Annotated in this window: 48 protein-coding genes and 1 other annotated feature (1 of these 49 cut by a window edge); of the genes, 38 read left to right on the top strand and 10 right to left on the bottom strand. The window is 36.0% G+C overall.

The annotated features are described in order from the left end of the window. The 3 genes from C231_RS08645 to C231_RS0101315 all read left to right on the top strand — a co-directional run. Positions 1–483 (top strand): LysM peptidoglycan-binding domain-containing protein (locus C231_RS08645; protein ID WP_018658859.1); only part of this gene is annotated, 483 nt, incomplete at its 5' end. Between the two features lie 60 nt (positions 484–543). After that, positions 544–747 (top strand) — a binding site (T-box leader). Positions 748–797: 50 nt separating this feature from the next. Further along, a complete protein-coding gene (gene leuS / locus C231_RS0101320; protein ID WP_018658858.1) occupies positions 798–3,215 on the top strand; it encodes a leucine--tRNA ligase in 2,418 nt (805 codons plus the stop codon). 130 nt (positions 3,216–3,345) lie between these two features. Next, positions 3,346–5,019 carry a putative polysaccharide biosynthesis protein gene (locus C231_RS0101315; RefSeq protein WP_040407973.1) on the top strand — a complete coding sequence of 558 codons (1,674 nt, stop codon included), beginning with the start codon at positions 3,346–3,348 and terminating at the stop codon, positions 5,017–5,019. A 36-nt stretch (positions 5,020–5,055) separates the two neighbouring features. On the opposite strand, the gene C231_RS0101310 is transcribed toward C231_RS0101315, so the two are convergent. Next, a complete protein-coding gene (locus C231_RS0101310; protein WP_018658856.1) occupies positions 5,056–5,295 on the bottom strand; it encodes a hypothetical protein in 240 nt (79 codons plus the stop codon). Next, the gene (locus C231_RS0101305; protein ID WP_018658855.1) at positions 5,282–6,136 is read right to left on the bottom strand and encodes an NAD(P)H-hydrate dehydratase; all 855 of its coding nucleotides are present in this window, start codon (positions 6,134–6,136) and stop codon (positions 5,282–5,284) included. The genes C231_RS0101310 and C231_RS0101305 overlap by 14 nt, the downstream gene beginning before the upstream one ends. 127 nt (positions 6,137–6,263) lie before the next feature. On the opposite strand from C231_RS0101305, the gene pepV reads away from it, so the two are divergent. Then, positions 6,264–7,667, top strand: a complete 1,404-nt coding sequence (gene pepV, locus C231_RS0101300; protein ID WP_018658854.1) for a dipeptidase PepV — start codon at positions 6,264–6,266, stop codon at positions 7,665–7,667. Positions 7,668–7,708: 41 nt separating this feature from the next. Here the strand turns inward: pepV and C231_RS0101295 are convergent, their stop codons facing one another. Next, complete coding sequence (locus C231_RS0101295) at positions 7,709–8,518, bottom strand: hypothetical protein (RefSeq protein WP_018658853.1); 810 nt, start codon at positions 8,516–8,518, stop codon at positions 7,709–7,711. Positions 8,519–8,614: 96 nt separating this feature from the next. On the opposite strand from C231_RS0101295, the gene C231_RS0101290 reads away from it, so the two are divergent. The 5 genes from C231_RS0101290 (at position 8,615) to C231_RS0101270 (ending at position 13,273) form a co-directional block, all read left to right on the top strand. Beyond that, positions 8,615–8,896 (top strand): DUF503 domain-containing protein, encoded by a 282-nt coding sequence (locus C231_RS0101290; protein ID WP_018658852.1) that lies wholly within the window; start codon positions 8,615–8,617, stop codon positions 8,894–8,896. A 112-nt stretch (positions 8,897–9,008) separates the two neighbouring features. Continuing rightward, positions 9,009–9,332, top strand: coding sequence for a PTS sugar transporter subunit IIB (locus tag C231_RS0101285; protein ID WP_018658851.1), 324 nt, complete (start codon positions 9,009–9,011; stop codon positions 9,330–9,332). Between the two features lie 44 nt (positions 9,333–9,376). Next, positions 9,377–9,697, top strand: coding sequence for a PTS sugar transporter subunit IIA (locus C231_RS0101280; RefSeq protein ID WP_018658850.1), 321 nt, complete (start codon positions 9,377–9,379; stop codon positions 9,695–9,697). 89 nt (positions 9,698–9,786) lie between these two features. Beyond that, positions 9,787–11,541: an ABC transporter ATP-binding protein gene (locus C231_RS0101275; protein WP_018658849.1), complete on the top strand. Its 1,755-nt coding sequence runs from the start codon at positions 9,787–9,789 to the stop codon at positions 11,539–11,541. Further along, a complete protein-coding gene (locus C231_RS0101270) occupies positions 11,528–13,273 on the top strand; it encodes an ABC transporter ATP-binding protein (protein ID WP_018658848.1) in 1,746 nt (581 codons plus the stop codon). Before C231_RS0101275 ends, C231_RS0101270 begins: the two co-directional genes overlap by 14 nt. A gap of 45 nt (positions 13,274–13,318) precedes the next feature. Here C231_RS0101270 and C231_RS0101265 read toward each other — a convergent pair whose 3' ends face one another. Together C231_RS0101265 and C231_RS0101260 are read right to left on the bottom strand one after the other, a co-directional pair. Next, entirely contained in the window at positions 13,319–14,554 is a 1,236-nt protein-coding gene (locus tag C231_RS0101265) for an aminopeptidase (protein ID WP_018658847.1), read from the bottom strand. 14 nt (positions 14,555–14,568) lie between these two features. Continuing rightward, on the bottom strand, positions 14,569–15,027 hold the full coding sequence (locus C231_RS0101260; protein ID WP_018658846.1) for a flavodoxin: 459 nt from the start codon (positions 15,025–15,027) through the stop codon (positions 14,569–14,571). A gap of 141 nt (positions 15,028–15,168) precedes the next feature. Between C231_RS0101260 and map the strand changes: the two genes are divergently transcribed. From map to C231_RS0101240, 4 genes are all read left to right on the top strand, one after another. After that, positions 15,169–15,924 carry a type I methionyl aminopeptidase gene (gene map, locus C231_RS0101255; RefSeq protein ID WP_018658845.1) on the top strand — a complete coding sequence of 252 codons (756 nt, stop codon included), beginning with the start codon at positions 15,169–15,171 and terminating at the stop codon, positions 15,922–15,924. A 35-nt stretch (positions 15,925–15,959) separates the two neighbouring features. Further along, positions 15,960–16,931: an LCP family glycopolymer transferase gene (locus C231_RS0101250; protein ID WP_018658844.1), complete on the top strand. Its 972-nt coding sequence runs from the start codon at positions 15,960–15,962 to the stop codon at positions 16,929–16,931. Between the two features lie 144 nt (positions 16,932–17,075). Next, a complete protein-coding gene (locus tag C231_RS0101245; protein ID WP_018658843.1) occupies positions 17,076–17,624 on the top strand; it encodes a cysteine hydrolase family protein in 549 nt (182 codons plus the stop codon). 87 nt (positions 17,625–17,711) lie between these two features. Then, entirely contained in the window at positions 17,712–19,808 is a 2,097-nt protein-coding gene (locus tag C231_RS0101240) for a peptidoglycan D,D-transpeptidase FtsI family protein (RefSeq protein ID WP_018658842.1), read from the top strand. A gap of 81 nt (positions 19,809–19,889) precedes the next feature. Here the strand turns inward: C231_RS0101240 and rpmG are convergent, their stop codons facing one another. Further along, positions 19,890–20,042, bottom strand: a complete 153-nt coding sequence (gene rpmG, locus C231_RS0101235; protein WP_018658841.1) for a 50S ribosomal protein L33 — start codon at positions 20,040–20,042, stop codon at positions 19,890–19,892. A 153-nt stretch (positions 20,043–20,195) separates the two neighbouring features. On the opposite strand from rpmG, the gene C231_RS0101230 reads away from it, so the two are divergent. From C231_RS0101230 to C231_RS0101220, 3 genes are read left to right on the top strand one after another with little or no spacing between them, the layout of a single operon-like run. Next, the gene (locus C231_RS0101230; protein ID WP_018658840.1) at positions 20,196–20,867 is read left to right on the top strand and encodes a rhomboid family intramembrane serine protease; all 672 of its coding nucleotides are present in this window, start codon (positions 20,196–20,198) and stop codon (positions 20,865–20,867) included. 13 nt (positions 20,868–20,880) lie between these two features. Then, the gene (locus tag C231_RS0101225; RefSeq protein ID WP_018658839.1) at positions 20,881–21,846 is read left to right on the top strand and encodes an ROK family glucokinase; all 966 of its coding nucleotides are present in this window, start codon (positions 20,881–20,883) and stop codon (positions 21,844–21,846) included. Positions 21,847–21,895: 49 nt separating this feature from the next. Then, positions 21,896–22,297 carry a rhodanese-like domain-containing protein gene (locus C231_RS0101220; protein WP_026314282.1) on the top strand — a complete coding sequence of 134 codons (402 nt, stop codon included), beginning with the start codon at positions 21,896–21,898 and terminating at the stop codon, positions 22,295–22,297. Between the two features lie 32 nt (positions 22,298–22,329). Here the strand turns inward: C231_RS0101220 and C231_RS0101215 are convergent, their stop codons facing one another. Next, positions 22,330–23,154: a pyruvate, water dikinase regulatory protein gene (locus C231_RS0101215; RefSeq protein WP_018658837.1), complete on the bottom strand. Its 825-nt coding sequence runs from the start codon at positions 23,152–23,154 to the stop codon at positions 22,330–22,332. 85 nt (positions 23,155–23,239) lie between these two features. On the opposite strand from C231_RS0101215, the gene C231_RS0101210 reads away from it, so the two are divergent. From C231_RS0101210 to addA, 19 genes are all read left to right on the top strand, one after another. Further along, on the top strand, positions 23,240–23,680 hold the full coding sequence (locus tag C231_RS0101210; protein WP_018658836.1) for a Fur family transcriptional regulator: 441 nt from the start codon (positions 23,240–23,242) through the stop codon (positions 23,678–23,680). A gap of 157 nt (positions 23,681–23,837) precedes the next feature. Beyond that, positions 23,838–24,038, top strand: coding sequence for a 30S ribosomal protein S21 (rpsU, locus tag C231_RS0101205; protein WP_018658835.1), 201 nt, complete (start codon positions 23,838–23,840; stop codon positions 24,036–24,038). 113 nt (positions 24,039–24,151) lie between these two features. Then, on the top strand, positions 24,152–25,138 hold the full coding sequence (locus C231_RS0101200) for a PhoH family protein (protein ID WP_018658834.1): 987 nt from the start codon (positions 24,152–24,154) through the stop codon (positions 25,136–25,138). 117 nt (positions 25,139–25,255) lie between these two features. Then, positions 25,256–25,729: an rRNA maturation RNase YbeY gene (gene ybeY, locus C231_RS0101195; protein ID WP_018658833.1), complete on the top strand. Its 474-nt coding sequence runs from the start codon at positions 25,256–25,258 to the stop codon at positions 25,727–25,729. Continuing rightward, positions 25,722–26,096, top strand: coding sequence for a diacylglycerol kinase family protein (locus tag C231_RS0101190; RefSeq protein ID WP_018658832.1), 375 nt, complete (start codon positions 25,722–25,724; stop codon positions 26,094–26,096). The genes ybeY and C231_RS0101190 overlap by 8 nt, the downstream gene beginning before the upstream one ends. A 23-nt stretch (positions 26,097–26,119) precedes the next feature. Beyond that, positions 26,120–26,530, top strand: a complete 411-nt coding sequence (locus C231_RS0101185; RefSeq protein ID WP_018658831.1) for a cytidine deaminase — start codon at positions 26,120–26,122, stop codon at positions 26,528–26,530. Further along, the gene (gene era, locus C231_RS0101180; RefSeq protein ID WP_018658830.1) at positions 26,517–27,428 is read left to right on the top strand and encodes a GTPase Era; all 912 of its coding nucleotides are present in this window, start codon (positions 26,517–26,519) and stop codon (positions 27,426–27,428) included. Before C231_RS0101185 ends, era begins: the two co-directional genes overlap by 14 nt. A gap of 18 nt (positions 27,429–27,446) precedes the next feature. Continuing rightward, complete coding sequence (gene recO / locus C231_RS0101175; RefSeq protein ID WP_018658829.1) at positions 27,447–28,214, top strand: DNA repair protein RecO; 768 nt, start codon at positions 27,447–27,449, stop codon at positions 28,212–28,214. Between the two features lie 243 nt (positions 28,215–28,457). Continuing rightward, positions 28,458–29,387, top strand: a complete 930-nt coding sequence (gene glyQ / locus C231_RS0101170) for a glycine--tRNA ligase subunit alpha (protein WP_018658828.1) — start codon at positions 28,458–28,460, stop codon at positions 29,385–29,387. After that, positions 29,387–31,465 carry a glycine--tRNA ligase subunit beta gene (gene glyS, locus C231_RS0101165; RefSeq protein ID WP_018658827.1) on the top strand — a complete coding sequence of 693 codons (2,079 nt, stop codon included), beginning with the start codon at positions 29,387–29,389 and terminating at the stop codon, positions 31,463–31,465. Before glyQ ends, glyS begins: the two co-directional genes overlap by 1 nt. Before the next feature lie 120 nt (positions 31,466–31,585). Further along, positions 31,586–34,861, top strand: a complete 3,276-nt coding sequence (locus C231_RS0101160) for a DEAD/DEAH box helicase (protein ID WP_018658826.1) — start codon at positions 31,586–31,588, stop codon at positions 34,859–34,861. 120 nt (positions 34,862–34,981) lie between these two features. After that, a complete protein-coding gene (gene dnaG / locus C231_RS0101155; RefSeq protein WP_018658825.1) occupies positions 34,982–36,868 on the top strand; it encodes a DNA primase in 1,887 nt (628 codons plus the stop codon). 18 nt (positions 36,869–36,886) lie between these two features. Next, the gene (gene rpoD / locus C231_RS0101150) at positions 36,887–38,011 is read left to right on the top strand and encodes an RNA polymerase sigma factor RpoD (RefSeq protein ID WP_018658824.1); all 1,125 of its coding nucleotides are present in this window, start codon (positions 36,887–36,889) and stop codon (positions 38,009–38,011) included. Between the two features lie 104 nt (positions 38,012–38,115). After that, positions 38,116–38,742 carry a 50S ribosomal protein L25 gene (locus tag C231_RS0101145; protein ID WP_018658823.1) on the top strand — a complete coding sequence of 209 codons (627 nt, stop codon included), beginning with the start codon at positions 38,116–38,118 and terminating at the stop codon, positions 38,740–38,742. 60 nt (positions 38,743–38,802) lie between these two features. Beyond that, on the top strand, positions 38,803–39,519 hold the full coding sequence (locus tag C231_RS0101140; protein ID WP_018658822.1) for a tRNA (adenine(22)-N(1))-methyltransferase: 717 nt from the start codon (positions 38,803–38,805) through the stop codon (positions 39,517–39,519). A 1-nt stretch (position 39,520) separates the two neighbouring features. Beyond that, on the top strand, positions 39,521–40,321 hold the full coding sequence (locus tag C231_RS0101135) for a Nif3-like dinuclear metal center hexameric protein (protein ID WP_018658821.1): 801 nt from the start codon (positions 39,521–39,523) through the stop codon (positions 40,319–40,321). Positions 40,322–40,335: 14 nt separating this feature from the next. After that, entirely contained in the window at positions 40,336–41,559 is a 1,224-nt protein-coding gene (pepT, locus tag C231_RS0101130; protein WP_018658820.1) for a peptidase T, read from the top strand. A 118-nt stretch (positions 41,560–41,677) separates the two neighbouring features. Next, positions 41,678–45,340, top strand: coding sequence for a PD-(D/E)XK nuclease family protein (locus C231_RS0101125; protein WP_018658819.1), 3,663 nt, complete (start codon positions 41,678–41,680; stop codon positions 45,338–45,340). Next, entirely contained in the window at positions 45,318–49,022 is a 3,705-nt protein-coding gene (gene addA / locus C231_RS0101120; RefSeq protein WP_018658818.1) for a helicase-exonuclease AddAB subunit AddA, read from the top strand. The genes C231_RS0101125 and addA overlap by 23 nt, the downstream gene beginning before the upstream one ends. A 69-nt stretch (positions 49,023–49,091) precedes the next feature. On the opposite strand, the gene C231_RS0101115 is transcribed toward addA, so the two are convergent. The 3 genes from C231_RS0101115 to C231_RS0101105 are packed head-to-tail and all read right to left on the bottom strand — an operon-like array spanning position 49,092 to position 51,782. Then, positions 49,092–50,312, bottom strand: a complete 1,221-nt coding sequence (locus tag C231_RS0101115) for a putative glycoside hydrolase (RefSeq protein ID WP_018658817.1) — start codon at positions 50,310–50,312, stop codon at positions 49,092–49,094. A gap of 13 nt (positions 50,313–50,325) precedes the next feature. Then, positions 50,326–51,138: a polysaccharide deacetylase family protein gene (locus C231_RS0101110; RefSeq protein ID WP_018658816.1), complete on the bottom strand. Its 813-nt coding sequence runs from the start codon at positions 51,136–51,138 to the stop codon at positions 50,326–50,328. After that, the gene (locus C231_RS0101105; protein WP_018658815.1) at positions 51,135–51,782 is read right to left on the bottom strand and encodes a YkyA family protein; all 648 of its coding nucleotides are present in this window, start codon (positions 51,780–51,782) and stop codon (positions 51,135–51,137) included. Before C231_RS0101105 ends, C231_RS0101110 begins: the two co-directional genes overlap by 4 nt. Before the next feature lie 128 nt (positions 51,783–51,910). Between C231_RS0101105 and lspA the strand changes: the two genes are divergently transcribed. The 3 genes from lspA to C231_RS0101090 form a co-directional block, all read left to right on the top strand. Next, a complete protein-coding gene (lspA, locus tag C231_RS0101100) occupies positions 51,911–52,366 on the top strand; it encodes a signal peptidase II (protein WP_018658814.1) in 456 nt (151 codons plus the stop codon). Then, the gene (locus C231_RS0101095; RefSeq protein WP_018658813.1) at positions 52,363–53,262 is read left to right on the top strand and encodes an RluA family pseudouridine synthase; all 900 of its coding nucleotides are present in this window, start codon (positions 52,363–52,365) and stop codon (positions 53,260–53,262) included. The genes lspA and C231_RS0101095 overlap by 4 nt, the downstream gene beginning before the upstream one ends. A gap of 361 nt (positions 53,263–53,623) precedes the next feature. Further along, positions 53,624–53,802: the start of a hypothetical protein gene (locus C231_RS0101090; RefSeq protein WP_018658812.1), read on the top strand. It continues 1,216 nt past the right edge of the window; the window shows 179 of its 1,395 coding nt (coding positions 1–179); it begins with the start codon at positions 53,624–53,626; its stop codon lies beyond the right edge, outside the window.

The raw sequence follows: 53,802 nt of genomic DNA, 5'->3' as shown, positions 1-53,802 counted from the left end.
GGCACAACGGTTGCAGCAATCGCAAAAGAAAATGGCATTGCTAATCCTAATATTATACGTGTAGGTCAAAAATTAGTAATCAGTGGAAACTCGGCGTCAAAACCATCCGCTAAATCAGCTCCAGCGAATAAAATAGTCGTTAAAAATTCACATTATACTGTAAAAGCTGGGGACACATTATCGGGAATAGCCTACCGTCATGGTGTATCATTGGCTAATTTAGTTCGTTGGAATAATATTCGTAATGCGAATTTAATTCATATTGGTCAACAAATTATTATTGGTCAATCTCAATCGACCGTTCAAAGTTCAGCGCCTGTACAAAAATCTGCCAGCTCTAGTACTGGAAAAACACATACGGTTGTATCAGGTGACACTTTGTGGGCACTTGCAAAAAAATATAATACAACCGTTCAACAATTACAGACTAAAAACCGCTTAAATTCAAGTCTTATTATTGTCGGCCAACGTTTGTATATTTAACATATGTTGAATGCTTTTCGTTGCAAGAATTTCAAATATCTGATAAGCTAACAAAAATAAATGAGTGTTAAGAATAGTAAATAACGAATTTTTTTCAGAGAGTCTATGGTTGGTGAGAATAGATAAAGAAAAGTTATTGAACTCGCTTAACGTGATTTTCAAGTGAAATAATAGTAGCTTGAAACGTATAATTGGCGTTAACAATTTGAGATAGCTTGCTTAGCAAGTTAATTTAGGTGGTACCGTGATAATTTCGCCCTATACAGTTCAAGGAGCTGTATAGGGTTTATTTTTTTAAAAGGGGAGAATAGACTATGGCATTTGATCATCAAATGATTGAAAAAAAATGGCAAAATTATTGGGACGAACACAAAACATTTAAAACAAAAGATCGTGGCAGTGATCACCCTAAGTATTATGCATTGGGAATGTTTCCTTATCCTTCAGGGCAAGGATTGCATGTAGGGCATCCTCTAAGCTTTACGGCAACGGATATTATTGCGCGTATGAAACGTGCACAAGATTATGATGTATTGCATCCAATGGGGTGGGATGCATTTGGGTTGCCTGCAGAGCAGTATGCTTTAGATACTGGAAATGACCCTGCGGATTTTACCGAAGAAAATATTAATACATTTCGCCATCAGCTTAAATCACTTGGACTGAGTTATGATTGGGATCGGGAAATAAATACAACGGATCCAGATTATTATAAATGGACACAGTGGATTTTCACTAAACTTTATGAAAAAGGTTTAGCCTATCAAGCGGAAATTAACGTCAATTGGTCACCTGATTTAGGAACTGTTTTAGCTAATGAGGAAGTGATTGACGGCAAGACAGAACGTGGCGGTTATCCTGTCTACCAAAAACCAATGCGTCAGTGGATTTTGCGTATTACTCAATATGCTGATCGTTTACTTGAAGATTTAGATTTAGTAGATTGGCCTGAATATATTAAGGAAATGCAATATAACTGGATCGGGAAATCTAGCGGAGCTCGTGTGAATTTTGAAATAGATGGAATGAATGGCGAAGTTCTTTCAGTGTATACTACGCGACCTGATACTTTGTTCGGAACAGAGTATGTCGTGCTTGCACCAGAACACCATTTAGTGTCGGAGCTGACCACTCCTGATCGTAAAGAAGCAGTTGAAGCATATGTCAATCAAGTGAAAAATAAAACAGAATTGGAAAGAACATCACTTAATAAAGACAAGACGGGCCTATTCATTGGAGCCTATGTCAAACATCCAATTCTAGATAAAAAATTACCAATATGGGTTGCAGATTATGTCATGGTATCTTATGGAACAGGTGTTGTTATGGGGTGTCCTGCACATGATGAGCGTGACTTTGAATTTGCTACGAAATATGATCTGCCAATACAAGCCATTATTGCTTTGCCAGAAGGTGAGAAATTACCTTATACCGGTGATGGAGAGCATATTCATTCCCAATTCTTAGATGGATTGAATGTAGAAGATGCGAACAAAAAAATGATGAGTTGGCTAGAAGATAATGGTAAAGGGGAGCACGAAATTAATTACCGACTTCGCGATTGGCTATTCTCACGCCAGCGTTATTGGGGAGAGCCAATTCCTATTATTCATTGGGAAGATGGCACGATGACGACAGTTCCAGAAGATGAATTACCACTTAAATTACCAAAAACAACAAACATTCATCCATCTGGCACAGGAGAATCTCCTCTAGCTAATATCACAGAATGGATCAATGTCGTAGATGAAAAAACAGGAATGAAAGGTCGCCGCGAAACGAATACAATGCCACAGTGGGCGGGAAGCTCATGGTATTATATTCGCTATATTGATCCGCATAATGATGAAGCGATCGCCGATCCTGAAAAGCTGGCAAAATGGTTACCGGTAGATTTATATATTGGTGGAGCAGAGCATGCAGTGCTTCATTTGCTTTATGCAAGATTCTGGCACAAATTTTTATATGATCTTGGTGTTGTACCAACAAAAGAACCATTCCAAAAATTGTACAATCAAGGAATGATTTTAAAAGATGGCGATAAAATGTCGAAATCTCGCGGTAATGTCGTCAATCCAGATGATGTTGTGAAACAATATGGTGCAGATACTTTACGATTATATGAAATGTTTTTAGGACCGCTCGATACGAATAAAGAATGGACAACAGATGGTTTGGAAGGATCGCGCCGATTTTTAGATCGCGTCTGGCGTTTATTTATTGATCGTGAAGGAAAAGTACGTGATCGTATTACAACATATAATGATGGGACATTGGAACAAGTCTATCATCAGACAGTCAAGAAAGTAACACGCGACTTTGAGCAGATGCATTTTAATACGGCAATCAGTCAGATGATGGTCTTTGTGAATGAGGCTTATCAAGCTGAAGCGTTGCCTGTTGAATATATGAAAGGTCTCCTCCAACTTCTTGCGCCAATTACGCCACATATTGCGGAAGAGCTTTGGTGGAAGTTAGGAGAAAAAGAAAGTATATCACTTGCCCCATGGCCAACTTATGATGAAAGTAAACTTATTTCAAATGAAATTGAAGTGGTCTTTCAAGTTAATGGTAAAGTGAGAGGTAAAGCGCAAGTAGCTGCGGATATTTCAAAAGAAGATTTAGAAAAAATGGCTTTTGAAAATGAAAATATTCAAGAACATCTGAAAGAATTGACCGTCCACAAAGTTATCGTTGTACCTGGAAAACTTGTGAACATTGTAGCCAATTAAATCTTAAAAAAGACTTATACCTTGCGATATTGCATGTTGGATACTAAAACAGTAAAATGGATACGAATTAAAAAAGAGCACTATGCTCTTTTTTAATGTATTAGATAAGAGAATTTGAAAGTTGGGTATCATGGATAAAAAAAATAAAATAGATGCCGAATTAGAAATGGCAGAAAAAGAGAATTTAATGGTGGCAGGATCCGCTTGGATGACAACGGGTAGTTTTGTTTCAAGACTTCTTGGTGCCTTTTATATTATTCCATGGATGATGTGGATAGGAGATCCTGAGACAGGAGCAGCGGCGAATGCATTATATCAAGTAGCCTATGTTCCTTATGCATTTTTTGTATCTTTTGCGGCGGCGGGTGTGCCTAGTGCGATTTCAAAAGAGGTCAGTTATTATAATGCACTCGGACGTTATGATATATCAAAGAAAATATATTCTCATGGTTTAATTTTAATGGGAGTAACAGGTATTTTTTCTGCAGTTGCGCTATATATTTTAGCACCATGGTTTACAGGACCGATTTCTGATAAATCGGTTGCAATCTATGTCATCCGTTCCTTAGCTCCCGCGCTGCTCATTATTCCACTGCAAGCAGCGATTCGTGGATTTATTCAAGGACATAATCGAATGAAAGAACCTGCAATATCCCAGATTATCGAACAATTGGCACGTGTTGCTTTTATCTTGGGGTCTGTTTATATTATTCGCCAACTTCAATATGGTGCAGTTGAAAAAGCGGTGGCATATTCAACATTTGCTGCATTTGTCGGTGCAATTTTTTCAATTATTTACTTGCTTTTTTTAATGAAGCAAATACCTACAGCACTTTCATTTGGAGAAAAATTGACAGATGAATTGACAGGTACAGATGAAGTGATTGACACGATGGCACTGCTCCTTAATATTATTAAAACATCGATTCCTTTTATTATCATTGCTACGGGAATCACAATTTTCCAATTGATTGACCAATTAACTTATGCACCACTTATGCGATTATTTACAGATATTACTGATGGAGAAATAGAACTAACTTTTGGATTAGTATCTGCCAATGGTTATAAATTAAGCACTTTGTTGACATCCTTTGGTGCTTCAATGGCGATTACTACGGTACCTTTGATTAGTGATTTGATGGCAACCAAAAATTATCAACAAGTGCGCCACCAATTTGAAAAAGGAATTCAATTATTACTATTTGTCATGTTACCTGGTGCTATGGGCATGATTGCTGTTGCACAGCCGCTATATACAATATTCTTTGGCCCCTTTGACATGGGGAGCAATGTGACACGCTTATATGCGGTAGTCAGTGTTTTTATGGCGATGTATTTATTGTTAGGCAATATTTTGCAATCGGTGAATCAACGACGTAAAGGCATCTATGCATTAATTATTGGCTTTTTAGCGAAACTAATAGTGCAGCCATTGATGATTTATTTTACACATGCTTATGGGATGCTTTGGTCGACATTAATCGGGTTGCTCGTTACGGTGATATTAATGCTCAAAATTATGTATGAAACCATCCCATTTTCGAAAAAATTTCTTATGCGCCGTTCGCTTTTCTTGCTCATTCTAAGTTTGATAATGTTTATTGTGACATTTGGCGTAGAAGAAGGATTAGGATATTTTTTGAAATATGATATCCGACTTCAGTCTTTTGTGGCATTAATACTCATTGCCTTGGTTGGCGGATTTGTCTATACTTACTTAGTATTAAAAACTAAGATTGCGGATCGATTGATCGGTGAACGTGCAGCCACTCTCCGTAAAAAATTGCGAATTCGAGTATAAAAAAGGTCAAGAAGCTATATGCTTCTTGACCTTTTTTTAAATTAAAAATGAAAAGATGCCACTGAATAGATAACACATTGCGGAGATAAATATTTTTTTGGAGGTTTCAATGGATTGTTGATAGGCTTCCATATTTTGTGTTGAACTTATTTGCATAATTAATGACAGGCCAAAATAAATAACAAGCCCTGTAAAAAATATCTTCTTAGAAAGAAACATAAAAATTGCTCCGGCAGTGGCAGAACATAGCGGAAGCCAAGCGTTATATTTTTTCATCTATGTCCTCCTTTAATTGAGTTAGTTTTGCTATTATCTGTGGAAGATTTGAAATAATTTGCGTGGGCAAAGTGACATAATGTGTATGGGCTAATACATCGGCAGTATAACTATGGATGTAGATAGCACTCACCAATGCTTTTTCAACATCATCAAATTGGCTAACAAATCCAGCAATAATGCCTGCTAAAATATCGCCCATACCACCAGTTGCCATGGATGGATTTCCTGCTGTATTTTCCCATATATTTTGGGGAGTATATAACTGTGTGCGATGTTTTTTTAATACAACATATGCATTTAATTTTTGTTGCATGCATTTATTTTTATTGATATCTGTAGCTGGAGGTGCCATATGAGACAATCGCTCCCATTCACCTAGGTGAGGGGTGAGAATGGGCATCTTTTCGCATGTTGAGAAATTATTTTGTAGCTCACTTAACCAATAAAGCCCATCTGCATCAATAATTAGTTGTTGGGTAGTGATCTGATTTAAGACCCATTGATATAAATCTCTGGCCTGTTGGTTACGTCCAAGTCCAGGGCCTAGAAGAATGACTTCATTTTGTTGAAGTGCTTGTTTTAATGCGGATTTATTTGCAATATCAACAAACATGCATTCTGGTGTATGTATATATAAGGGTGTACGATTTTCGACAACTGAAGCAACGGTTACTAATCCAGCACCTGCTTGCAGTGCACCTGCACTTGCAAGTAGAATAGCGCCACCCATTTGAAAATTTCCACCAATACATAAAATCTTCTTAAAGCTTCCTTTATACATATGGGGGTCTCGAATAGGAATATAATTTGCAACACAACGCTGCGTTATTTTCTTCATATGATCACGTCCTCATCTTTATCATCATAGACCAAATTTCAATAAAAATCCATTGCATGTGGTTTACTTTTCACTGAATCAAAAAAATGGTATTCTTAACTCACATTAAAAGAAAAGGAGAGATAAGATGACAGCATTAGATTACAAAAAAATAGTTGCAGACTATCAGGAAGATTTCCTCAATGACTTATTTGAACTGCTTCGTGTTCCAAGTGTGCGTGAAGATGATCAAGCGACCGCAGAGTTTCCAGTGGGACCTGGTCCAGCTAAAGCTTTACATAAATTTTTAGAATTTGGAAAACGTGATGGATTTACTGTTCAAAATTTTGACAATTGGGCAGGCCATATTGAAATGGGCGAAGGTAATGAGTTGATGGGTATCTTGGGTCACGTTGACGTAGTGCCTGTTGGTACAGGTTGGGATACTGATCCTTTTGAGCCAGTTTTAAAAGAAGGACGCATTTATGCACGTGGCTCCAGTGATGATAAAGGTCCCTCTCTTGCCGCTTATTATGCACTGAAAATTATAAAAGATTTAAAACTGCCTGTTGCCAAAAAAATCCGTTTAATTATTGGAACGGATGAAGAGAGCGGTTGGCAATGTATGGATCACTATTTTAGTGTTGAAAAAATGCCCGACTTTGGATTTTCACCTGATGCCGTCTTCCCAATTATTAATGGTGAGAAAGGAAATGTAACGGTCCAATTACATTTTGGTGGCAATCAGTCAGGCGATATAAAATTAATACGTTTTGAATCTGGCTTACGCTCAAATATGGTGCCACAAGATGCAGAAGCCACTTTGGAAGTTAAAGACTTGGATGCAGTGATTGCATCATTTGAAGAATTTTTAACCTCAGAGCCTATTACAGGCAGTTATGAACAAAATGGCACACAATTAATACTCCATGTTGTTGGAAAAGCAGCACATGGTTCCACTCCAGAAGTTGGAATAAATGGTGCAACCTACCTTGGAAAATTCCTTCAAACTTTGGGATTATCCCAAGATGCAAAAACTTTTGTAGATGTAACGGCACAAGTTCTTCATGATGATCCAAAAGGTGAAAAACTAGGAGTTGCAATGGTTGATGATGTAATGGGTGAACTTTCTGCCAATGCGGGAGTTTTCCGCTTTGAAGAGGGAAAAGGTGGTACGATTACGATTAATATGCGTTATCCAAAAGGTACTGATGAAGAAATTACCCAAAAAATTACGCAACAACTCGCTTCTTATGATGTAACTGTTGAAAAAGCAGCAGGTGGGAAATTACCACATTATGTTTCACCGGAAGATCCACTCGTCAAAACGTTGCTCGATGTTTATCATCGTCAAACAGGACTGGAAGCACATGAGCAAGTTATTGGTGGTGGAACATATGGACGTTTGATGGACCGCGGCGTAGCATATGGTGCATTATTCCCAGATAGCATTGATACAATGCACCAAGCGAATGAATTTATGGCACTGGATGATTTAATGCGTTCAATGGCCATTTATTTAGAAGCTATTTATGAATTAGTACGTCCTTAATCAGATAAGAAACGGAAGTTCATATGAACTTCCGTTTCATTTTATAAATATTTTAAATCGTGGAGTGCAAGCACTGTGTAGACCGTTACTTCTTCATTGTTGGATAAACGATAAAAAATTCTTTGTGCACGAACACGAACTTCTTTTTGAGTGGTGATGGGCAATGTTTTGAAAGCGGGCGGCACAATATATAATATTTTTAATCCTGCATCAGTCATAATTTCAAGTGCTTTTTTCTGATGATGGACGGCGATAATTTTGCCACGGAAAATCGTTTCTAATTCTTCATAATCTTTGACTTGGAAGCGTAATTTATTTCTTTCATGTTGGAGCTGTTCTTGTGTAAATGAGATTTTTTGATAATCTAAATCTGCCGCGAATTCAATTGTTTGATAATGGTGAATTAAATGGCTAAGCAATCGTTTAATAGAATTAAAAATGCGCAAATTGTAAGAATAAAGAACGTCTTTTCCATTTTCTGATCGGTGCAAAAATTGCAACAAGTCAATGAGCAGCTCCATAGGATTGGTTGATTCCAATAATGAAATTTGTTCCATAGGATTTCCAACGATAATTTTTAAAAGATGCGTGTGGATCGCTTTAATATAATATTTATTTTCTTGCCGAATGCTTTGTGCAATTTTCCCACGCTTTGAATCATTTCCCTCTAAAAAATCTGCGATATTTTGTGTGACACGTTGCACAAGTTGTAATGTTTTTTTCAAAATCTCTATTGAATCATTTGGTGTGGAATAAGTGATTGTGCCAAAAGGAAGAATTTTTTCTTCATAATGAGCAAGCTCTTTATTCCATTCCTGTGCAAACTGTTGGTAGTCAATCATTGAATGCATATGTAGAGTCCTCCTATCTACTTTATTTGTATTAATTTTATCATAAAAATGAGTGATCAATCCAAGCCAATTCATTGAATGAATGAAGGAGAAATTATGTATTTAACAGGAATTGAAGTGACTTTATATCTTTATGAATCACAATCATTAAAAGACAAGCGCAGAATTGTTCAGAGTATTCTCGACCAAGTTCACCATAAATTTTATGTGGCAGGTGCTGAAGTTTCCGATCAAGAGTTGCTGAACCAGGCCATTTTAGGATTTGCTGCGGTGAGTGGAGATGGCAAGTATGTGGAAAAAATACTCCAAAAAGTGATTGATTTAATTGATCGCCGATTTGATTGTGAGATTATGACAATTCATTGGATGCGTTATTGAAAAATGTACATCTTATTCCTCCTAGTGGACTTTTTAAGTCCTTTTTTGTATAATGACAAAGTAACTTAAACATTTACGCTACAAGCATATAAATGATGTGGAGGAGAAAAACATGGCGGAAAAAACAATTATGTTAGTATGTTCAGCAGGAATGAGTACATCGCTACTTGTTACTAAAATGGAGAAAGCAGCAGCTGAAAAAGGTTTGGATGCTGAAATCTTTGCAGTGTCAGCAAGTGAAGCAGATGCAACAATTCAAAGCAAACATCCAGACGTTGTGATGCTTGGGCCTCAAGTACGCTTTATGAAAGATCAATTTGAAGAAAAATTGGCAGGTACAGGAATCGGTGTAGAAGTCATTAATATGCAAGATTATGGTATGATGAATGGCGAAAAAGTTTTAAATCATGCCGTTGAATTAATCGAAAGTAAATAATAAAACGTTTCAAAGGGTGCATTAGGCAAGAAAGGATGAGACATATGGCAGGACAAGAAGAATTATTAGAAACTATTATGGGACTTATTATGCATGGTGGCGACGCAAAAAGTAGTGCAATGGAAGCAATTCGTGCAGCAAAAAATGGACAATTTGATGAAGCAGATGAAAAGCTGAAAGAAGCAGATGAAGCGCTAAGTCGTGCACACCACTCACAAACTGATTTGCTTACACGAGAAGCTAGTGGAGATCCAGTAGAGTTATCTTTACTTCTTGTTCATGGTCAAGATCATTTAATGAATGCAATTACTTTCAAAGACCTTGCAGTAGAAGTTATCGACCTTCACAAGAAATTAGCCGAATAGCGAACTGAATTCGTTTAATTCCAAAAGCTTACTTTTGAAGTTTTTCAGAAGTAAGCTTTTTTTATACCTAAAAGATTGGAGGAATTTTCTTGTTTGAAGTTTTAAAACAATTGAAGCCACATTTCAAAAAGTATAAGTGGCATTATGTGTTATATGGATTATGTTTAATTCTTTCGGGGTTCACCGACATATTTATCCCGCGCATTCTAGGAAAATTTATTGATGCAATTGTTTCTGGAATAATGAATCGTCATATTTTGTGGAGTTATTCATTGCAAACCGCCGTTGCAATTATTTTGATGTATATTATTTGTTATATTTGGGGTTATGGCCTTTTTTCTAAAGCATATGAATTGCAGTGGAATCTTCGCAAAAAGTTAATGGAGCATTTTTTATTATCGCGTTCGCCTTATTTTGAAAAATTTCGTACAGGCGATTTAATTGCGCGAGGAACTCAAGATATTTCGACTGTTGCTTCATCTACCAGTTATGGTTTGATGGTGCTAATGGATGGCACTATTTTTATTAGTGCACTTATTTTAGTGATGGCATTTACAACAAATATTTGGTTGACATTGGCGGCAGTAATTCCGCTTTGCCCGATGGTTTATCTATTTGAAGTTCAAGGACGGCTTGTTGATAGTCGTTATGAGAAATCACAGGAGACTTTCTCCCAAGTCAATAATGAAGTTCTCGAGATGGTAGATGGTATCCGTGTGATTCGTGCTTATGTAAAAGAAGATCTCTTTGTCGAAAATTTCAAAAAACAAACGACCGATCTCTACCAAAAAAATATAGATGTCGAAAAAGCAAATGCCCTATTTGGTCCAGTGGTGAAATTTTTTGAAGGAGTAAGTATGATCGTTGCATTGGCTTTGGGTAGTTTTTTAGTGGCAAAAGGCAAAATCACAGTTGGGGATATGGTTTCTTTTCAAATGTACCTCAGCATGATGATCTGGCCATTGATGGCATTATCGGAATTAGTACTTCTCATGCGTCGAGGCAACGCTTCAATGCGCCGCTATCAAGAAGTTTTAAAAGCAACGGATGATATTACACGTACTACTCAAAAACCAGCCGCCCAAATGGGAGTTATTGAATTTAAAAACTATTCATTTCATTATCCAAAAGCGTCTGAAAATCAGTTGGATAGCATTGACTTAACGATTAAGCCAAAAAGCACGCTCGGAATTGTGGGGAAAATCGGTTCTGGAAAATCAACATTAGTAAAGCAACTTATTAATCAATATGCTCCTGGCAGTGGGCAACTATTAATGGATGGCGAACCTTATCACCATTATTGTGATGCAGATATCCGCCACAACATTAGCTATGTTCCCCAAGAAAATATTTTGTTTAGTCGAAGTGTGCGCGATAATATCCGATTTGGAAAGCAAGAGGCATCCGAAGAAGATATATTAAAAGCAGTGGAGTTGGCAAGTTTCACAAAAGATTTGAAACATTTATCGGATGGTCTGGATACATTAGTTGGCGAAAAGGGCGCATCAGTATCAGGTGGTCAAAAACAACGAATCGCCATTGCACGTGCACTCATTAAAAATAGCGACCTTTTAATTTTGGATGATTCACTTTCTGCGGTAGATACGAAAACAGAACAAGCTATCATTGAAAATATAAAATTATATCGATCCAATCAAACTAATATCATCATTTCTCATCGCCTTTCTGCTGTTAAAGGTGCCGATGAAATTATTGTGATGGATCGCGGAAAAATTGTAGAACGTGGAAAGCACCAAGAGTTGATGAACTTAAAAGGCTGGTATTATGAACAATTCAAGCGTCAAGAATTGAAAGGAGAGGGGCGAGCAGATGAAAACTATTAAGCGTTTATTATCTTATATGAAATATGAACGGAAGGCATTTTCACTTGGCATTTTCCTTTTGATTATTTCTACTATTACCGATTTATCCGCCCCTATTATTGCACAGCAAGTGATCGATAATGTGATTATACCTGCTGAGAAGGCAGGGCAAGTCTGGATCGATGCCCTAATAAAATTATTACTGATTTATGGCGCTTGTGTGATTGGTACAGTTATTTTTCGTTATATTAGTTTTATGAACCGAATGAATGCTGCAAATGGTGTTGTCAAAGTTTTGCGTGATCAATTGTATACGCATATTCAGCATTTGCCGATTCGATATTTTGATCATTTACCTGCAGGAAAAATCGTTGCCCGAATTACAAATGATACGGAAAATATTCGCGAACAATTTTATGCAAATGCTTTAGGGATGATTGTTGTCAATACAATATATGTCATCGGGGCATATGGTGCGATCGCATTTTTTCATAAAGGATTAGCACTTGTATTATTGCTTCTTATTCCTTTGCTATATATTTGGAACAAAATTTATTCTAAATATGCGCAAAAATATATACGCGAAGAGCGAAAATTAAATTCAGAAATTAATGCACGAATGAATGAATCAATTCAAGGCGTGCAAGTTATCCAAGCTTTTGAGCAAGAGAATTTAATAATAGATGAATTTGAGCAGATTAATGAACAATGGTATAAAGTGTTGGATAAGTATGTTGTTTTAGACTCTTTATTTCAGTGGACATTGGCAGATGTCTTGCGTAAAATAGCAATCTTACTTTTACTTATTTACTTTAGTACCCAATATATTAATGGTGTATTAGGAATTTCGATCGGGATGTTATATTTATTTGTTGATTATATTACACGTCTTTTTGAACCAATTAATATGATCATACGCCAGATGACCTTTGTGCAACAGGCAGTAGGTGCTGGCGAAAGAATATTTGAAATATTGGATATGCCGATTGAACAGGATGAGGTAGCCTCTATTTTAATTGACAAAGGCGAAGTAGATTTTTGTAATGTATCATTTGGTTATACAAATGAACAAAAAGTTTTAAAAGATATTAATATGAATGTTTTGCCTGGGGAAGTTATTGGTTTAGTTGGCTATACAGGCTCTGGCAAGAGTACCATTATGAATTTACTCTTTAGATTTTATGATCCTCAAGAAGGAACTATTTGCGTTGATGGTCAGCCAATTACGCATTTTTCTAGACAATCATTGCGTTCTCAAATGGGAATTGTCTTACAAGATCCTTATCTTTTTTCTGGCACCATTGCTTCAAATATCGCAATGGGAAATGATCGGGTAACTCCTGAAAAAGCGGAACAAGCATTGAAAGAAGTTGGGGGAGAAGAATTGCTGAATAAATTTGCAGAAGGTATTCATGCAAAAGTTTCAGATAGAGGTCAGAGTTTTAGTGCAGGCGAACGTCAATTGATCAGTTTTGCGCGAGCATTAGCCTTAAATCCTAAAATTTTAGTTTTAGATGAGGCCACAAGCTCTGTTGACACTGAAACTGAAAATGTAATTCAACATGCGATGAAAGTTCTTCAAAAAGGGCGTACGACTTTTATTATTGCTCACCGTCTATCGACCATTCAAGAGGCAGACCAAATCTTAGTTCTTGATGCAGGTGAGATTGTTGAAAGTGGTACATATGAGGAACTCATAGAAAATCATGAAGGAAAGTATTATCAAATGTATCAATCACAATTAAAAGAATAAAAAAGAGTCCGGCTATTGTTCCGGACTCTTTTTTGATATCTAAAATTAGATCGCCCATTCACCATTTCGAAAAATAGGAATGCGACGGCCATCTTCTTTTATTCCATCAATATTCATTTCAGAAGAGCCAATCATAAAGTCCACATGTGTATGTGAACGATTAAGTCCCGCTTCTTTTAATTGTGCTTCAGTCATTTCTGTTCCGCCTTCTAAGTTGAAAGCATATGCTGAACCTAGCGCAAGATGGTTTGAGGCATTCTCATCAAATAAAGTATTGAAGAAGGTGAGTCCCGATTGAGAAATGGGGGAACTATGTGGCACGAGTGCGACTTCACCTAGATGACTTGCTCCTTCATCCAATGCAATTAAATCTTTAAGAATCTCTTCTCCTTTTTCTGCAGAGCATTCAACGACTTTACCATCTTTGAAATGAAATTCCATATTTTCTAAGATGCTTCCTGCATAACTTAGTGGTTTTGTTGATACGACCACACCGTCTACACGATGGGCATCGGGCGCGGAGAATACTTCTTCGGTTGGCATATTTGCGACAAATATTTCACCGCGTGCATTTTTGCTTCCAGCCCCTTCAAAGCGATAATTTTTAGGGAGCCCTAGCAACAAATCAGTTCCAGGTGCTGTGTAGTGCAGTGCAGTGAATTTTTCGTCATTTAATTGTTGGGCTTTATTTTGAAGGATTTGCACTTTATGTTCCCAATAAGCGATGGGATCGTCTTCATATAAATGAACCGATTTAAAAATAGCATCCCATAAAGCGGCCACTTGTTCTTCAGAAGTTTCCAAATGAGGGAAAACTTTTTCAGCCCATTTTTCACCAGCTGCTGCCGCAACAAGCCAACTGACACGATTTGCTTGTGTTGCTTCACGCATTTTTTTCATAGCAATTCCCATTGCTTTTTGACGTTTGGCAATTTTTTTGGAATCAATCCCATTAAAAAGATCGGGGTCAGTAGAGCGAACACTAATGCGACTTGCTCCTTCTTCAATAAAATAATCGGATTCTGCTACGACATATTCTGGGATATCTGCTAATGTATCAGCTGTTTGATGTGTGAAATCTAAACGAGAAATTTGATCATCTGACCACTGTACGACAACTTTTTTAGCACCGCGGTTATATGCAGCCTCTGTAATATAACGAGCAAGTGGTGCTTGGTCTACATCAATATTTAAAAGTACTGTGTGCCCTTCAGAGACATTAATGCCGACTGCTACGAGCAATTCTGCATATTTTTTTAGATTTTTTTCAAATTGAGTCATTTTATCGCTCCTTTTTAATGTTTATCTTTGTATTGATCGAATAATTCTTTTGCAAAAGCATAGAGATCATTTTCCGCTTTTTCATCAGGATATAAATTATATTTAATTCCGTCAGCCCCTTTAATGGCTCCAGTTTTTTCGAATTGTTGTTCAAAATAATCGACGGCAACGCAGAAAAGATCTTCATAGAATACATCGCCTGATCCGAAAACACCATAAATTTTCCCTGTCAGATCGACTTCTTCTAATTCTTCGTAAAAGTCTAAAATCTCATCTGGCAGTTCTCCACCGATACCATATGTGTACGAACCTGCAATGACAATATCGGCATTTTGATATTCAAATGGATCGGCAACATAACTTTGAACGGTTTCCACTTCGGCTCCTAATTCAAGAAATGCATCGGTTAAAATTTCAGCACCTGCTTGAGTATTTCCGGTAAGACTTGCATAAACAATCATAACGCGTGGCATAATTTTCCCTCTTTCTCTTTCATAGTGATTAGATTATAACAAAGTTTTAATGGAGTAGCCAAAATATCAAATAATATTCATTTTGTATCATGACGAGAAATTCGTTATAATAAGCTGAAAAGATATTTAGGAGGTTATCAAGTGATTACAAGAAAGTCAGAAAGAGAAATCGAAGAAATGAAAAAATCAGGAAAATTGCTTGCCAGTATTCATGAAGCGTTGCGCGATTTTATAAAACCAGGCGTTACAGGTATGGAAGTCGATCAATTTTTTGAAAAAAGAATAAAAGAAGCGGGAGGAATTCCAGCGCAAATTGGCTATGAAGGTTACAAATATGCAACATGCGTAAGTGTCAATGATGAAATTTGTCATGGCTTTCCAACAGACTATGCTTTTAAAGATGGAGACATTGTTAAAGTGGATACGGTCATCGATTTGGATGGAGCATTTTCAGATTCTTGTTGGTGTTACGCTGTAGGAAATATTTCAGATGAAGCCAAGCATTTAATGGATGTTACACGCAAATGTTTGTACCGAGGAATTGCTGTTGCAAAACCGGGAAATAGAATTGGTGACATTGGAGCGGTTATTCAAGAATATGCAGAGTCGGAAGGCTTCTCTGTTGTCAAAGAATTTGTTGGTCATGGCATTGGACCGACAATGCATGAAGAACCCGCCATTCCTCATTATGGCAAAGCAAATACCGGACTCCGCTTACGTCCTGGTATGACAATTACTATTGAACCGATGATTAATACTGGACATTGGAAATCAAAAATTGATGACAATGGTTGGACAGCACGCACCATTGATGGTGGATTAAGTGCACAATATGAACACACAATTGCCATAACTGAAGATGAACCGATTATATTAACGAAACAAAAAGGCCAATAATCGTTCAATAAAATGAACGGGGAAGGGGACAACGAATGGAAGAGACGCCAATAACGCGCATGGAGCGTTATCATTTAGAAAAAAATAAAAAAACAAAAAAACGCGGTGGCTGTTTAAAATGGTTTTTAATCATTTTAATATGTATCATCGGAATGGGAGCTTGCGGATATTTTCAATTTAAAGGATCCATTGATAAAATTCATGAAGATGTGAGTGAAGAAGTTGACCCGCATGAAAGTCGCGGAAAAAAAGTCAACTTAAAACGTGGCGATGCTTTTAGTGTCTTGCTTTTAGGCATTGATACAGGGGAGTATGGAAGAGTTGATCAAGGACGTAGTGATTCAATAATGATCATGACGATCAGCCCTAAAAATAATCGTACGCGACTAACAAGTATCCCACGCGATAGTTTGGTACCAATTGTCGGACATGATACGACAGACAAAATAAATCATGCTTACGCTTATGGTGGAGCAGCGATGTCGATTAATACTATACAATCTTTCTTAGATGTTCCTATCGATTATTATGTTGCTATAAATATGGCAGGTGTTCAGCAAATGGTAGATGCGGTCGGCGGGATTACAATTACTCCCCAAACGACATTTACTCAAGGGAATTTTACCTTTTATGAGGGACAAATAACGCATATGGACGGGGCGATGGCTTTAGAATATAGCCGTATGAGAGAATTAGATGGTGATTATGCACGCCAAAATCGCCAACGAGAAGTTGTCATGGCCATTATTGCACAATTGGTAACTGTTGAGGGTGTTATGAATTATCAATCTGTACTAAAAGCAATGGAACAAAATATTCAAACCAATATGACATTTGATGAAATGGTAGAAGTATCTCTTAATTATCGGGATGCTGCTGGAACGATTGAAAATGACCAATTAAGCGGTGAAGGAACAACGATTGATGGTATTTATTATGAGATAATTAGCGATGAAGAAGTGGCCAGAGTTAGTGCAGCAATCAATAAGGAACTTTTCGGTGAATAATTCAATAGCATAAGTGTGCGAAAGTTATGAAATAGCGCTTTGTTTGATTAGCCCAAACCTGCCATTTATTTAAATAGGCGGATATTGTTTGCCGAATAAATTTAAAGGTGGTAGGATAGTAGAAATCAACAAGGGGTGTTAATAATGAGAGCGTTACTTAATATTGACTATACAAATGATTTTGTAGCAATAGATGGTGCCTTAACATGCGGTTTAGCGGGTCAGGCATTACATGATTATATTGTAAAGCTGACAGAAGAATTCGCTGAAGCTGGTGATTATGTTGCATTTATGATTGACAGTCATAATGCGCATGATGTCTATCATCCAGAAACAAAACTTTTTCCACCGCATAATATTAAAGGAACGGACGGTCGCAAACTTTATGGTAATTTGGAAGAATTATATCAACGAATTCGTACACAAGAAAATGTAGAATATTTTGATAAGACGCGATATTCTGCTTTTGTTGGTACGAATCTTGAATTAAAATTGCGTGAACGTGATATAAAAGAGTTACATCTTGTGGGGGTTTGTACTGATATATGTATCTTGCATACGGCAATTGATACTTATAATAAGGGTTTTGATGTCGTCATTCATGAAAAAGGTGTTGCCAGTTTTAATGCCAAGGGCCATGAATGGGCAATGGGCCACTTTAAAGATACATTAGGATTTGAAATTCAATCTTAAATCAATTTTAAGAGACCGGATGATGTTTATCATTCGGTTTTTTGTTATAATAAAGCCTGTATTAATTTAGAAATAGGTGAAACGAAAATGGTAGCAAAACAAAATAAACAAAAAGATTCGAAATCGCATGTGCCTTTTCGTTTAAATTTATTATTTTTTATAATTTTTGTCTTATTTGCAATCCTCATTATTCAACTCGGCTTTTTACAAATTATTCGCGGAGAAGATTTCAAGGCGGAAGTACAGCGCACAGAAAGTACTATTATCCAAGGAAATGTACCACGCGGTGAGATCTATGATGCACACCTCAAAAAAATTGTCGGCAATGAAGCGACAAATGCGATTATTTATACACGTGGAAAAAATACAGAAGCTAAGACGATGGCTACGACAGCGTCTAGGCTTTCAAAAATCATCAGCTTACCACATGTGACCGAACTTGAAAATGAAGAAAAAAAAGATCTTACAATTCGTGATTTAAAAGATTATTATTTTGCAGCTCATCAAGAAGAAATGGAAGAGCGAATTGAAAATTATGTCCACAAAAATAAAATCAACAGCAATAATTTTGACTATGAAGATCAATTAGAATTGATAAAAGAATCTGATTTGGAACGCATGCATGATGAAGAATTGAATGCTGCAGCAATCTATAAAAAAATGAATAGCGCCTATGCGTTGAGTGCAGTCAATATCAAAAATAAAGATGTAACAAGTGAGGAAATGGCTGCTGTTGCGGAAAATGCTGAATATTTACCAGGTGTTAATACGTCAACAGATTGGGAAAGAGTCTATCCTTTAGATGACATGTTACGCAGTGTCTTGGGAACTGTTTCAACAGAAAAACAAGGTCTGCCAGAATCTCAGCTCAATGCCTATTTAGCAAAGGGCTATTCGCGCAATGACCGCGTTGGTACTAGTCTAATTGAATTGCAATATGAAGATGTCTTACGTGGAACAAAATCCCGACTGCAAACGGAAGTTAACGCTTCTGGAGATATTATAAAACAAGTTGAACGTTATGCTGGCGAAAAGGGCGATAACTTAGTCTTGACGATTGATACTGAAATTCAAAAACGCTTTGATGAAGTTGCACTAAATACGCTTGCTCAAAGACAAGGCTTGAATGATAGTGTATATATTACAGCAATCAATCCTAAAAATGGCGATATTATCGCAATGTCTGGGAAGAAGATTGTCAAAGGCGAGATTGAAGATGATGCACTAGGTGTATTCCAAAATTCATTTACCATGGGGTCATCTGTAAAACCTGCCACAGTCCTATCAGGTTATTTAGATGGTGTTATTTCGGTGGATAATAATGTGATCGTTGATATGCCCCTCCAATTCCAAGGATCAGAAAATATTTCCTCGGTCTATAACCGTCATGGTGTAAAATATTTATCCGATATTCAAGCGCTGGCCGAGTCCTCTAACGTTTACATGGCGATGCTTGCAATGCGAATGGGCGGCTATTATGATTATAAACCTAATGAATTCTTGCCAATTGATGCCGAAGAAACCATCGCAAAAATGAGAAAATATAATCGCCAATTTGGTCTAGGAAGTCCTACGGGCATTGACCTGCCTAATGAATCAATTGGTCAACCAGGAGAAGTAACAAATGCTGGGCAAGCGCTCTTTAATGCATTTGGACAGTTTGATACTTATACTCCGCTTCAACATGCACAATATGCTGCAACGATTGCAAATGGTGGTATTCGTTATGCCCCGCGTCTCGTTCGTGAAATTAGAGGAACGAATCCAGATACAGGAGAGTTAGGGGCACTTAAAACAAAAATTGAACCTAAAATTCTAAATGAAATCAATGTAAGTAAAGAAGCATTCAACCGTGTTCACCAAAGTATGTGGCAAGTGGCGAATGGCTCATTAGGTTTGACCCCAGCAGTATTTAGAGGTGCGCCTTATACTTTCGCTGGTAAAACAGGAACGGCTGAAGCTTACTATTGGGGAGAAAATGAATCCATGCGAGGCACCCCCGTTTATAATATGACATTCATAGGATTTGCTCCTTATGATGATCCAGAAATTGCCGTCTCAGTTGTCGTACCTTATCTACCTTCGGGTTATCTGGGTACGATCCACGTAGAGACGATTCGGAATGCAATGGATGCATATTTTGGTGTGGGTCGATTTGGCAGTCACACCTCATCTGATGAATAAAAAAGAGCCTATTAGATAAATTCTAATAGGCTCTTTAAAAAAGGAAACAGGTCTTATAAAGACCTGATGTAAAGGTATTAATTATTTTTTAACTTCGCGGTGTAATGTTACTTTGCGCAATCTTGGGCAATATTTTTTTAATTCAATACGTTCATCATTATTTTGACGATTTTTTGTAGTAATGTAGTTTCTATCTTTACATTCTGTACATTCTAATGTAATATTTACGCGCATGAAATTCCCTCCATTCAGTGATTTGGATCAAGCGATTCAATCACACTTTATCGCATGAATTAGAATACCATGATTTAAATTAAAATTCTAGTATTTTCATTAAATTTGTTTATTTTTTTGTTATAATGAATGGTGTGTGAAAAGGAGAACGCTATGATAACAATTATGAAAAATAGATCCAATATCCCATATGTTACTTACGGGATTTTAATTTTATGCACATTGATGTATCTTTTGATGGAAATATATGGTGGAAGTCAGAATCCATTCGTGCTCATTCACTTTGGTGCTAAAGTAAATGAATTAATCATAGAAGGGCAATATTGGCGTTTGCTTACACCTGTTTTTTTACATATTGGTCTCTCTCATTTAGTGATGAATGGATTAGCCATTTATTTTTTAGGGAAAAATTTAGAAGAGATTTTTGGCTCATTTCGTTACTTACTCTTATTTTTACTTGCAGGAATTGCTGGTAATGTCGCAAGTTTTGCAACTAATCAGACAATTTCTGCTGGAGCGAGTACGTCAATTTTTGGTATGTTTGCGACAGTGCTTGCATTGGCAAAAGTATATCCTCGTCGTCCTTATTTTCAGATGCTTGCCTATCAATATCGCATACTTATTATTGTAAATATTATTTTTTCACTCTTCAGTTCTGGTATTGATATTGCGGGGCATTTTGGGGGAGCGATTGGTGGCTATTTAGCGACTATGATGGTGGTATCTACTGCTGCCGCAGATGCACAACATATTAATCGCATGAAATATATTATGTTTTACGTAGTATTTATTTTAATTTGCTTTTTTGTTGGAAAAAATATGTAAAGGAGCAGTAATAATGAATCGTAAAATTATTGGAATTGACTTAGGGGGCACCTCAGCAAAGTTTGCGATTTTAAATGAAGAAGGTCAAATTCAAGTGAAGTGGAGTGTTCCGACTGATATACGTCATAATGGTTCCAAAATTGTTCCAGACTTGATTCAATCAATTCGTCATCACTTAGAATTGTATCAAATGGATCTTGATGATTTTCTAGGCATCGGCATGGGCTCTCCTGGAATGATTGATTATGAAAAAGGAACAGTTGTGGGGGCATATAATTTAAATTGGTCAGAAGTACAATTTGTCCGTCAACAGTTTGAAGAGGCATTCAATCTGCCCTTTTTCATTGAAAATGATGCCAATGTCGCTGCCCTCGGTGAACAGTGGCAAGGTGCAGGAGAAAAAGCAGATAATATGGTGTTTGTTACTTTAGGAACAGGAGTCGGAGGAGGCCTCATTACCGATGGCCATCTACTTCATGGTTGTCAGGGAGCTGCTGGTGAAATTGGTCATATTACAATTATTGAAGATGGCTATGACTGTACTTGTGGAAAGAGTGGCTGCTTGGAAACAGTTGCAAGTGCTACTGGAATTGTACGTGTTGCAAGAGATTTATCAGAGCAATTTGCAGGGGACTCCGCCCTTAAGTGCATGATTGATGATGGGCAAGATATCAATGCTAAGATTGTATTTGATTCAGCTAAAGCAGGGGACCACTTTGCAAATATTGTGGTCGATCATGTTGTGAATTATTTAGCACTAGCATTGGGGAATGTTGCTAATTTATTGAATCCATCGGTCATTGTTTTAGGCGGTGGAGTGTCGCATGCGGGAGAATTTTTAACGCATAAAGTGCAAGAAAAAGTAAAAGAATATGTATTTTTAACGATTCGTGACACGATTAAAGTGCGCCAAGCTATTTTAGGAAATGATGCAGGTGTTGTTGGGGCAGCAAGTTTAGTAATAAACGATCGTAAATAAGAAAGGGAAGATTAGAGTGTTGGGATGGATTGTAGATATTTATAAAAATATGGGAACTTTTTCAAAAACGTTGGTATTATTTTTAATTTTATGGGGCATTTGGGAGCTTGTTCAATATTTCCGTAGAAAAAATGCCGCAACGATTTTAACAAAAGAAGAATTTAATGAGAATATTCGCAAAGCACAAGTTATTGATGTTCGTGAAAGCGATGAATTTAAAGCAGAACATATATTAGGTGCACGAAATATCCCATATACTGAATTAAAACAGCGCTATGTTGAATTGAGAAATGATCAGCCTATTTATATATATGATAGCAGCCAATTCCTATCTGGAAAATCCGCCATCTTTTTGAAAAAGAAAGGATATGATAATATCTTTATTCTTGAAGGTGGTTATGAAAATTGGAATGGAAGAATTAAAAGAAGCAAATCTTATCATGGCGTTTAAATAAAAAGTTAGCTCAGTTTGAGCTAACTTTTTTAATATTGCCCATCATTTAAATATTTAATAATAAGTGAAGCAGTCTCTTCAATTGAACGAGATGTGACATTGATGACTTTGCATCCTAATTTTTCATATAAATTCATTGCAAAACTTAATTCTTTTTGAACGCGCTCTTCACAAGAATAAGGTGTAATATTACTAATGCCATAACTTTCTAAACGTTCTTTACGAATTTTTAGTAAAATATCTAAATCAGAGGTAAGTCCAATAATCTTATGTGGATCGACTTCCCATAGCGTATTAGGAATTTCGGCATCAGGCAATAGTGGCAAGTTGGCAACTTTGTAATTTTGATTTGCTAAATAAATGCTCAGGGGTGTTTTACTTGTTCGTGAAACACCTAAAATAACTAAATCTGCTTCTAAAAAACCGCTTGGATTCTTACCATCATCATTAATAACAGCAAATTCCAGTGCACCAATTCGGTCAAAGTATTCATCATTTAATTCATGTGTTTGATCTAAGTCTTCAACAGGTTTGGCTTGCATTGTTTGGGCAATTTGTTCAACGAGTGGGTGCAATACATCATAGGCAGTGATGGATGTATTTTTTACAGCTTGTTGGACATATTTAGAAAATTCTGAATGATAAAAAGTATGAAAAATAATAGCTTTTTCATGGCATTTCAAAATATCATTCATAATTTTATGAAGTTCTTGAAGTGATAAAACAAAAGAGATTGAACGTGTGGCATATTGCAAGTTTGGGAATTGATTAAGCGCTGCTTGGGCGAGCTGAGTAGTTGATTGTCCCACAGCATCGCAAAGGATATAGACTTTTAATTGTTTTTCTTGAGGCATTAGTATTGAAAGCTCCTTTATACATGATATGATTATTATACATGAATCAATTGTTCAGAGTAAAATTTCAAGGAGGGGAATGACGATGACTTTAATAAGTGGTGCAATTGAAACATTGAGAGGTGCTGGCTATAAGATTACCGATCGTCGGATTGCAATGTTAGAAGTTCTTTATGGAACGGATAAACATTTAACAGCGAAAGATGTGACGGAGCGAATGGCACCTGACTTTCCTGAAATTAGTCCAGATACCATTTATCGAAATTTGCATACCTTTTTCGAGCTGGGCATCCTTGAAGAGACAGAATATGAAGCTGAAAAATATTTTATGGTAAAAAAAGCGCCGCATGACCATCATCATCATTTTATTTGTACGAATTGCGGTAAATTTATCAATATTAAAATGTGTCCATTAAACTATTTTGAAGAGCAATTGGGAGATGTGAAAATATCAGGCCACCGCTTTGAACTTTATGGACTATGTGCGGACTGCAAGAAAAAATTAGAAACGCAGTCTGAAGATTGACCTGTTTTATGAATTCATGTATAATATTTCTTAATGAATCAGAGATTTGATTCAAAAGATTTTATAATCCTGAAGTTGGATTAGGTTAAGGGAAGACTGAAAGTGCTAAAAACACGAGGAAAGGTACCCCTCGACCGGACGAGGGGAGGGAAGAACGTTGACTAAAACAGATGTCAAAAAAGGCGAATCACTAGATGATGCACTTCGTCGATTTAAACGTTCTGTATCTAAAACAGGTACACTCAGAGAAGCACGCAAACGTGAATTCTATGAGAAACCAAGTGTACGTCGTAAGAAAAAATCTGAAGAGGCACGTAAACGCGACAGTCGTGCACGTCGCCAAAATCGTGGCTATTAATATAAAGACTTCATTGCCACCGCAATGAAGTCTTTATTTTTATGCAACACTGGTGCATACCCTATATAGATATGATAAAATAAGTGCATCATATAAAAAGGAGTGCTTGCGATTTGGCCACAGAATTAAGCAAACGAACGATTCCCATTGATAATCTCCAGTGGGCTCAATTACTCTTTGGTCCGCAAAATCACCACTTAAATATTTTTGAACGAGAATTATCGGTCAAAACAAATACAAGAGGGAATCAATTAATGATTGAAGGGCAAGAAGCAGCCGTTCAACTTATGGTACACATCATAACAGAATTAGAATATTTACATCATGCAGGTTATTCATTAACTGCTATGGATATTTTGAATGCTATTCGCATGGGACAGATGGATAAATTGGATCATTTGCTTGAAATGTACGAAGATAAGGTGATCACAGATAATGATGGACGTGTAATTCATCCTCGAAATTATGGACAGCAGCAATATGTGAAAGCCATTAGGAAAAATCCTATTGTGTTTGGAGTGGGTCCAGCTGGAACAGGAAAGACATTCTTAGCAGTAGCCATGGCAGTAGCTGAAATGAAAAAAGGAGGCGTTAAACGCGTCATTTTAACGCGTCCGGCAGTGGAGGCAGGAGAGAGTCTTGGTTTTTTGCCAGGGGATTTAAAAGAAAAAGTAGACCCGTACTTACGGCCACTATATGATGCACTTCATACCTTACTTGGATCGGAGCAACTTGAACGCCTAATGGACCGAGAAACTATTGAAATTGCGCCACTCGCTTATATGCGTGGTCGAACATTAGAAGATGCCTTTATTATTCTTGATGAAGCTCAAAATACGACCGTCCCTCAAATGAAAATGTTTCTCACGCGTCTTGGATTTAATTCAAAGATGGTTATTAATGGTGACAAAACGCAAATTGATTTACCTAAAGGTGTAACCAGTGGCTTAAGTCATGCTTCAAAAATATTAACGAATATTGCAGGTATTGAACATATTCAATTTTCATCTGCAGATGTTGTCCGCCATCCTTTAGTAGCAGCTATTATAGATGCTTATGGTGCTGAACAAAAAGAAAATATTGAAAAAGATCATCTTTAATCGGATGGTCTTTTTTCTTACTATTTTAATCATTAACAGAAGGCAGAATATTTGTTATAATGGTAGAGATCGTACACCTTTAATTAAAATTTTTATGTAATAAAGGAGAACTATTTTATGCAAGTAGCTTTTTTTGATGAAACAAATACAATTACCCCTTCTCAAGAAGAAATGCTCTATGAAATTCTTGATTTAGCAGCAAAAAAATTAGAACTTCCAGAGAATATTGAACTTTCATTGGTGATTGTTTCTGACGAAAAAATTCATCAAATGAATCGAGACTATCGTCATAAAGATGCTGTGACAGATGTCATAAGTTTTGCATTAGATGATGATGAATCAGATTCGGAATTGTTTGAATTTGAAGAGATAGAAGCCGACATTCCACGTCTTATTGGTGATATTTATATTTCAGCAGCCCAAACAGCACGCCAAGCCAAAGAATTTGATCAAACATTTGAACAAGAACTACTTTCTTTAGCAGTGCATGGTCTACTACATTTGAATGGCTATGATCATCAGACCGATGCAGAAGCTCAGGAAATGTTCGGATTACAAACAAGTATCATTGAGGAGTATTACGGTGAATAAGAAAACGCCCTTTCAAAATAAGACATTTCTGGCCTCTTTTCGCTATGCTTTTTCCGGTATTCGGACGGCTTTTAGCGAAGAGCGAAATATGAAAAGCCATATCCTATCTTCATTTTTGGCAATTTGTTTGGGAATTTATTATTCGCTTTCTTTATATGAATGGCTTTTGATTCTAATAGTCATTCATTTAGTCATAGCAATGGAAATTATTAATACTGCGTTGGAAAATGTCGTGGATTTTGTTTCTTTAGAATATAATAAAGATGCCAAGAAAATTAAAGACATGAGTGCTGCTGCAGTATTAATTATCTCTTTTTTGGCAGCCATTGTAGGCGCAGCGATTTTTTTACCAAAAATTTTTAATTAATCTAACAATGAAAGGACTTTATGATGAGAAGACAACAAGAACTTTGTGAACAAGCAAATGCAATGCTCAAACGTGCTTATGTACCTTATTCAAATTTTCCTGTAGGTGCGGCACTGTTGACAAGTGATGATGAAATTTATACAGGATGTAATATCGAGAATTCTTCATATGGTTTGACAAATTGTGCGGAACGGACCGCTATTTTTAAGGCAGTTTCTGAAGGTGTTAAAGCATTTGATGGCTTAGTCATTACAGGAAAGACAGAAGACCCGATTTCGCCATGTGGTGCTTGCCGCCAAGTCATTGCTGAATTTTGTCCACCAGATATGCCAATCATTTTAACCAATGAAAAAGGCGATATAAAAGAAACGACAGTGGAAGGATTATTACCTTATTATTTTGAAGCAGAGGATATGGACTATGCAAGAAAATAAGCCATTTAAATCAGGGTTTGTTTCGATTGTAGGCCGACCTAACGTAGGGAAATCCACCTTAATGAACACTATTTTGGGAGAAAAAATTGCGATTACCAGTGATAAAGCCCAAACAACGCGTAATAATATTCGAGGAATTTATACAACGGAACAAGAACAAGTTGTTTTTTTAGATACTCCTGGAATTCATAAACCACATCATAGATTGGGCGAATTTATGGTTAAAAATGCTTTAAGTAGCTTGAATGATGTGGATTTAGTGTTATTCATGGTAAATGTGACACAGCGTAAAGGACCAGGCGATCAATTTATTATTGAACGTTTGAAACATATACATACCCCTGTATTTCTTGTATTAAATAAGATTGACCAAATTCATCCAAATGAATTGCCAGAAATCGTTGAAGGATATAAGAAAGAAATGGACTTTAAAGAAATTATTCCAGTATCCGCGATGTATGGTAACAATTTACAGACACTTTTAAGTGATATTACAAAATATTTGCAACCGGGACCACAATATTATGCTGCAGATCAAGTGACGGACCATCCTGAATACTTTATAGTTGGTGAACTTGTACGCGAAAAAATATTACACTTAACACAAGAAGAAATACCACATTCTGTTGCAATTCAGATGGAGTCGATTGAACGAGATGAAACAACCGATAAACTTCATGTACGCGCATCTATCATCGTTGAGCGTGAGAGTCAAAAAGGTATTGTAATTGGTAAACGCGGCACTATGATAAAAGAAATTGGTACTCGTGCAAGAAAAGATATTGAAAATCTTTTAGGTGAAGCTATCTTTTTAGAGCTTTTTGTAAAAGTTAAAAAAAATTGGCGTGATCGCCCAATGCGCTTGGAAGAGCTGGGGTACCGCGAAGAAGATTATTAATATAGGCAGGGGATTATCATGTTAGAAAAGTTAGAAGGGGTTGTTTTATTTAAAAAACCTCACCGCGAGAAAGACTTTTTGGTAAAAATCTTAACTAACATGCATGGTCCTCTGATGTTTTTTGTTCGCGGTAGTTATCGAAAAGATGCGCTTGACAAAGAAATTTACCCGTTAGTTCGTCTAACATTTGAAGCGGATGTACGGCGTGAAGGTTTATCATTTATTCGGGCTATTAATCATTGTGATCCTTTGCCACATTTACATACTGATATCAAAAAAAATGCCTACGGTATTTATTTTTGTATGTTAACAGATGCGGCACTTGCAGATAGAGAAGCAAATAGCACTGTCTACTCTGAGTTAATTCAAGCTCTAACTTATTTAAATGAAGACGTGGATGCCGAGATTATTAGTTGTATGTATGAATTAAAACGATTAAAAGAATTTGGTGTTATGCCCAACTGGTTAGGCTGTGCACTTTGTCATAAAACAGAAGGCATATTTGATTATTCCAGCAAATATCATGGAATCATTTGCTCGCAGCATTTTGTATATGATAAGCGCCGCTTTCATGCTAATCCTAAGGCAATTTATTTATTACGCCAACTCAATTATCTGAAATTCGATCAGCTTGGAAAAATTAATGTGACAATGGAAACTAAAAAAGAAATGAAACATATTCTCAACAAAATATATGATGAAACGGTTGGCATTAAATTAAAAAGCAAACATTTTATTCAAGAAATGGAAAAATATGAAACATTTTTTGAAGATGAAAATGATTGACAAAATATGAAATCCGTGTATTATAAATGGTGATATGCATTGACGGGAAACAAAGAAAATTATAGCGAGTCTAGGTATGGTGGAAGCTAGATAATTTGAATGAGGCAGTCCCTGAGCATCATTTGATTAAAAGTGTCGAGCAATGGCTCGGAAATAGGGTGGAACCGCGATTGAATCGTCCCTATATTTCTTGTGAAAATGAGAGATATAGGGACGATTTTATTATATTGAGGGAGTGAAGAAATGGATAAAAAACTTACTTTTCAAGAAATCATATTAAAACTTGAACGCTATTGGTCTGATAAAGGTTGTTTATTGATGAATGCTTATGATACAGAAAAAGGAGCAGGTACTATGAGCCCGTATACATTTTTACGGTCATTAGGGCCTGAACCATGGAATGCTGCATATGTTGAGCCAAGCCGCCGCCCTGCCGATGGACGTTATGGTCAGAATCCGAACCGATTATATCAACATCATCAATTTCAATTAGTGATGAAACCATCGCCGATGGAAATCCAAGACCTCTATCTAAAAAGCTTAGAAGTTTTAGGAATTAATCCATTAGATCATGATATTCGCTTTGTAGAAGATAACTGGGAAAATCCATCACTTGGTTGTGCTGGTTTAGGCTGGGAAGTCTGGCTAGATGGCATGGAAGTTACACAATTTACATATTTTCAAGTCGTGGGTGGTTTAGAAGTGGATAGCGTGACCGTTGAATTAACTTATGGATTAGAACGCCTTGCATCATATATCCAAGATGTTGATAGTGTATATGATATTGAATGGACAAAAGGAGTAAAATATGGTGAAATTTTCACCGAACCTGAATATGAACATTCTGTTTATTCATTTGAAGAAAGTAATTTAGAGATGCTTTTTGAACAATTAAAAGCATATGAAAAAGAAGCACTGCATTTAATTGACCTAGGACTTGTCCATCCTGCTTATGATTATGTTTTGAAATGCAGTCATATTTTCAATTTGATTGATGCCCGGGGAGCGGTGTCAGCAACTGAGCGACCAGATTATTTGCGACGAATTCGCAATATGGCACGCAAAATTGCGAAAGCATTTTTAAATGAGCGTGCCAAAAGAGATTTTCCATTGCTGAAAGAAGATACTGCAAAATGGGTAGAAAAATATTCTTTGAAAGAGGAGGCAAAATAATGACACATACTTTACTACTTGAAGTGGGCTTGGAAGAGATGCCTGCTAACGCTATTGTAAGTGCCGAACAACAATTAGCACAGAAAGTTGCAGATTTTTTAACAAAAGAACGCATCCATTTTTCAAAAGTAGAGTCCTTTAGCACTCCAAGACGTTTTGCAGTAAAAGTCTTTGATGTAAGTGATCAACAAGAAGATGTAAAAACTATTGTCAGAGGTCCTGCTCGCCAGATTGCACAAGATGCAGAGGGAAATTGGACAAAAGCAGCAATCGGTTTTGCAACGGGACAAGGTGCTTCAGTCGAAGACATTATTTTTAAAGAAGAAACGGGTAAAGAATATACATATATTGAAAAATTTATCCAAGGAAAGCCATCTTTGGAAATATTAAAAGATTTACGAGAGGTTGTTCCTGCAATTGAATTCAAAAAAAATATGAAATGGTCAACGACGAGTTATCAATATGTTCGCCCTATTCATTGGTTAGTTGCATTATTTGATGATCAGATTATTCCTTTTGAAGTATTTGATATTCCAACATGTAATAAGTCAAGAGGGCATCGCTTTTTAAGTCCAGATTCTTTTGAAATTAATCATGCAAAAGATTATGAGCAACTATTAATGGAACATAAAGTTAATGCATGCCGTAATGAGCGAAAAGAAGCAATTGTACAACAAATTGAAGCATTAGTTGAAGAAAATAACTGGATAGATCCAACACATCATACCTCATTGCTTGAAGAAGTTACCGATTTAACCGAGTGGCCAACAGTCTTTGTAGGACAATTTGATCCAGCATTTTTAGAAGTTTTTGATGTCATTTTGGAGACTTCTATGATGAATCATCAACGCTATTTTCCTGTAAGATCAGCAGATACTAATGAATTGCTGCCATATTTTATTGGGGTACGCAATGGTGATGATCGAAATATTGAAGGTGTCGCTCAAGGTAATGAAAAAGTTATCGCCGCTAGATTAGCAGATGCTCGCTTTTTCTACAAAGAAGATCAAAAAATTACTTATAAAGAATGGAATGATAAGTTAAAACAACTTGCATTCCATGACCGTTTAGGCACAATCTATGACAAAGAACTTCGTGTACAGCAAATAGTCAAAATTTTGAGTCAGAAATTTCATTTATCGCCAGAAGATGAAATGCATTTAGTGCATGCAGCCGAAATCTATAAAACAGATTTGGTATCGGAAGTTGTCAATGAATTTACTGAATTACAAGGTGTAATTGGTGGTCATTATGCCTATGAAAGAGGAGAAGATCCAAAAGTAGCTGAAGCAATTGGCCAACACTATTTGCCAATATCAACAGATGGTGCACTGCCAGATACCCTCTTAGGGTCACTGCTTTCTGTTGCAGATAAATTAGATACACTGCTGCAATTTTTCTCAGCTGGAATGATTCCAACAGGGTCAAATGATCCATTTGCCTTACGCCGCCAAGCAATGGGCGTTGTTCGTATTGCAGTGAATTTAGATCAGACATTTTCTTTAGTGGACTGGCTCGATGAAATTGTCGAAAAAGTATCATTGACAGAAGAAATCGTTAGAGGATATGATAAACATCGCAATGATTTAATTGCTTTCTTGGATGACCGCTTAGCGCAATATATTAAAGAACATCACCAGCTTCCTTATGATATTATTCAAGCCGCTCGCGGAGGAAAAACTAGTGATATTGTTGAAAAAGTGAACATTGCGATTCAAATAGATAAACGAAGAAAAATGTCTGAATTCAAAAGTCAAATCCAATCTGTTAAACGCGTCCTAAATATTACTAAAACGCAAGAGCAACAATTCGATGTAGATGTGAATTTCTTTGAAACTGACTCTGAAAAAGATTTACATCAAGCAATTCTTTCATTAAAAGAGCAGTGGAATAATAATATGAAAGATGGAAAACATATTGACCTTATTTTAAGTTTGTCACCACAAATTGATAATTTTTTTGAAGAAAATATGGTCATGGTAGAAGATACATTATTGCGCAATAATCGTATTGCACTGTTGCAATATTTTGCAAAATATGCGCAAGAAGTTGCAGATTTTAATGAATTGGTTATTTAGTATAGTCAATAAAAAAAGGAGGGAAACCTCCTTTTTTATTTTGTAGTTATCATCTGATGGAATTAATGATGTATGTTATAATGGAGCAATGAACATTAAGGAGAGGAGAGCCGATAGATTATGTTTAAAAAACAATTTTTTCCTGAATCTGTTGTGCGCTCAATTGCCAATAATCAAGATATTTACCAACAAGGGATTCAATTAAGTGAAGATGATGCTTCATTTGAAGAAATTGAAATTGATGCAAATGAAAGAAAAATTTCATTACATATTAAAGCACATAATCAATGCCACAAAGTAGAAATGTCATTTTTAAAAAATGGAATTGCAAGCACCTATTCTTGCACATGTGAAGCATTTGAAAAATATGCTGGAGCGTGTGAACATGTAGTTGCAAGCATGGCATATTTAAATCGATACTCTATTGAAGAATTAGCACAATCACAATCAGAAGCAGCCTTAGTAGGCGATATAAAAAATCGCGTTCAAAAAAATAAAATGCTACTAGAAAATTTACTTGAGAATCCTTATTTAAATGAGATCTACGATTATCAAGAAATATTGCAATTTGAATATATTCTGAATATGCATCAACTTCCTAATCAACCCATTGATGCAGGACTTTATATGCGCGTAGGTTTGGATTATTTATATGTTGTTCATGATTTTTCAACGGTTTTAAGATTTTTGATCAATCAACGGGAATATTCTTTTGGCAAACAATTCTCCTATCATCCACAGCACCATAAAATTGCTTCAAGTGATATGAAGTTGCTTGTGGCTTTAAATGAAATTGACCAATTGAGTCAACGCTATACCAATGAAGGCACAAACAGCAATTATGGTCAATCGCCGCTTGTTATTCCGCCAGCTTTTGTTGACAAAATTCTTACATTAATGAATGAAACCAATCGTGGAAAAATTCGCTGGGGTTATCCGCCTAATAGTCCAACTGCTATACGTGCGGAAGAGTTATATGCTATTGATATTATAAAAGATGAAAAAATACCAGTTCAACTGACAATTATAAAAGATAATGAGGACTATAAAATTCATCTTCATCCAATTGGCGATGATGTACCATTCATTGAATTTTTAGAGCAAACGCCATATTTGCGTGTTAATCATTCATTATTCAAAATAAAATCAAAGGATATTTACCCTTTAAAAAAATTACTGACAACTTTTGATATTTTAAAAGAAGAAGCACTCTATTTGAATGCACATCAACTTTCTGAATTTCTATCCTTGTATTGGACAACGGTTAAAAAATATTTCCACATTCAGATCAATGATGACATTTTTCAAGATATGATCGAGTCGCAATTCAAAACTAAAATAAAAATTGATTATAGAAATCAAAAGTTAACAATTGAGCCTACTTTTTCTTATGGTGCAGTGGATGTATCTCCTTTTCAATCAGCGTCCAATGAAGCACAATCAGTTTTAGTAGTCCGAGATTTTCAAAAAGAAGCAGAAATTTTGAATCATATCTTGCATCTTATTGGACAAGTTAGTCAAGATTCAAAAGGCTGGTATTTTGCAGATTTAGCGGACCTTAGTCATTTCTTATATGAAGATATGATTCGACTTGATACATATTATCCAGTGTATTTATCAGATGAAGTAAAAAAAATGATCTATCGTCCGAAAGAGTCGCCGAAGATTTTCATTGAACGCCAAGCAGGTTCTAACCTGTTGAATATTCAATTTCAAATGGAAGATATTCCGCCTCACGAAATGACAAAATTGTTGCAAATGATAAAAGAGAAACAGCGTTTTTATCGACTGAAGACTGGTCAAATTATAGACCTTGAACAGAAAGATCTAAAAGAACTCAGTCAGGCAATGCAAGCATTGGGGCTTGAAGCGAAAGATTTGAATGATACATCGCTATCAATCCCTCTTATTCAAGGAATTAATAATTTTTCTTCTCCTTTAGTGAAACGCGGCGCGCAGTTCCAACAATTACTTGAGCAATTGAAGTCCCCTCAGCAATTGTCATTTAAATTGCCACGTCAATTAAGAGCAACATTAAGAAATTACCAAAAAATCGGATTCCAGTGGCTAAAAACAATGGACTATTATGGCTTTGGTGCAGTACTTGCAGATGATATGGGACTTGGTAAAACCTTACAAGCAATTGCTTTTATTTTAAGTAAATGGGAAGAATCTGGCGGAAAATATCTTGTGATCTGTCCTTCAAGTGTTATGTACAATTGGAAAGCTGAAATTGAAAAATTCGCACCAGCATTAAAGTCGCAAATCATTTCAGGCTCAGCAATCGAAAGAAAGAAAATATTAGCACATGCCATGGCGGATCCGAATAATTCGCTTATTATTACAAGTTATCCGCTGATTCATCGAGATATTGACGCCTTTAAAGATTATTTTTTTAATACCATTGTTTTGGATGAATCACAAAATATAAAAAATGTGAATACAAAAACATCGCGTGCAATCAAACAACTCCAATGCGAGAATATGATCGCTTTATCTGGAACACCTATCGAAAATAATTTGAATGAATTATGGTCATTATTTTCAACGGTACAGCCTGGCCTTTTTAAAAGCCAAAAAGATTTTCAAAAACTTTCTAAAGAAGAAATTAGTAACAAAATAAGCTTTTTTATCTTACGACGATTAAAAGAAGAAGTGCTGCAAGATTTACCACCAAAAACTGAAACAGAGCAATTTATTGAACTATCAGATGAGCAAAAACGTATCTATCAAGTTCAGCTGGCAGTGATTCGTCATGATTTAGAAGAATATATGACCCATCATTCTTTTGATCAGCATCGCATTCAGATCCTTGCAGGTATGACACGACTTCGCCAAATATGTAATGATCCAAGATTGATTGATTCCGGCTACAAAGGTCCGTCGGCTAAATTAGAGCGCCTATTCGAATTCTTAGAAGAAGCGCAAAAAAATAAAAAGCGTGTGGTTCTTTTCTCACAATTTACGAGTATGTTGGCAATTATTCGTGATGTATTGGATAGATTGGGAAGAGATTATCATTATTTAGATGGTCAAACTGATAAAAAAGAACGCCTCATATTAACAGAACGTTTTAATAGCGGAGAAAAAGATTTATTTTTAATCTCTTTAAAAGCTGGAGGTGTTGGATTAAACTTGACAGGTGGCGATACAGTCATCTTATATGACTCATGGTGGAATCCAGCGATTGAAGACCAAGCTACGGATCGAGTGCATCGTTTCGGTCAGAAAAAACCTGTGCAAGTTTTACGATTGATTACAAAAGGAACAATTGAAGAAGGCATCTATAAACTTCAAGAACAGAAAAGAGAATTAGTTGATTCAGTGATGCAATCGGAACAATTGGCCTCAATTAAAAAATTATCAAAAGAAGATATTATCAAACTTTTAAATTAATAGTACAAACACCCGTCAAGTAAGCCACAACAGTTGACGGGTGTTCAATTTACATTGTATAATAAAGTATATGTTAATAATTAGGTTCAGTGTGTGATCTAACGGTAAAGAGGTGATGAAATGGCACGAATTCCTGAAGAGACGATTGAAGAAATACGCACACAAGCGGATATTATTGATTTAATATCGCAATATGTGTCACTAAAAAAAGCAGGAAATAACCATTTAGCACATTGCCCATTCCATGAAGATAACACACCTTCTTTTTCTGTAAGTGAAGATAAGCAGCTATTTCACTGTTTTAGTTGTGGACGAGGCGGGACGATCTTTACTTTTTTACAAGAAATAGAAGGGATCACTTTTCCTGAAGCAGTGATTAAGGTTGCGGAAATGATTCATTATCCGATCGATCAGAGCCTCGCAGGTCAAATAAAAAATCGCTCATCAGAATCATCCGTTGAAAGCCAATTATTGAAGATGTATGAAGATGCGGCTGAATTCTATCATCATATCTTATTGCATACTGATCAAGGAAAAGCAGCTTATGACTACTTAATAAGTCGTGGATTGCAACCTGAAACGATCGAAACATTTAAGTTAGGATTTTCCCCAACGCAAAGAAATGCACTTCACTTATATTTATCCGAAAAAGATTCTGAACGTACTGAAAGCAATTTGTTTCAAGAATCTGGTTTATTTTCCGACTATCATGTTGAAAATCGTAACGATTATTTGGATCGTTTTTCGGAGCGCATTATTTTTCCAATTTATAATGAGCGCGGACAAGTGATTGCTTTTAGTGGACGTGCTTTTTTGGAGCAGGAACAGGAGAGCCGCTCTATCGCTAAATATATGAATTCACCTGAGACGTTGCTCTTTAAAAAAAGTCAAGTGCTTTTTAATATTCATCAAGCACGTTCAAGTATTAGAACTCATGGGGAAGCTATCTTATTTGAAGGCTATATGGATGTTATTTCTGCATGGCAAGCAGGGGTTCAAAATGGTGTCGCAACAATGGGAACATCGCTATCTACTGCACATTTGCAGTTGTTGGATCGCTATACTGATCATTTGATTCTTGCTTTTGATGGTGATCAACCTGGAATGAATGCAACGAACAAAACGATTAAAGAAATCACTGAAAAAACTCATTTTACTGTGGAGACAGTCAACTTTCCACCAGGCGATGACCCAGATGAATTCATCAAAAAATATGGCGATCAAAAATTTAGAGATTTATTACATCATGGTCGCGAAACTATTTTAAATTTCTATATGAATTATTATCGCCTCGGGAAAAACCTTGCGAATGAGTCGGAACAACTTGAATATATTAAGCGCATCTTATCTGAAGTTGCACGAATGAATTCACCAATTGAAAAAGATTTTGCACTGAATAAATTGGCTGATGAATTTCAAGTATCATTTGATTCATTAGAACAACAATATCAACTCATAAAAAGCCATGTGCAAAGTGAGCAACTTGACGAAATTCGTAAAAAAAGAACAGAACTCACGCAAGATAAATTCAATGAACCAAAACGCCACGAAGGTGTAAAAGTACCAAAGTTGTCGGTAGTAGAACGGGCGGAGCAAATGTTATTGCATCGCTTGATGAATAGTGATCATGCTTGGGACGTGATTCAGCAATTAAATCCGCAATTTACATTTATGCATGAAAAATACCAACTGCTTTATATTTTATATCAGTCTTTTCGCTCTGATTCACCCGATAAATCAATTTCTACTTTTTTAGATTTGTTATCGGATAATGAATTAAAAAATATAACAACACAAATTATGTGGATGAACTTGGGAATGAATTTCACGGAAGAAGAAATTGCAGACTATATGCAAATTATTGAAAAGGTCTCACCTATTCGCCAGAAGTTAGAAATGAAACGAAAAGAATTAGATGAAGCCAAAAGAATAGGCAATCAAGAGGCGGTAACCTCATTAGCCTTAGAAATAATTCAATTAAATAAAAAGTTGAAAAATCAATCATAATAGGGGGCATATTCATTCATGACAAAAAACAATGAAGAAGTAGTAAAAATCGGCTACAAAAAAGCGACCAAAGAATTGATCGCTGAAGCCAAATTCCTCCAAAAAGAAACGATCTCATATGTTGAATTAACTGATAAATTGGCACAGCCTTATCATTTAATTGAAGATGAAATTGAAGAAGTTATTCAAAAGTTCGAAGACGAAGGTATTGGTGTTGTCGATGAAGAGGGGAATCCATTAATTCGTCAAGTTGAAAAGGAAGAAGCTGCAGCAGAAGAAGCACGTCGCGAACAGATGGTAGCACCTCCTGGAGTAAAAATTAATGACCCAGTACGTATGTATTTAAAAGAAATTGGACGTGTCGATTTATTAACGGCGGATGAAGAAGTGGCCCTTGCAAAAAGGATTGAACTTGGCGACAGAGAAGCAGAACATGAGCTAGCCCAAGCAAACTTACGACTTGTAGTATCAATTGCTAAAAGATATGTAGGCCGCGGAATGAGCTTCTTGGATTTAATACAAGAAGGAAACATGGGGCTTATGAAGGCTGTTACGAAATTTGACTATACGAAAGGTTTTAAATTTTCAACTTATGCTACTTGGTGGATCCGTCAAGCTATTACACGGGCGATTGCAGATCAAGCACGTACGATTCGTATTCCGGTGCATATGGTAGAAACAATTAATAAACTAGTCCGCGTTCAGCGTTCATTGCTACAAGAGTTAGGGCGCGAACCAACCCCCGAAGAGATTGGTGCTGAAATGGACTTGCCGACAGAAAAAGTTCGCAATATCATTAAGATTTCGCAAGATCCTGTCTCTTTAGAAACACCAATTGGTGAAGAAAATGATTCACATCTGGGAGATTTTATTGAAGATGGGGAAGCTATTGATCCTGAAGATAATGCAAGCTATGAGCTTTTAAAAGACGAATTGGAAGACGTGTTGGAAACTTTAACAGATCGCGAAGAAAATGTGCTAAGATTACGCTTTGGTTTAGACGATGGCCGTCAACGAACACTTGAAGAAGTGGGAACAGTTTTCGGTGTTACGCGAGAACGCATTCGTCAGATTGAAGCAAAAGCATTGCGAAAATTACGTCATCCAAGTCGTTCAAAACAATTAAAAGACTTTTTGTCATAATATGTCCTTGTATGACGCTTTGCAATAGCTACAGATATTTGTTATAATGATACATGTTATTTTAAATAAAAATATACTCAATTTATTTGGAAGGTGAAAGTTACATGAAATTAAATGCGGAAAAACGCACACGTTTAGGTACAAGTGCATCAAAACAAGCACGTGCAGCTGGAAAATTACCAGCAGTGATTTATGGTACAGGAGTCGATTCATTACCTGTATTACTAAATTTGAAAGAATTTGAAGATGTTATTCGTCAAGTAGGCGCTAATGGAGTATTTGAAGTCAATGTAGAAGGTGAAACACACAACGTATTTGTTAAAGATCGTCAAGATTTTGCACTTACACCACACATTTACCATGTTGACTTGCTTGCCTTTAACGCAGGTGAAAAAGTTACCATGTCAATCCCTGTATATGTTCATGGTGAAGAAACGATTAAACAAGGTATTGTTTCTCAAGCACTTTCTGAAGTTGAGTTGGAAGTATCACCTATGAAAGCTCCTGCTGAATTCTTAATTGATGTAACAGGAATGGAAATTGGTGACACAGTTGAAGTTGGCAGCATCGAATTACCTGAAGGTGCTGAATTGATTACTGATGCAGATGAATTAGTGGTCTCCATTACTGCACCAGAAGATATTTCAGATGATTTAGAATCTGCTTCATCAACAGATGAAATGCCTGAACCAGAAGTTATTGGTGAAGACGACGAATCTGAAGAAGAATAATTTTTAATTAAGTCCTCTGATACATTTTGTCTCAGAGGCTTTTTTAGTCATAAAGGAGCGATGATTATTAAATCAAAATTGCTTTCGAATCGCTTAACCGCTGTAGCCTCATTGGTTCCTAATCATAGTGTAGTACTTGATATTGGAACCGATCATGCCTTCTTGCCCATAGAACTTCTTCAATCAGCAAAAGCAGTGCATGTTTATGCTAGCGAAGTTGTAGAAGGACCATATAAAAATGCTAAATATAATATAGAAAAAGCGGACCTAGCATCAGCGATTGATTTATTTTTAGGTGCAGGTTTTGAGGTTATTACACAAGTGAAGCATCCAGATGAGATAAATGTTACGACAATTGCAGGGATGGGCGGACAGCTTATTGCCGAGATTATTCAAGCTGGAGTTGACAAGAAACTTATCCCCCAAAATTGTATATTGATTTTACAACCTAACAATCATGAACCTTACTTGAGAAAATTCTTAGGAGAATATGGCTATCAAATAACAGCTGAAAAGGTTGTAGAAGATCAAGGAATTTATTATGAAGTCATAAAAGCAATTCCGACACTTGAAAAGATTGAATATTCACAGCCACAATTGCTTTTTGGACCTTATATGATAGAACATCCCACATTAACATTTTATAAAAAATGGAACGATAAATTAGCGCAATTTAAGAAAATACAGAGCAATTTAAAAAATGCAACGGATCGTTCAGCAGCCAAAATAAAAGAAATTCATGAAATGATAACAATCATTCAAAAGGTGATAAAATAAGATGATAGAATTAAATCATATTATTACAAAAATAGATGAATTTGCCCCACAAAGTTTAGCGGAAGAGTGGGATCCCGTAGGTCTGTCTTTTGGAGATCTACATCAGAAAGTTCAAAAAATTCTGGTGGCCTTGGATCTAGATCCTATAACTTTACAAGAAGCTATTGATCATGATGTGGACTTAGTAGTAACGCATCATCCACTCATTTTTAAACCGATCCAAACACTCAATGCACTAGATTCGAAGCGGCGACTTTATATCAAACTCATTGAAAGACAGATTGCCGTCTTCAGTGCACATACTAACTTAGATAAAGCGCCTGCTGGTATGAATGAATGGCTAGCACAGGCAATTCAACTTGAGAATTGTAAGGTTTTATGCCCAGATATCCAAAAACCTGAAATTGGTTATGGAAGATATGGGAAGCTACCACAATCAATGACGATTATCGAGCTTATCCAATATTTAAAAGAAAAATTGCCAATTGAAAAAGTACGTTATAATGAAATACAATCGGGAAAAAGATATTCAACGATTGCTATATTGGGTGGATCAGGGGCTGATTTTACGTCGGACGTATTAAAAACATGCGCAGATTTATATATTACAGGCGATATTAGCTACCACCAAGCACAAGATATGTTGCGCGATGGCTTATCATTCATTGATGTTGGCCATTATGTTGAAAGTATTTTTATCCAAAAAATGTCTCAGCTTCTAGCAACATGGTCCGATGAATTAGATTGGAATATTGAAGTAATTCCAACGCAAAAACAAAAAGATGTCTTTAAATTTTTATAGAAAGAGTGGTCATTATGTACCCAGATTTAGTTGAACGTTTTATCCGTTATGCAAAAATTAATACGCGCTCGGATGAATATAGTAGCACAATTCCTTCCACCGCTTCACAAGTAGAATTTTCAAAAATGCTTGCGAAAGATTTAGAAGCTATTGGCTTGTCTGATGTTGAACATCTTACTGAAACGGGTTTTGTTACAGCAACATTACCTTCCAACACTGAAGATGAGGTCGCAACTATTGGTTTTATTGCGCATATTGATACAGCAGATTTCAACGCCGAGAATATCAATCCACAAATCGTTAAAGATTATGATGGAACAGATATTGTCTTAAATAAAGAAGAAGATATTGTATTATCTCCTTCAGTATTTCCTAATTTGAAAAATTATATAGGTCAGACATTAATTACAACAGATGGAACAACTTTATTAGGCTCTGATGATAAATCTGGAGTGGTTGAAATCATTAGTGCCATGAAATATTTGATTGAACATCCTGAAATCAAACATGGAAAAGTTCGCATTGCTTTTGGACCAGATGAAGAAATTGGTCAAGGTGCAACACATTTTAATGTTGATCATTTTGGTGCAGATTTTGCATATACTGTAGATGGTGGCCCATTGGGTGAATTGCAATATGAAAGTTTTAATGCCGCAAGTGCACGTGTGCATATAAAAGGGCAAAATGTTCATCCAGGTTCTGCCAAAGATAAAATGGTCAATGCTTTAAAATTAGCGATCGAGTTTGATGAAATGTTACCAGCCGAGCAAGTTCCAGAAAGAACAGACGGACGCGATGGCTTTTATCATATTTTAGAAATTAATGGAACGGTTGAAGAAGCTGATTTAAATTATATTATTCGTGACCATAGTCGTGAAGAATTTGAGAATAAAAAAGCAAAAATGCAAATGATCACAGATACGCTCAATAAAAAATATGGCGACCGTTTTACATTGAATTTAAAAGATGAATATTATAATATGGCTGAAGTGATAAAAGATGATATGCGTCCTGTAGAATTAGCACAAAAAGCAATGGAAAATATTGATATTGTACCAATTATTGAACCTATTCGTGGTGGAACAGATGGCTCGATTATTTCTTTCATGGGATTACCTACTCCGAACTTATTTGCAGGAGGAGAGAACTTCCATGGACGTTATGAATATGTTTCAGTTGAAGCGATGGTGCGTGCAACAGACACAATTGTAGAAATTATTAAATTAGCTGCAAAATAATTATAGGCAAATAATTATAGATCGAAAGACTGCTATCTTTGTGATAGCGGTCTTTTTTTATTATGGTAGAATAGATACATAGATAAAGTATGAATGTATGCATGAAAGGTGGCATGTCATGGGACTCCAATTGTTGTTAGGATTAAATCATGAAGCAAGACAGCATTTTTTAATTCAATCAATTAAAAATCATTTACAAAATCATCATTATAAAAAAATTTATTATATTGTGCCAGATAATGTGAAATTTGAAGCAGAATTGTTACTTTTAAATTCGCTCAATCAAGAAAAGACAGAGACAGTAGGGATGATTGACTTACAAGTGTATAGCTTTTCACGTCTTGCATGGCATCTCAATACAGCAGAAACGGATCGAAAAATTAGACTCTCAAAAACGGGACTAACAATGCTCATCCGAAAAATTTTAAATGAAAATCAAGACCAATTAAACATTTTTCGCAATGAAGTCCACCAACCTGGTTTCACACAACAGTTGCTCGATCTTTTTCTTGAGCTGAGAAGTGGAGATATTGATACTGAGTTATTAGAAGAGATTGTTCAAAAAGAATCAGATATGCACAGTGAATTTCAATTAAAAATAAAAGATATCCAAATAATTTTTGAGAAATTTGAAGAGGCGCTGGGGGATAAATATTTACTCAATGAAGATTTATATTGTCAATTGCAACGCGATATTCAAAAGGCAAATATGGAAAATACGCTAATTGTGATTGATCATTATAATTATTTTTCTGCCAATGAGCTTAAGACGGTACGATTGCTTGCGCAAAATGCAAAAGACATTTGGATTAATCTAAATCTAAAAGATATACCTGAAAACTTAAGTCAGATGGAACAGCAATTCTTTAATCAAACTATTGATACCTATTGGCACATTCATAATATGGCAAAAAACCATCATATTCCATTGTATTCCCCAACTATTGCTTCATCATGTGAGATAGAAGAGTCGCAGCCTCTGTTTGGCTTCAATAGATGGTGGTATTTAATGAATACTCACTTATCTCCTATTATGCCAGAGAATAAAGATATTAATGTAAATATTTACAAAGCATCAGATAAAAAAAGCGAAATATTGCATATTGCAAATAAAATGAAAGAAATGGTTTCGTCTAACAATTATCGCTGGAATGATTTTTTGTTAGTGACGCGCGATATGGGAAGCTACCGATTGCTTATTGCACAAATTTTCGAGCAACAGGGAATTCCATATTTTATCAATGAATTTTCAACAATGATTCATCATCCAATATTTGAATTGATGGAAAGCTTATTTAAAATGTTTAAATATCATTTTAGACATGAAGATGTGATGCAATTTTTAAAAACAGAACTGATAGTGCCACTGCTTAGCACTGAAGAATTCAAATGTATTACTTATGATAACCAAAAGGAAGAAATAAATGAACAATTATTCCAAGAGTGGAATCGAAGTGTCCAAGAGTGGCGCCATGCAGTAGATATTGCTGAAAATGTTGCATTAGCTTTAGGTTATGAAGGCAATGACTGGCTATCTGATGAAGAGTGGATTTATGCGCGCTTTAATATGGAGGATTTGTCGCAGCAATCTGATCATGAAGAAGCGATGCAACAGGTAGCCAATAGCGTTAAGGAAAAATTCCAGCAAATAGTGCTCCCATTAAAAGAAAAAATAGAAAAGTCAAAAACAAATGAAGAAGCCATTATAGTTCTTTATGAATGGATGTTAGAATTTGGCGTTCGCGATCAATTATTATTTTGGCGCGACCAATTCTTATCGCATCATAAATTAGAAGAAAGCGCCCATCATGAACAAGCATGGGATGAATTGATGACGATTTTTGATGAATGGATTGAACTATTAGGGCAGGATGCATGGGATATGGAGTTATTTTTATCGATCTTGGAATCAGGCTTTGCCCAAAAATTGTATCGTTCAATTCCACCAATGATGGATCAAGTGTTGGTCGATCAGTATGACCACCGCAGTCTGACGAATTATGAAGTCGTCTTTGTAGTGGGGCTTAATAACCAAGTACTTCCAATGTATCCAATTAATAAAACACTTTTGACTGATGAAGATCGTGAATTTTTGCAGATGCAACTTAGTGGAGAGTCATTTATTAGAAGTAGCGGGGCACAGCGTTCATTTGATGAGCCATTTAACTTTTTTAAAGTGATTAGTCAAGCACATCGCCATTTATTTTTGTCTTATTGTGTGACTGACTCAGAAAATAATGAATTAAATATCAGTCCATATATTGAGCAAATTCAAAATGCTTATGGACTTGATATTGGAGATTGGAATCATTTTGCGCCTGTTGATACACCACTTAAAGCAATGTCCCAATATGCAACATCATCTACTACAGCCTTGGAGCAGTTGTTATATGCTAAAAGATATGCCACTGAAAACAGACAGCAGATTGACTTTTGGGAATCGGTAGTGAAATCATTGCTACTGTCACCAAAAGAAGAAAAGGTTGCAACTAGCTTGGAATATAAAAAGCGCATTGTTAAAATTCCAGATCTTCTTGCAAGACAGTTATATTTGCCAATTGATGAAAGTGGAAATGTAGTACAAAATGATTTATATCTCTCTGTTTCACAGATAGAGTCATTCTTTGTAGATCCTTATGCTCACTTTTTAAAATATGGTTTGAAATTAAGAGATCGTGATGCGTTAGAATTAACTTCGCTAGAACGTGGAAATTTCTTTCATGATTTATTGGACCGTTTTTCAAAAATGCTAATTCAAAATAATCGCTCATTGTTAGAAATAACAGATGAAGAGCTTCAATATCTAGTTGATACTCTCTTTAATGAAATGATTCAAGAACGAACTTATCGTCTGCTAAGCAAGACACCTATTATGACATTTAATGGTAAATTATTAAAACGAACACTTGAAAAATATTTAAAAGTGCTAAAAGCACAAGCCCAATATACATTGCTTCATCCAGCTTATTCGGAAGTGTTGTTTGGGAGAATTGCAGCAAGTACAGGTCTTCCATCATTAAAATTACCGCTAGCACATGGGGGAAATATTCAAGTACGTGGGAAAATCGATCGCATTGACTATTATGCAGATGAACAAAATAAAACAGGTTATTATGCTGTAGTAGATTATAAGTCATCAGATCATACGTTGAATTTCAAAAAGATGCTCCTAGGAATACAATTGCAGTTATTAACCTATTTGAATGTGGTTGAAAAAAATGCTGAGCAACTCTTTCATGATGGCCTACATCACAAAAAAATTGGCATGTTCTATTCGCATGTGCATCATCCACTAATTGATATCAATCAAATAAAAAAATCAATTGAAGTAGAGCTTATGAATCAATTCCGCTTGAAGGGTATAAATGTTGACAATATTGAAAGCTTAATGAATGTCTTTCATCAAGAAAAAGACAACATTAGCAAAGTAATTACTATCCGAACAACAAAAAATGGGTTCCACGCCACTGATAAAAAAATAAAAGTATTAGCGGAAGATGATGAATTTGAGATGTTAATCCAGTATAGCCAGCGCTTAATTCAGCATGCGGGGAATCTTATCTTATCGGGTGAAAATCGCTTAGAACCGTTAAGTGGATCAGGAATTTATCCGCCATCATTAAAAGAGTATCAAGGCATCTCAAAACTTGATCCAGCCCTTGCAAAACAAGATATTATTGATGTGGATCTTTTAAAATTAGGAAAAGAAGAAGTGCTACAAGAAATTATTCAACAGTTGAAAGAAGGGAATATCAAAGATGCGCGAGATTATATCAACTAAAAAGCCTGCTGACAGTTTTTATACGGAGCAGCAGTGGAAATCCATTTCGACCAGAGGCGACAACTTGCTGATTAGCGCAAGTGCAGGAAGTGGCAAGACACAAGTATTAACCTCTCGTGTCTTAGACCATTTAAAACAAGGCAAACAAATCGATCAACTTTTAATTGTAACATTTACAAATGCTGCGGCACGCGAGATGAAAGAAAGAATTCAAAAAGATATAAAAAAAGCCATTCAAGCTTCTGCAGATGAAAGCTTGAACCAGCATTTGTTGCATCAAAATATGAAAATTGGGCAAGCATATATTTCGACTATTCATTCATTTTGTCTACGCGTCATTGAAAGATACTATTATTTAATTGATTTTGACCCAGTGTTTCGTCAGTTGACTGATAATACAGAAATCTCAATGATAAAAGAAGATGTATGGCAGGAATTATTTGAAGAATTTCTTCTTGATGAATCTCACTGTTATGAACAATTTTTTATGAGTTATGGCAGTGATAGCAATCAGGAATCAATCTATCAACTTGTTGATCAATTATATTCTTTTGCAATGGCTAAGCCTAATCCTAAGGAGTGGCTACAACAATTGCCAGCACGTTATCATCTTGAACAAGGGCTGAGTAGCAGTTCGCTATACATCGATTTTATTAAACCACAACTGTTACAAATGTTGGAAGCCCAAACTCAAACCATTGAAGAATTATGGCATGAATGTGAGCATTATGGCGAAGAACTAGTTAAGACTTCTGAGGTCTTACAAAATGATTTTGAAAAACTTAGCACCATAACATCGCTACTTCATAATGATCAATTGGAGGAAGTAGTGGATGCTACAAGACAGTTGAAGTTTGAGGGTTGGAAGTCTGCAAAAAGCGAATCAAAAGAAATCACCGATGAATTGAAGATAAAACGCGATCGCGTAAAAGAAAATGTAATGGGGATGTTGCCGAATTATTTTTCACAACCTATTGCTACACAGGAGAAATATATTCAAGAAGCCTATCATTATTTGAAGACTCTTGTTGATATGACCATTCGATTCAAAGAAAGTTATGAAATATATAAACGTAGTCGTCAGTTGGTGGACTTTAATGATTTGGAACAATTAACCATTCAAATTCTAAAAACGCCGGCACCCAATTATTCAATCGCAGCAGAATATTATCAGCACTTATTTTTTGAGGTGATGGTGGATGAATATCAAGACACAAATGAAGTACAAGAAGAGATATTACGGCTGATTACGCGGCAGCATGTGTCAATTAATCAGCAGCAACAAATTAATGAGCCGAGCAGTTTTATGTATATGGTGGGTGATGTGAAGCAATCAATTTATGGCTTTCGACAAGCGGATCCCTCTTTATTTCAGAACAAATATGACAACTATGAGCATAGAGATGATGGTGCTTTAATTACGCTAGCAAAAAATTTCCGTTCACGTGCAGAAGTATTGGACGCTACTAATAGGGTCTTTGAAGCTATCATGCGCAAAGAAACAGGTGGCATTCCTTATGCAGGAAAAGAAGCACTACAGTTAGGCTTTATGGATTATCCTGAAAATGAAGCAATGCATTCTGAAGTGATGCTTTTGGATATGGATGCTCAAGAAGCGAATCCCAAATTAGAGGGACTGTCGAATGATGAGAAAATTGCCCTTGTAATGGCGGAACGCATTCATCAACTTTTGGCCCAAAAAACACAAATTTATGATAAAACATTAAAACAAAATCGCGATGTAACATTAGATGATATTGTAATCTTAACACGTACGAATTCAACGGCTGAAAGCACTAAAAAAATATTTGATGAGTGCCAGATTCCGATTATCCTAAGTCAATCACAAAATTTTCTAAAAACAATTGAAGTCACAACCATGATGGCCATTTTAAAAATTATTGATAATCCAATACAAGATATTCCATTTGTAACAGTGTTAACTTCAGCAATTGTAGGATTGGATGAAGTAGAATTGACCCGTATTAGAATATTAAATAAGACACACTCTTTTTATGAAGCATACCAACAATTTTTAACGACATCATTTATTGACGAAAAAAATATCACACTACAGAAGAAATTAAAAGATTTTGATGCATTATTAACAAAATGGCGAAATTTGGCGAATAAATTGGCAGTCAGTGATTTAATACGTGAAATTTATCAGGATACATTTTATAATTCATATGTTTTGGGCCTTATCGGAGGACAGCAGCGTCAAGCGAATCTTCAGGCACTTTATGAGCGTGCTGCCTCTTTTGAAAAAACTGGTTTTAAAGGTATTTTTCGCTTTATTCATTTTATTGAAAAAATTCAAGAACGTCAGGATGACTTAGCAGAGCCGACCATTAATAATACAGGACAGCCGGCTGTACGCGTAATGACAATTCATCGCAGTAAAGGCTTGGAATTCCCAATTGTCTTCTTGGGACAAATGGATCGAGCACTCTTAAAAGCTGAACAACGTCCAGTCATTATGCACCGCGAATTAGGAGCGGGTCTAACCTATCAAGATTATGAACGAAGTATGCGTATCAAATTATGGCCGCGACTGATTATTGAATCAGGCACCAAACGTGATGAATTGGAAGAAGAAATGCGAGTACTCTATGTGGCGATGACGCGTGCCGAGCAGAAGTTAATTATGGTGGGACGGGTTAATAATTATGAAGCTTCAATGGATGAATGGGATATGGTTGCAAAACGTGCCGATAAAAATGGACTGAGTGAAATGGATATCTTCAGTGCCAAGAATTATTTGGACTGGGTCATTCCCGCTACATTAGCCAAAAATGAATCTGCACTGGATATTATTGAAGCGACATTAAATCCGACACTTCTTATTGAAAATGAAGGCGCAACTTCAAACCAGAATGTAACACATGTAAAGGATATGGATGCGAACTTTAATGAAGCTGTCCAAAACGTTGTTGCATTAATTGATGAACCATACAAGCATCAACCCGCAACAGAGACAATCCCATTTCAATCTGTTTCAGAAATCAAGCGCCTCTTTGAAGACCCAGAGCTTGAGCAGCGTGCCATTCTTGATCTCACGCGAATGCATCCCTCAAAGAAAAATGTTGGGCGTTATACGAATGATACATTTGTGCCACCGAAATTCATCACAAAAGAAGAGCACCAGTTAGATGGACAACAAATTGGACAAATTGTTCACTTAATTTTGCAATATATTGACATTGAACAAGCACAGAATATCGAACAATTGCAGGAAGCATTCCTCCATTTACAACAACGACAACTTGTAAGACATGAATGGCTTTCAAAGATGCCTTTTGAAAAAATTAGTCAATTCTTTCAAACAAAATGGGGACAATCAATCATTGATCATAAATTGTCATTAAAAAGAGAAGTGCCCTTTTCAATATTAATGGATGCCTCCAAAATCTTTAATGAATTTGAGCCTGGGGAAGATAGGATCTTGGTCAAAGGAATTATTGATGGCTATTATGAAACATCAAAAGGGATTGTACTTTTTGATTATAAAACAGACCGCGTGAAACATTATTACGATCGTGCGGAAGAAGAATTAAAACGACGTTATCGTGGACAAATGAATTTATACAAGATGGCACTAGAAACAATATTGAATAAAAAAGTTATAGCAACAAGAATTATATCAATTGATCTAGCTGTTGCAATTGAATTAAATATTTAAAAAAATCCCTCACATTACCGCAGTGTAGCATGACACTGGGAGTTGTGAGGGATTTTTTATATTGACAATTTATTCAAAAGTATAGGTAGCACCCGTTGAATAATTATTAGCGGCATCCCATAGTAGAAATTCGTGGATACCATGCTTAGCGAGCGCTTCGACTTGTGCCGATACTTCAGCTGCACCATATGTTTTATACTGCCCTGCAGGTAAATAACTTGCAGTAAAATCTTGGAGCCATGGGCGCGTTTTTGGAGCATCATCGCCCAATTCCTCTAATATACTCAATTCATATGTCATATAGTGGTCAACAACACCATAAGGATCTAGGTCAGGGAGTACAATATCTAAGTTACCTGGTCCCCAGTGGCTTGGGTAGATCATACTCGAAATAACATCAACTTCAGCGGCAATTTTAGGGAAGCTTTGTCCAATACCAGGAGCTTCAATTACAACAGCCGTATAACCAAAAATATCGACAGCAACTTCCACATCATATAATAGAAGGTGCTGATAAGCATAATGGACGAAATCTGTTACGGCATCAACTCGGCGCTGAACATTGTCTTTTTCGGAGTTTTCATAATCGCCTTGAGAATAGATAAGTGTTTCGTCTTGTAATTCAAAACCTTCAGGGAAACGCACATAATCAAACTGGATTTCTTTAAATCCAAGTTTTGCTGCTGCAATTGCCACTTCAGTATTATATTCCCATACCTCTTTTAAAAATGGGTTGACGAAGCTTTCACCTGCACCATTTTCCCAGACTGTTCCATTAGGATTTTTGAAAGAGAGTTCCGGTCTTTTTTTGGCTAGCACTGAATCTTTGAAAACAACGATTCGGGCGATAGGATAAATCTGCTCTTCTTCAAAGACTTTCATTAATTTTTGAATATCAAATTGTTCAAGTGTCATCTGATTGATTAAAGGGTTGTCAGTCGCTAAGTTTGCAGTAATATTACCATGATCATCTTTAATATCTAAGACCATCGCATTGAGATCAGTGTCGCGGATAAATTGGACCAACTGGTTAAATTTATCGCCACCAGCAGAGTAGGCCGTTGTATAAATTCCTTTTACACCTGATTTTGGATAGTCAATCGTTACACCGCTATCATAAAGAAATTTTTTGGGCAATTTCGATGGCATCTTAATAAGGTCGCCTTCATGGATGTGGATGATAGATTTTTGTTCAGTATCATTATCATCGGCATAAGCAGGAAGTGAATGATTAAATGACATTAAAAATGAGGCACATAATATACTAAGGAATAATATTTTTTTTATCATATGTTGTCATCCTTTAATTGTTCATTTCACGTTTTGAGATAATTTCGGCAGGATCAACAAAAGTGTATCCTTTATCACGCAAACCTGAAATAATGCCTTCTTGTGCATCAAGTGTCCATGAGCGGTCGTGCATTAATAAGTTTGCACCAGACGATAGAAATTCAGTATTGACCATGATATCAGCAAGTGCTGCACCATTTTGATACTGTTCTTCCCAATCATAGCCGTAAGTCCAGTTCATAATGGTCATTTTTTCTTCATCCATTATTTTTAGTGTTGTTTCATTGAATAAACCAAAAGGTGGTCGTAAGAAACGAGGGCGTAGACCGATAATCTCTTCTACACGATCATTAACACCTTTAATTTCTTTTAATTGTTCTTCATAGGATAATGTTGTTAAATCTGGATGATTATATGTATGATTACCAATTTCAAAGCCTAATTTGTGAATACCTTTCAACATTTCTTCGCCACCTGGACGATCTAAGAACATAGCATTCACAAAGAAAATAGCAGGTACTCCTAATTTATCCAATTTTTGAGCAATTTCAAGCCCATGTTTGTCTGGTGTATCATCAAATGTCAAAAGCGCAACTTTTTCGCTGGCATTGGAGTCTTTTAAGGGAACAATTTGCCAAGTATCTTGATTGACTTCATATTTAAAGGTTGCGGTTTTTTCTTTTGAATCGGAATCTTCTGTTGCGACATGTTCGATATTATCTTTTTCGGGGGAGTCAGTTTGAGCCGAATCATCTTTTTTGTTGCCACATGCTACAAGCATAAGGGCACTCATTGAAAATATAATTAATTTTTTTTGAAGAGTCATTTGGTTGCATTTCCTTTCTTGAGTGATTCATTCACTTCTTTTTCAAATGATTGTTGAACTTTTTCTAAGTCATTGAATTGTTGATCAATGCTTTTCAATTCTTCTTGAAGTGTTTGATAATCGTCATTTAATTCATCTAAGCCATTGATGAAATCTTCTGATGTAGCATCTTTTTCGGCGATTTTTTGGAAGAAATCTTCTTGCAACTTGATATTTTTTTCATAATGTTCGTAATAAGTTTTTAGTTGTGCAATTAGATTTCCTAGCACGTCAAGGTAATGAGTTTTTACTTCTGGTGCAATCTTATCTTCTTTGTAGTTACGAATTGTTTCCGTTTCTTTTTCGAGTATTTCTTGTTGTTTTTTTAATTGCTCCAGTTGCTTTTGGCGCTGCATGATATTATCATATGCAGGATTTGAATGCTTGGAAAGGTCATGCAAATCTTTTGCTTGAATTGCTTCCGCAAAAGTGGCACTCATTTCAGATTCTATTTCTTGCGTGTCATTGAGAATGGTTACAATTTCTTCTTGCGTTTTTTGGATAGTGTCTTGAGCATTTTTTACATCGTCAAGCGTAACTTTGCCGCATCCTACTAGGAAAAAAGCGACAGTGAAAAGCAAGAAAGATATTTTTTTGTTTTTCATCATAAACTCCTTTAAAATAGAATTAATATTGTTAGTATAAAGAATAATGAGTCAATAATCTAGTCTGCCTCAAAAATAATATGACATTTTTATTTGAATTTTAGAGTATTAATAGGAAGGATTTTTTCATGTTTATTTTCTATTTAATCATTAGTTTTATTGTTGTTTTGGATCAGTGGAGCAAATATTTAATTGTGCAATCAATCCCACTTCATGAATCAATTAAAGTAGTGCCTAACATTTTTTCACTGACACATATTCAGAACACAGGTGCAGCTTGGAGTATTTTAGAAGGGCATATGTTATTTTTTTATAGTTTGACATTGTTGGTGGTTGCCGTTTTAGGTTATTGGCTACATCGTGAAGGAAAAGAAGATATATGGATAGGCATTGGTCTATGTTTGATGATTGGCGGTGCAATTGGTAATTTTATTGATCGACTGCTGAATGCTTATGTTATTGATATGATTCAATTAGATTTTATAGATTTTCCTATTTTCAATGTAGCAGATATTGCGCTAACTGTAGGAGTTGCTGTGTTATTGCTACATATGATATTTAAAAAAGAGGGAGAAATGCGATGAAAGAACAACTCCAACTCACTATTCAAAATGAAAAAGGGCGACTGGATAAAGTGCTTTCCCAATGCTTTCCCAATTTTTCAAGAACGCAAATACAAGATTTCATTGAAAAAGGGCAAGTAATGGTTAATGGTCAAAGCACGATTAATAAATATAAAGTAACTTGCGGTGACCGAATTCAAATTAACGTGCCTGAACCAGTTGCGATCGAAGTCAAGCCAGAAAATATCCCACTTGATATCTTATATGAAGATGAAGATATCGCGATCGTGAATAAGCCAAAAGGCATGGTCGTCCATCCTGGAGCGGGTAATCCGAATGGCACACTTGTAAATGCGCTACTTTATCATATCAAGGACTTATCAGGAATAAATGGCGAGATTCGTCCAGGCATCGTCCACCGATTGGATAAAGATACATCAGGCGGACTTGTCATTGCCAAAAATGATATTACACATCAGAAATTATCTGAACAATTAGAAAAGCGAACAATGAAACGTGAATATATTGCATTAGTTCATGGGCATATTCCACATAAGGAAGGGCGTATTGATGCACCCATTGGACGCGATCCACAAGATCGTAAGAAATTTATTGTACGTCAAGAAGGAAAGGAAGCCATTACTAACTTTTCTGTCCTTAAATATTTTGCCCATTATACATTGGTTCGAGCACAATTAGAAACGGGCCGTACTCACCAAATTCGTGTCCATTTTAAATATATTGGTTATCCTATTGTGGGGGACAATGACTATGGACGAAAAAATACACTCACAACAGAAGGACAGCTGCTTCATGCACAAAAATTAGGATTTATTCATCCGCGCACTGGAGAATATATGGAATATGTTGCGCCACTTCCTAGCGTCTTTCAAGATATCTTAGATCAATTGCAATAAAAGCTATGACCACTATATGCTATCAAGTTATAAAATATGGATAATATTTGAAAATAAAAAAAGGCTTGCATAAGAACAAAAAAGATTTGAATAAGAATAAAAAAAGTTTGCATAAAAATAAAAAAGGGTTGCATAAAATTAAAGAAAGGGCTACTATTAACTAATAAAGTACCCCTCAGAGATCACCCCTCAGAGATCACCCCTCAGAGATCACCCCTCAGAGATCACCCCTCAGAGATCACCCCTCAGAGATCACCCCTCAGAGGTCACCCCTCAGAGGCTAACTTTACTCTCTGCGGGAAAATAAAAATACAATAAGACTTCCCTAAAGAGAGAATAATCTTTAAGGGAGGTTTTTATTTTGAAAACGAAATGGAAGGGACGAGTCTTTGCGGGTCTATCTGCATTGGCTATGGGCTTGTCCATTTTGCCAATGAATGCTTTTGCACAGCAAGAGCCATTTGTTGAAGATAATCCGGCATCCACTCAAAATGAAGTACCACAATCTGATGTGGCATCTGTTGAGAATGGGGCAAATAT

The sequence above is a fragment of the Allofustis seminis DSM 15817 genome (assembly GCF_000374325.1).
GTDB classification, from domain to species: domain Bacteria; phylum Bacillota; class Bacilli; order Lactobacillales; family Carnobacteriaceae_A; genus Allofustis; species Allofustis seminis.
This window is presented reverse-complemented; position numbering and strand designations above follow the sequence as displayed.

Bases quoted from the DNA above. Each gene is read 5' to 3' on its own strand.
- C231_RS0101215 (WP_018658837.1), bottom strand. From the start codon at position 23,154: ATGCCTCAAGAAAAACAATTAAAAGTCTATATCCTTTGCGATGCTGTG.
- glyQ (WP_018658828.1), top strand. From the start codon at position 28,458: ATGGATAAAAAACTTACTTTTCAAGAAATCATATTAAAACTTGAACGC.
- dnaG (WP_018658825.1), top strand. From the start codon at position 34,982: ATGGCACGAATTCCTGAAGAGACGATTGAAGAAATACGCACACAAGCG.
- recO (WP_018658829.1), top strand. From the start codon at position 27,447: ATGTTAGAAAAGTTAGAAGGGGTTGTTTTATTTAAAAAACCTCACCGC.
- addA (WP_018658818.1), top strand. From the start codon at position 45,318: ATGCGCGAGATTATATCAACTAAAAAGCCTGCTGACAGTTTTTATACG.
- C231_RS0101185 (WP_018658831.1), top strand. From the start codon at position 26,120: ATGAGAAGACAACAAGAACTTTGTGAACAAGCAAATGCAATGCTCAAA.
- rpmG (WP_018658841.1), bottom strand. From the start codon at position 20,042: ATGCGCGTAAATATTACATTAGAATGTACAGAATGTAAAGATAGAAAC.
- leuS (WP_018658858.1), top strand. From the start codon at position 798: ATGGCATTTGATCATCAAATGATTGAAAAAAAATGGCAAAATTATTGG.
- C231_RS0101225 (WP_018658839.1), top strand. From the start codon at position 20,881: ATGAATCGTAAAATTATTGGAATTGACTTAGGGGGCACCTCAGCAAAG.
- C231_RS0101210 (WP_018658836.1), top strand. From the start codon at position 23,240: ATGACTTTAATAAGTGGTGCAATTGAAACATTGAGAGGTGCTGGCTAT.
- era (WP_018658830.1), top strand. From the start codon at position 26,517: ATGCAAGAAAATAAGCCATTTAAATCAGGGTTTGTTTCGATTGTAGGC.
- C231_RS0101160 (WP_018658826.1), top strand. From the start codon at position 31,586: ATGTTTAAAAAACAATTTTTTCCTGAATCTGTTGTGCGCTCAATTGCC.
- C231_RS0101145 (WP_018658823.1), top strand. From the start codon at position 38,116: ATGAAATTAAATGCGGAAAAACGCACACGTTTAGGTACAAGTGCATCA.
- ybeY (WP_018658833.1), top strand. From the start codon at position 25,256: ATGCAAGTAGCTTTTTTTGATGAAACAAATACAATTACCCCTTCTCAA.
- C231_RS0101285 (WP_018658851.1), top strand. From the start codon at position 9,009: ATGGCGGAAAAAACAATTATGTTAGTATGTTCAGCAGGAATGAGTACA.
- rpoD (WP_018658824.1), top strand. From the start codon at position 36,887: ATGACAAAAAACAATGAAGAAGTAGTAAAAATCGGCTACAAAAAAGCG.
- C231_RS0101115 (WP_018658817.1), bottom strand. From the start codon at position 50,312: ATGATAAAAAAAATATTATTCCTTAGTATATTATGTGCCTCATTTTTA.
- C231_RS0101280 (WP_018658850.1), top strand. From the start codon at position 9,377: ATGGCAGGACAAGAAGAATTATTAGAAACTATTATGGGACTTATTATG.
- C231_RS0101305 (WP_018658855.1), bottom strand. From the start codon at position 6,136: ATGAAGAAAATAACGCAGCGTTGTGTTGCAAATTATATTCCTATTCGA.
- C231_RS0101220 (WP_026314282.1), top strand. From the start codon at position 21,896: ATGGGAACTTTTTCAAAAACGTTGGTATTATTTTTAATTTTATGGGGC.
- C231_RS0101290 (WP_018658852.1), top strand. From the start codon at position 8,615: ATGTATTTAACAGGAATTGAAGTGACTTTATATCTTTATGAATCACAA.
- lspA (WP_018658814.1), top strand. From the start codon at position 51,911: ATGTTTATTTTCTATTTAATCATTAGTTTTATTGTTGTTTTGGATCAG.
- C231_RS0101135 (WP_018658821.1), top strand. From the start codon at position 39,521: ATGATAGAATTAAATCATATTATTACAAAAATAGATGAATTTGCCCCA.
- C231_RS0101240 (WP_018658842.1), top strand. From the start codon at position 17,712: ATGGTAGCAAAACAAAATAAACAAAAAGATTCGAAATCGCATGTGCCT.
- C231_RS0101245 (WP_018658843.1), top strand. From the start codon at position 17,076: ATGAGAGCGTTACTTAATATTGACTATACAAATGATTTTGTAGCAATA.
- C231_RS0101310 (WP_018658856.1), bottom strand. From the start codon at position 5,295: ATGAAAAAATATAACGCTTGGCTTCCGCTATGTTCTGCCACTGCCGGA.
- C231_RS0101295 (WP_018658853.1), bottom strand. From the start codon at position 8,518: ATGCATTCAATGATTGACTACCAACAGTTTGCACAGGAATGGAATAAA.
- C231_RS0101250 (WP_018658844.1), top strand. From the start codon at position 15,960: ATGGAAGAGACGCCAATAACGCGCATGGAGCGTTATCATTTAGAAAAA.
- pepV (WP_018658854.1), top strand. From the start codon at position 6,264: ATGACAGCATTAGATTACAAAAAAATAGTTGCAGACTATCAGGAAGAT.
- C231_RS0101105 (WP_018658815.1), bottom strand. From the start codon at position 51,782: ATGAAAAACAAAAAAATATCTTTCTTGCTTTTCACTGTCGCTTTTTTC.
- C231_RS0101270 (WP_018658848.1), top strand. From the start codon at position 11,528: ATGAAAACTATTAAGCGTTTATTATCTTATATGAAATATGAACGGAAG.
- C231_RS0101265 (WP_018658847.1), bottom strand. From the start codon at position 14,554: ATGACTCAATTTGAAAAAAATCTAAAAAAATATGCAGAATTGCTCGTA.
- C231_RS0101140 (WP_018658822.1), top strand. From the start codon at position 38,803: ATGATTATTAAATCAAAATTGCTTTCGAATCGCTTAACCGCTGTAGCC.
- C231_RS0101260 (WP_018658846.1), bottom strand. From the start codon at position 15,027: ATGCCACGCGTTATGATTGTTTATGCAAGTCTTACCGGAAATACTCAA.
- C231_RS0101110 (WP_018658816.1), bottom strand. From the start codon at position 51,138: ATGACTCTTCAAAAAAAATTAATTATATTTTCAATGAGTGCCCTTATG.
- C231_RS0101315 (WP_040407973.1), top strand. From the start codon at position 3,346: ATGGATAAAAAAAATAAAATAGATGCCGAATTAGAAATGGCAGAAAAA.
- pepT (WP_018658820.1), top strand. From the start codon at position 40,336: ATGTACCCAGATTTAGTTGAACGTTTTATCCGTTATGCAAAAATTAAT.
- C231_RS0101125 (WP_018658819.1), top strand. From the start codon at position 41,678: ATGGGACTCCAATTGTTGTTAGGATTAAATCATGAAGCAAGACAGCAT.
- C231_RS0101230 (WP_018658840.1), top strand. From the start codon at position 20,196: ATGATAACAATTATGAAAAATAGATCCAATATCCCATATGTTACTTAC.
- glyS (WP_018658827.1), top strand. From the start codon at position 29,387: ATGACACATACTTTACTACTTGAAGTGGGCTTGGAAGAGATGCCTGCT.
- C231_RS0101095 (WP_018658813.1), top strand. From the start codon at position 52,363: ATGAAAGAACAACTCCAACTCACTATTCAAAATGAAAAAGGGCGACTG.